This window comes from Carboxylicivirga agarovorans, assembly GCF_050589845.1.
Classification (GTDB): Bacteria; Bacteroidota; Bacteroidia; order Bacteroidales; family Marinilabiliaceae; genus Carboxylicivirga; species Carboxylicivirga agarovorans.
This window is the reverse complement of sequence record NZ_JBNGPA010000011.1, coordinates 115,344-172,854: the sequence shown is the minus strand read 5'-3', so window position 1 is coordinate 172,854 and position 57,511 is coordinate 115,344. Positions and strand designations below refer to the sequence as shown.

At 40.0% G+C, this 57,511-nt stretch carries 34 protein-coding genes and 1 pseudogene (1 of these 35 running past the window's edge); 20 read left to right on the top strand and 15 right to left on the bottom strand.

All coding sequences use genetic code 11. From position 1 onward, the window contains the following. The 6 genes and pseudogenes from ACRD69_RS13390 to ACRD69_RS13365 all read right to left on the bottom strand — a co-directional run. The coding region (locus ACRD69_RS13390; RefSeq protein ID WP_430815606.1) for a DUF559 domain-containing protein at positions 1 to 87 on the bottom strand (87 nt) is incomplete at its 3' end. A gap of 470 nt (positions 88 to 557) precedes the next feature. After that, a complete protein-coding gene (locus tag ACRD69_RS13385; RefSeq protein ID WP_430815605.1) occupies positions 558 to 1,538 on the bottom strand; it encodes an NAD(P)-dependent alcohol dehydrogenase in 981 nt (326 codons plus the stop codon). An 895-nt stretch (positions 1,539 to 2,433) separates the two neighbouring features. Continuing rightward, positions 2,434 to 2,844: pseudogene (locus ACRD69_RS13380) on the bottom strand (transposase); the annotation flags it as partial. Positions 2,845 to 3,255: 411 nt separating this feature from the next. Next, entirely contained in the window at positions 3,256 to 3,870 is a 615-nt protein-coding gene (locus tag ACRD69_RS13375) for a hypothetical protein (protein WP_430815604.1), read from the bottom strand. A gap of 128 nt (positions 3,871 to 3,998) precedes the next feature. Continuing rightward, positions 3,999 to 4,373, bottom strand: coding sequence for a hypothetical protein (locus tag ACRD69_RS13370; RefSeq protein ID WP_430815603.1), 375 nt, complete (start codon positions 4,371 to 4,373; stop codon positions 3,999 to 4,001). Between the two features lie 416 nt (positions 4,374 to 4,789). After that, a complete protein-coding gene (locus tag ACRD69_RS13365) occupies positions 4,790 to 6,610 on the bottom strand; it encodes a helix-turn-helix domain-containing protein (protein WP_430815602.1) in 1,821 nt (606 codons plus the stop codon). 357 nt (positions 6,611 to 6,967) lie between these two features. On the opposite strand from ACRD69_RS13365, the gene ACRD69_RS13360 reads away from it, so the two are divergent. The 8 genes from ACRD69_RS13360 to ACRD69_RS13325 all read left to right on the top strand — a co-directional run bounded on the left by ACRD69_RS13360 (position 6,968) and on the right by ACRD69_RS13325 (position 27,574). Next, positions 6,968 to 8,101 carry a helix-turn-helix domain-containing protein gene (locus ACRD69_RS13360; RefSeq protein ID WP_430815601.1) on the top strand — a complete coding sequence of 378 codons (1,134 nt, stop codon included), beginning with the start codon at positions 6,968 to 6,970 and terminating at the stop codon, positions 8,099 to 8,101. A 458-nt stretch (positions 8,102 to 8,559) separates the two neighbouring features. After that, positions 8,560 to 10,128 carry a T9SS type A sorting domain-containing protein gene (locus ACRD69_RS13355; protein ID WP_430815600.1) on the top strand — a complete coding sequence of 523 codons (1,569 nt, stop codon included), beginning with the start codon at positions 8,560 to 8,562 and terminating at the stop codon, positions 10,126 to 10,128. A 799-nt stretch (positions 10,129 to 10,927) separates the two neighbouring features. Beyond that, the gene (locus ACRD69_RS13350; protein ID WP_430815599.1) at positions 10,928 to 12,667 is read left to right on the top strand and encodes a coiled-coil domain-containing protein; all 1,740 of its coding nucleotides are present in this window, start codon (positions 10,928 to 10,930) and stop codon (positions 12,665 to 12,667) included. Between the two features lie 488 nt (positions 12,668 to 13,155). Beyond that, on the top strand, positions 13,156 to 16,251 hold the full coding sequence (locus tag ACRD69_RS13345) for a SusC/RagA family TonB-linked outer membrane protein (RefSeq protein ID WP_430815598.1): 3,096 nt from the start codon (positions 13,156 to 13,158) through the stop codon (positions 16,249 to 16,251). A 21-nt stretch (positions 16,252 to 16,272) separates the two neighbouring features. Beyond that, a complete protein-coding gene (locus ACRD69_RS13340; protein ID WP_430815597.1) occupies positions 16,273 to 17,727 on the top strand; it encodes a RagB/SusD family nutrient uptake outer membrane protein in 1,455 nt (484 codons plus the stop codon). A 29-nt stretch (positions 17,728 to 17,756) separates the two neighbouring features. Further along, positions 17,757 to 19,208 carry an FISUMP domain-containing protein gene (locus ACRD69_RS13335; protein ID WP_430815596.1) on the top strand — a complete coding sequence of 484 codons (1,452 nt, stop codon included), beginning with the start codon at positions 17,757 to 17,759 and terminating at the stop codon, positions 19,206 to 19,208. 12 nt (positions 19,209 to 19,220) lie between these two features. Beyond that, the gene (locus ACRD69_RS13330; protein WP_430815595.1) at positions 19,221 to 26,852 is read left to right on the top strand and encodes a S8 family serine peptidase; all 7,632 of its coding nucleotides are present in this window, start codon (positions 19,221 to 19,223) and stop codon (positions 26,850 to 26,852) included. A 167-nt stretch (positions 26,853 to 27,019) separates the two neighbouring features. Further along, on the top strand, positions 27,020 to 27,574 hold the full coding sequence (locus ACRD69_RS13325; RefSeq protein WP_430815594.1) for a GRAM domain-containing protein: 555 nt from the start codon (positions 27,020 to 27,022) through the stop codon (positions 27,572 to 27,574). Positions 27,575 to 28,952: 1,378 nt separating this feature from the next. On the opposite strand, the gene ACRD69_RS13320 is transcribed toward ACRD69_RS13325, so the two are convergent. Further along, on the bottom strand, positions 28,953 to 29,441 hold the full coding sequence (locus tag ACRD69_RS13320) for a PaaI family thioesterase (protein WP_430815593.1): 489 nt from the start codon (positions 29,439 to 29,441) through the stop codon (positions 28,953 to 28,955). A gap of 170 nt (positions 29,442 to 29,611) precedes the next feature. On the opposite strand from ACRD69_RS13320, the gene ACRD69_RS13315 reads away from it, so the two are divergent. From ACRD69_RS13315 to ACRD69_RS13305, 3 genes are read left to right on the top strand one after another with little or no spacing between them, the layout of a single operon-like run. Further along, the gene (locus tag ACRD69_RS13315) at positions 29,612 to 30,751 is read left to right on the top strand and encodes an efflux RND transporter periplasmic adaptor subunit (protein WP_430815592.1); all 1,140 of its coding nucleotides are present in this window, start codon (positions 29,612 to 29,614) and stop codon (positions 30,749 to 30,751) included. Between the two features lie 5 nt (positions 30,752 to 30,756). Continuing rightward, the gene (locus ACRD69_RS13310; RefSeq protein ID WP_430815591.1) at positions 30,757 to 33,903 is read left to right on the top strand and encodes an efflux RND transporter permease subunit; all 3,147 of its coding nucleotides are present in this window, start codon (positions 30,757 to 30,759) and stop codon (positions 33,901 to 33,903) included. Continuing rightward, positions 33,900 to 35,273 (top strand): efflux transporter outer membrane subunit, encoded by a 1,374-nt coding sequence (locus ACRD69_RS13305; protein WP_430815590.1) that lies wholly within the window; start codon positions 33,900 to 33,902, stop codon positions 35,271 to 35,273. The genes ACRD69_RS13310 and ACRD69_RS13305 overlap by 4 nt, the downstream gene beginning before the upstream one ends. A 334-nt stretch (positions 35,274 to 35,607) precedes the next feature. On the opposite strand, the gene gyrB is transcribed toward ACRD69_RS13305, so the two are convergent. The 5 genes from gyrB to ACRD69_RS13280 all read right to left on the bottom strand — a co-directional run bounded on the left by gyrB (position 35,608) and on the right by ACRD69_RS13280 (position 45,034). After that, positions 35,608 to 37,572, bottom strand: a complete 1,965-nt coding sequence (gene gyrB, locus ACRD69_RS13300; protein ID WP_430815589.1) for a DNA topoisomerase (ATP-hydrolyzing) subunit B — start codon at positions 37,570 to 37,572, stop codon at positions 35,608 to 35,610. A gap of 162 nt (positions 37,573 to 37,734) precedes the next feature. Next, a complete protein-coding gene (locus ACRD69_RS13295; RefSeq protein WP_430815588.1) occupies positions 37,735 to 39,492 on the bottom strand; it encodes a TonB-dependent receptor in 1,758 nt (585 codons plus the stop codon). An 11-nt stretch (positions 39,493 to 39,503) separates the two neighbouring features. Beyond that, complete coding sequence (locus ACRD69_RS13290; RefSeq protein ID WP_430815587.1) at positions 39,504 to 42,548, bottom strand: tetratricopeptide repeat protein; 3,045 nt, start codon at positions 42,546 to 42,548, stop codon at positions 39,504 to 39,506. Positions 42,549 to 42,703: 155 nt separating this feature from the next. Next, a complete protein-coding gene (locus ACRD69_RS13285) occupies positions 42,704 to 43,435 on the bottom strand; it encodes a cell division ATP-binding protein FtsE (RefSeq protein WP_430815586.1) in 732 nt (243 codons plus the stop codon). A 399-nt stretch (positions 43,436 to 43,834) separates the two neighbouring features. Further along, a complete protein-coding gene (locus ACRD69_RS13280; RefSeq protein WP_430815585.1) occupies positions 43,835 to 45,034 on the bottom strand; it encodes a pyridoxal phosphate-dependent aminotransferase in 1,200 nt (399 codons plus the stop codon). A gap of 284 nt (positions 45,035 to 45,318) precedes the next feature. Between ACRD69_RS13280 and ACRD69_RS13275 the strand changes: the two genes are divergently transcribed. Both ACRD69_RS13275 and ACRD69_RS13270 read left to right on the top strand, forming a co-directional pair. Beyond that, positions 45,319 to 45,846: a DUF7935 family protein gene (locus ACRD69_RS13275; RefSeq protein WP_430815584.1), complete on the top strand. Its 528-nt coding sequence runs from the start codon at positions 45,319 to 45,321 to the stop codon at positions 45,844 to 45,846. A 10-nt stretch (positions 45,847 to 45,856) separates the two neighbouring features. Beyond that, the gene (locus ACRD69_RS13270; protein WP_430815583.1) at positions 45,857 to 46,612 is read left to right on the top strand and encodes a glycosyltransferase family 2 protein; all 756 of its coding nucleotides are present in this window, start codon (positions 45,857 to 45,859) and stop codon (positions 46,610 to 46,612) included. Between the two features lie 2 nt (positions 46,613 to 46,614). Here the strand turns inward: ACRD69_RS13270 and ACRD69_RS13265 are convergent, their stop codons facing one another. Together ACRD69_RS13265 and ACRD69_RS13260 are read right to left on the bottom strand one after the other, a co-directional pair. Further along, complete coding sequence (locus tag ACRD69_RS13265) at positions 46,615 to 49,008, bottom strand: GumC family protein (protein ID WP_430815582.1); 2,394 nt, start codon at positions 49,006 to 49,008, stop codon at positions 46,615 to 46,617. Between the two features lie 62 nt (positions 49,009 to 49,070). Beyond that, complete coding sequence (locus tag ACRD69_RS13260) at positions 49,071 to 50,396, bottom strand: amidohydrolase family protein (RefSeq protein WP_430815581.1); 1,326 nt, start codon at positions 50,394 to 50,396, stop codon at positions 49,071 to 49,073. A gap of 134 nt (positions 50,397 to 50,530) precedes the next feature. Between ACRD69_RS13260 and ACRD69_RS13255 the strand changes: the two genes are divergently transcribed. The 4 genes from ACRD69_RS13255 to ACRD69_RS13240 all read left to right on the top strand — a co-directional run bounded on the left by ACRD69_RS13255 (position 50,531) and on the right by ACRD69_RS13240 (position 55,041). Then, on the top strand, positions 50,531 to 51,433 hold the full coding sequence (locus tag ACRD69_RS13255; protein ID WP_430815580.1) for an EamA family transporter: 903 nt from the start codon (positions 50,531 to 50,533) through the stop codon (positions 51,431 to 51,433). Between the two features lie 535 nt (positions 51,434 to 51,968). Beyond that, positions 51,969 to 53,381, top strand: coding sequence for a tetratricopeptide repeat protein (locus ACRD69_RS13250; RefSeq protein WP_430815579.1), 1,413 nt, complete (start codon positions 51,969 to 51,971; stop codon positions 53,379 to 53,381). A 6-nt stretch (positions 53,382 to 53,387) separates the two neighbouring features. After that, entirely contained in the window at positions 53,388 to 54,296 is a 909-nt protein-coding gene (locus ACRD69_RS13245; protein WP_430815578.1) for a DUF368 domain-containing protein, read from the top strand. A 4-nt stretch (positions 54,297 to 54,300) separates the two neighbouring features. Beyond that, positions 54,301 to 55,041, top strand: coding sequence for a shikimate dehydrogenase family protein (locus ACRD69_RS13240; RefSeq protein ID WP_430815577.1), 741 nt, complete (start codon positions 54,301 to 54,303; stop codon positions 55,039 to 55,041). Positions 55,042 to 55,109: 68 nt separating this feature from the next. Here ACRD69_RS13240 and truA read toward each other — a convergent pair whose 3' ends face one another. Beyond that, complete coding sequence (gene truA, locus ACRD69_RS13235) at positions 55,110 to 55,889, bottom strand: tRNA pseudouridine(38-40) synthase TruA (protein ID WP_430815576.1); 780 nt, start codon at positions 55,887 to 55,889, stop codon at positions 55,110 to 55,112. 155 nt (positions 55,890 to 56,044) lie between these two features. Between truA and ACRD69_RS13230 the strand changes: the two genes are divergently transcribed. The 3 genes from ACRD69_RS13230 to ACRD69_RS13220 all read left to right on the top strand — a co-directional run. Further along, positions 56,045 to 56,491 carry a nuclear transport factor 2 family protein gene (locus tag ACRD69_RS13230; protein ID WP_430815575.1) on the top strand — a complete coding sequence of 149 codons (447 nt, stop codon included), beginning with the start codon at positions 56,045 to 56,047 and terminating at the stop codon, positions 56,489 to 56,491. A gap of 2 nt (positions 56,492 to 56,493) precedes the next feature. Next, complete coding sequence (locus ACRD69_RS13225) at positions 56,494 to 57,171, top strand: protein-L-isoaspartate(D-aspartate) O-methyltransferase (protein WP_430815574.1); 678 nt, start codon at positions 56,494 to 56,496, stop codon at positions 57,169 to 57,171. Between the two features lie 62 nt (positions 57,172 to 57,233). Continuing rightward, positions 57,234 to 57,511, top strand: the 5' portion of a protein-coding gene (locus ACRD69_RS13220) for a glutathione peroxidase (RefSeq protein WP_430815573.1). 259 nt of this gene lie beyond the right edge of the window; the window shows 278 of its 537 coding nt (coding positions 1–278); its start codon is at positions 57,234 to 57,236; its stop codon lies off the right edge, out of view.

Sequence of the window (57,511 nt, the reverse complement as noted above, 5' to 3'; positions counted from 1 at the left end):
CCTAAGTCTGTCATATTCCTCATTATAAACATGGTATTCCCCATCTAATTCGATAGCTAGCTTTAATTGAGGACAATAAAAATCCAGAATGTATTACCCAATAGAATGTTGTCGCCTAAACTTCAGATCGCATATTCTTTTTCCTTTAAGCTAATTCCAAAGTTCACATTCCGCTGGAGTTGCTCTGTTTCTCAATAGTTTTCTCCTATAAATCATTTCTGGCCGGTTACTTTTCATATCTTTCTTATATTGTTGAAAACTAATTTATAAAAAAGACTTAAAACCACCTCCCCTCTCCTTCGTCGAAGTACTCCTCCTTGCCAGGAGGAGAGCTGATTTACAGCTTGCAAAACACTATATATGTGAATGTTTGAATCTTTTCGAACACTAAAGCGCTTTGCCCCGGGCTATGATGTGGCAGACCTACAGCCTGCTGTTTACAGCTTGGTAATTTAATAATGGCGCAGCCTATAATTGAGAAACTGTCAAACAGTTGAATAGTTGATAATTTATAAGTTGAACAGTTTCCCAGTTCGACGATTTCTCAGTTCGACAGTTCAACAGTTTGACAGTTCAACAACTACATTTCCTCGCTTTCGGCCTGTGTCTACATAACGATGTGCCTCGACTATGTCACTAAGCGGATAGCTGCGGTCTATTACAGGCTTTATTATTTCCTCTTCCATAAGGTTTTTTAGCAGGTTCAGATCCTGCTCTTTCTCCCTGGGCGAACGCAATCCCGTAGCAGCTATCCTGGCTTTCTGGCGTGTAAAGAGACTACTCCATAAAACATGCGGAATAATTCCGAAGCCAATTCCCGCTTCCAGGAAAGTTCCGTTCTTCTTTAAGACCCGTTTAGCATCCTTGTAGGCAATTTTACCAACAGTATCAAAAACCAGGTCATAGGTCTCGTTGCCTTTGGTAAAATCCTCCCTTGTATAATCAATCACCCTGGTGGCACCCAATGATCTGACCAGTTCCATATTGCCATGGCTGCATACACCAGTTACCTCAGCTCCAAAGTAGCGCGCCACCTGCACAGCCGCTGTTCCCACACTGCCCGATGCACCGTTGATCAGCACCTTATGGCCCCGTTTGATCCTGCCTGTATCACGGAGAAATGGCATGGCCGTTAAAAAGCCATCGACAGAGGCTGCCGCTTCACTGTAAGAGATATTCTCAGGAAGTGCAGTGATGACACCATCCTCGGGCAGACTAATAAATTCTGCATTGGCACCAAACCCTGGTCCGGCCGTACCAAAAACTTTGTTGCCCGGCTTAAAACGGGTGACTGCCTTACCTACTTCAACAACCTCACCGGCCATCTCCTCTCCCAACCTTGTGAGCCTGGGTTTTAACATGCCGGTAAACATTCTAGCCATCAATGGCTCTCCCCTCCTGAAATTACATTCAGTAGCCGTAACCGTTGTCGCATGTATTTTGATCAATACCTCATTATCTGCCGGACCGGGCTTTTCCACCTCCTTAAGCTGCAATACCTCGGGACCTCCATATCTGTTATATTCAATCGCTTTCATCATGTATTGGTGTTATTGTTTGATACAAAAATATGACAGCTACCTGCCACAAGCGTTCTGAATTATAATTCCGAACAAAGTATTTATTTGTCGAACTGCTCAACAGTCGAATTGTCGAATTGAACATCTCACATCCAAAAATCCAAACATACAAACATAAACAGTTCCGGTCAATGACAATGCATGCACTGTAATTTGAAGAAAACACTAAATGGCTCAATATCTGTATTATAAGCTAAATCTAGGTCTAATTACGTTAAATACATTAACCTATAGACGTTAGAATAACAGGGCTTTTTGAAGAAAAACACTAAAAAAAGTGCCTTATTAAGTCATTTCCGCATGTTTTTGACCCTTAATTGGGTCATTTTCGAGCCTCAAACGACCCTCCTTCGGTATTTCTTCGGTAATTGTTCGGCTACGCGCGTAAGCGAACAATTACCGAAGGATTACCGAAGGATTACCGAAGAACAGCCGAACAATTACCGAAGCGGGTTCGAAGGTGTTCCGAAGCGGGATCGAATTCATTTCGCACCACACTCGAAGAAATGAGCTACTTTGTTAAAGTTTTTTAGTGGAAGGTTACTAATTTATCTTGCAACAGTATCACTCAGCGAAGTTTGAAACGTAGTCGAATTATTCCTTTTAGCCTGTAACTACCTTAGTATAACAGCAGGCAATTCTTATACTTCAATCCCCTGTTGGCCCAGGGTTGCCCCGCTGCAGCGGGCGAATTGTGCGGGGAAAAATAAAGCCTGATGTTTTTTGCATCAGGCCCTATTTAATGTTCATTTACAACAATTCTCCTATGAATTATAACACATTATATTTCAGGTAAGGACGGTAAAGCATCTCCCCCGCTACCGCGCGAATCCCTTCGCGTGGTTTATACAAATCACTTTATTACAATTACATCCAACAACCCTTTCTCCCCACTATAATCCCGTGCACTACTATACACATAATCTTCTGGGCGGAATACCAAACCTTCATTTACCGGATTATTATGTATATAGTTAATCTTCTCATCTATTACTTTGTTACTCCATAACTCAATCGGCTTGTTATCATGTCGCCAAAACTGACATTTATTGACATTCGATGATCTTAATCCAACTTTCTCAAATTGATCAAACAGCCATTCTTTGCGGCTTTCTCTCGGATTATTCCTTATTGCTTCAATAACCTTATTACTGGTATAACGTTTAAAATCTCCTAATAACAATTCTGGCTTTTGACCTGAAATACTTCTAAAAATTAAATGCACATGGTTAGTCATTATGCACCAGGCAAACAACTCCATGCCTTTGTTTTTCTGACAAAACTCTTAACTATCAAGCAGTATATTTTTATATTCATTTTTGGTGAATACATCCAGCCACTCTACTACTGCAAAACTTACAAAATAAACTCCTTCCGGATTGTAAAATTTATAATTACGACTCATAATATCAAATATAATAAAAGCTGTACGTAGAAATGCGGTATATTATCGATAATTAGATGGACCACGCAAAGGGATTCGCGCGGCAGCGGGGGTAAAACTTAATGTGTAAATAACAGTTGAATGTGGCTGATTATCTGGCAATACCTTTGTGTAAAAAAGGTAATAGTAATAATAAAAAACGTTCATCATGGTTTGTAATTTTTATAGAAGTAATACCAAAGGGCTTCATTAGATTGAGATGGTGCCCCCGCTGACGCTGATCAAGGTTAACTACCATACAATAAACCAATATAATATTATATTTCTTTCCTTACTTATTGCTGTCCCCTTTGAATACCCATGTTTCCACTCGTCCATAGTTTCAGGTCTATATACATCTGCATCAACTTTCCAAAAAGAACCATTTTTTGCTTCGTGGACATAAATTTTCGTGTCAGAGGGAACATTGTATCGTTTATACACAAACCTTTCCCCACCAATAATCGTATCTGTTTTTGTAAAACCTGCATTAAAATCATATCTACCTAAATCAGGAATCGGATAATTACCTTTGTAGTAAATATCATGATCCTTGTTAAAGACAAGTTTTTCCTTGAAAATCATGCTAAGGATAAAGTTTTCTTCATTACAAGGCGTTGTTTCGTAAATAAAAAATTTAGGAGCCTTAAAAACACTATCGACCGAACTACAAATAACTATACATTCAGCCTTGAGAGATCGGATGTAATAGGGAGACGGATTAAGTGGTGGTATTGAAAATTCTGCGCTAATAAAATTTAGACCATCCAAACCGTCAAAATGATTGAATATACTGTCTACTATTAAACTACTTTCAAGATTTTCACTATAGTTTTTAATAGTTTTACAATTTTTTATGTCATACATTCTTTTACAAGATGTAGATAACAATATTAGTACTGCATATAATAAAACATGTAATTTCATTTTAATTATCATCTTTGAATTGATTGTGAAATGGATATTCCCCTTGCTGGCTTGCTCGGGAGTGTGGATTACTCTAACAATTGCATCAAAATTTTTCTTCCATCTTGTTTGTAAACATACAAGCTATCAGAGTTACTCTTTTTCACAATGCTATCACCAACATTAATGATATAATAAGCCCCTATACCTGTATCATTATCAATTGCTCTTACACCCCAATTACCAATCTGAGTTTTGATTCTACATAAATTAGAAGAAACTCTATAACCATTTAACTTCCAATCAAATTTGGAAATTGCTTTATGTGATATAGAATCACTATAATTTAATGAAGGATATTTTTTTGCATCATCCTTAACCATTAAGTAGTCTTTAGTAAACCATATAACGGCTAATATCATAAAAAATACCATTATTATTAAACCAATTTTTATTCGTTTCATATTCTTTTATTTTTCCATAGATACTTTCTCGCTTCCTTGCACTCGAGCGGCAGTGGGGGGCTGACAAAAACATAACTTGCTACTGTATCGATTACTGCCCCGCTGCCACGCGAGTACGATAGCTATCGTACCTTTCGCGTGGTTTATACAAATCACTTTATTACAATAACATCCAACAATCCTTTTTCTCCTGCTGTGCAGATTTGCAATCTGTGCCCATCATTCGATAACACCGTTCTCCAAATCGAATACTCATAACTATAAATTTGCCATATAAATATACAAAAGCTCGGCTAAAACGGTCAGTTTTTTGCTTTTAACCAGGTAGTACAGATTGCAAATCTACCTAGCGCAGAGGTCAAAAACACAAGCTTCATTATTTAACTAATTAGTTAAATTAGTTGAATGTATTATGCTTAGTGCTTAGTCTTAGGCTGTTTGTCTGCTGATTCCCTCTCTTCTTTCAAATACTGCCCTGGTGTTAAACCTGTTTCTTTTTTAAAGTAGGTATTAAAAACTGTTTTGGAGTTAAACCCACTTTCATAGGCCAGGCCCAGGAGGGTTAAATGAGCGCAGGCAGGATCCCTGGCCAACAACTTAAAGGCCTCCACCCTGTAGTGGTTAATAAACTGGTTAAAATTCTTGCCCAATGTTTCGTTCAGCAACCACGATAGCTGGTTGGGGTGCATCTTAAGTTGTTCTGCCAAAAGACGTATGGATAGATCGGGGTCGAGATAGGGTTTGTGAAGCTCAATATGCTCAAGTAGCCTAGTGGCATATGTTGTGGCGACCTCATCACTAAGCAATGGCTTCTTTTCAGTGCCCGGCTCAGCTTCATAATCGCTTAAATATATCCGTTGATGAAAGCCTGCATACCTGTCATCGCTCTTCAGGCATCTGGCCAGGGGATCAGTAAAACGAAGCATTAACAATGATGCCTTATCTGCAAGGGCCTTTTCAAGCCACTCAAAGGCCCTATCATATTCTTCCAGCACGGCATACATCAAAAACAGGTATGAATCAGCGGTGAAACCATTTTCTTCACGTGATTGTTTTCTAAGCTGCTCCAGGTACAGGCTTACATTGGCCTGATCCTTCAAACAGGCATAGGCTAAAGCCTTAGCTCCTGTTTTCTCACCTTGTATCACCACTTCCGAAGGAATGGTATCATAATAGTCAAGTACATCATTATACCTTTCCAGTTTAAGCAGACAAAGGCTTTTAATGGAATGGGCAGGTATATTCTTATCGTTGACCTCCAAACAATTGTTCAGGAGATCCAGCGCCTTGTCATAATCTTCGAGCATGTAGTGGTAGTAAGCATTGAAGAAACGGGTTTCATCCGATAAGGGATTAATGGCTATGGCCATATCAAGATGTTTCTTTGCCCTCGCATTTTGGCCTGCAATAAGGTATAAAAAGGACATGAACTGCTGAGCTTCGGCGTTATTGGGATTGATCTCTATTGCCCTGGCCATTTCTTTAAGGGACCTGTTGTAATCACAATCGATAAAAAAAGCCTGGTTCGACAATTGATAATGTACACCCGATGACTGATCATTTAACTGTAGTGCTTTATTAGTCAGTCGCTTCGTTTTTTCCCACGCCTCCTGGTACGGCATAAAACCCGTCGTTCCCAAGAAACTATAGGAATCGGCCAGCCCAAGGTATGATTCACTGTGTTGAGGATCGCATTTCAGGGCTTTTTCAAACAAGGTAATGGCATTGGTCACATCTTCAGGATTCCACTTATTGCGCAGATAATTAGCTCTTAATGAATAATCATATGCCGTAATATTATCGGTTTGCGGTCTTGCCAGGTGCGTCTGAATTTCAAAATGCCCAAAGTGTTCCCTCAGTTTATCCGCTATCAGTAAACTTATTTCGTCCTGAACAGCAAAAACATCAGCCAGCTGACGATCCCATGTTTCAGACCAGAAATGAAAATCATCCTCAGCCTGTATCAGCTGGGCAGTTATGCGCATGGCAGCCCCATGCAACCTCACACTTCCTTCAAGTATGGTCGACACCTGCAATGTCTGCCCTATTTCACGAATTGGCACATTCTTATTTTTAAAGAAAAAGGAAGAGGTTCGTGAGGTAACTTTAAGTCCCTTAATCCTGGCCAGCGCATTAATAATTTCTTCAGTAATACCATCGCTGAAGTATTCATTCTCTGCTATGGAACTCATATTAACGAAAGGAAGTACAGCTATGGTTTTATTATCAGGTCTCATACGATTTAGGGCGGATCAGAATAGTTATTAATACTTATACAGATGGCTTTCGGGTAACATTACTAAATTTAACATGTATAACATCTGTGAGTGTCTTTTGGTTATTAATCAAAAAATAACACTTCTTTACGACCTGAACAATTAACAAAAACACCCTTCAAACATCTACATTATCAATTCATTAACTCATTTTCCCGATTGAGTACTTTATTTTCTTTAATCGTCTGCTTCAACATAGGAAGAAGAAATATAACACTTAGTTTTGTATCTTGCAGTTATAAAATTGCAATCCATTATTCATTCTTACTCTTATGAATGAATTATAATACTGTATAAAAATACTATTTGAAATTCTAAATGGCATTTGAAGAATATTTTAAATTGGGTTTAAGCGTTGGGGCTATTCTTATTTTTCTGATGGCAATCTTCTTGTGGTTTTTTCCACGAAGTTTTTTTGCCAACAAGGTTTTAGCCATCCTTATCTTTTTATGGGGAATTACTGTACTGAGCTTTGTTATTCAATCGCGAAGTTTTTACGTTCGCTTCCCCCACATCTATGGCACTACATCAGCGTTCATACTCATGTTTTTTCCCTTGATGTATTTGTACATTAAAACATACCTGTATAAAGATGCCCGGAACTTTAAAAATATAATTATTCACTGTATCCCCTTTATAATACGTATCATAGCATTTATACCTTTTTACATATTATCAGCGGACGAAAAGATCGAGATCATTACAGAGGGCAGTACCCCATGGCTTGATAACTTATTCAGACTAAATGATATTGTCATCATTCTTCAGGGGGTTATCTACACGGTTCTGTCCATGAGAATCTTATATCATTTCCAGTATTTTAGAGAACGAAGATTGACTAAAGTTCAGAATAATGCTGTTTATTGGTTGAAACAGTTTGTGGTCATCAATGTATTTCTGTGGGCAACTGGTGTATCAGGAGCCGTTTTCTATATGTTGAAAATTGATGTCCCCTTTGATCTGTTCAATATTTATTACCTGGGTCTTACCGGATTAACTTTATGGATGGGTTACTTTACATTAAAAAAGCCTCATTTATTCTCAGAAGGGCAAAGCATTAAAACCATCGCCACCGTAAAAAATGAAGATCAGGAAGAAGAAGTTGACAGCAAAATAAAGGAAGACCTGGAAAAGCTGGTTAGTTACCTTGATGAAAGCAAGCCATACCTGAATAATGAAATGAATCTTCAGCACTTATCTGAGGGGACAGAATTGACAAAACATCGGATTTCAGAGGTCATTAATAAGGCCCTCAATAAAACATTCTACGATGTGATCAATATGTATCGTACCAATGAAGCTATTCGCCTGATGAATGAAGGCTTTCACAAACAACACACCCTTACTTCGCTTGCCGAAATGGCCGGATTTAATTCAAAAGCCACTTTCAACCGGATATTTAAGAAGAATACCGGCAAAACACCCAGTGAATTTATCAAAAGTATTGAGTAATAATCTGAACTCTTAACAATCCGTACTGATGCCGCTAACCCCATGAGCTTCCATCATTCGCAATGTACCGGAAGTTCATAGCTGTTATTGACGAGCCACACTTTAATTACACGAGTCCCATTTTAGTATCATTTGTCAAATATTTCACAATCAGTGAAGCTATCGTTTAATTACTCAATTTCTATTAGACACACATTGATTCTCCCCTTCCCATCGTGCGCTTAAGCTCATCGTTCAAACTTGGTTTCAAACAATGGCTAACCCTACCCTTGTATTGAAACTAAGCATTATGGCTGTCTGCTACTTACAACTTTTTGTAGTGGTAAAACAACATGCTGAAAACGTCTCATTGAGCCAAATAAGACGCTCCATTTTCGATTGATTCGTGCACATAAGTGTCCAAAATTACTTTTGAGCCAACCTTAAAAAGGGTAAATGTTAATTTAAAACAAATTGATATGATTAAAAATTTACACAAAATGAAAAGTTGGCTCATAGCTATGTTAGCTGTTGTAGCTTTAATGGGCGCTTCGGCTGATGCTGTGGCGCAGTATGAAGGAACAAGTGTTACTGTTTCAATTTCCTCTGGAGCAGATCCATCTGATGTTGCCGGAGAATACACCTACCACGACATGTTTAACGGTAAAGGTCGTTTCGTAAAAAACGTATCAGGATTAGGAGAATTATATATACAATGGGGCGAGAACATAGGACAAAATAATGGCTGGTGGATGAAAGCTGACGGTTATATTGTTGGCAACAGTTCTGATGATACTGGTCTTGTTGCAATAGCAAACTGGACAATGTCTCAAACCTATACAGTTGAGTTTGCTGGAACAGGAACGGTAGAAAGTGGAGATTTAACCGTTTCAGTAGATATACCAACTATGGGGGGCGGTTTAACCGGTGATTATGTTTTCAATGGCATGTCAAACGGCAAAGTATCTTTTATCCATAATGATACGGGAGCCATGATTGCGTGGGGAGATATGATGTCTTCAGGCAGTGATCGCTGGGAGCTTTATCTGGCCGGTTTTACTGGTACTCAGTTAATTCATGCTAATACCGATGATGCCGATTTGGTTCCTCAATATGGATGGGAAGATTTATGGATGGAAGGATTAGGTACATTCAGTGGTAACGGTACTTATAATAACTATGCCGATATGGTGGTATCAGTAGATATACCAACTATGGGCGGCGGTTTAACCGGTGATTATGTTTTCAATGGCATGTCAAACGGCAAAGTATCTTTTATCCATAATGATACGGGAGCCATGATTGCGTGGGGAGATATGATGTCTTCAGGCAGTGATCGCTGGGAGCTTTATCTGGCCGGTTTTACTGGTACTCAGTTAATTCATGCTAACACCGATGATGCCGATTTGGTCCCTCAATATGGATGGGAAGATTTATGGATGGAAGGATTAGGTACATTCAGTGGTAACGGTACTTATAATAACTATGCCGATATGGTGGTATCAGTAGATATACCAACTATGGGGGGCGGTTTAACCGGTGATTATGTTTTCAATGGCATGTCAAACGGCAAAGTATCTTTTATCCATAATGATACGGGAGCCATGATTGCGTGGGGAGATATGATGTCTTCAGGCAGTGATCGCTGGGAGCTTTATCTGGCCGGTTTTACTGGTACTCAGTTAATTCATGCTAATACTCATGACACAGAATTGGTTCCTCAGAATGGATGGGAAGATTTATGGATGGAAGGATTAGGCAGTTTCTCAGGCTCAGGAACTGTCAACAACACACCTACAGCTATCACAGATGTTCTTCCTGGGTTTGAATTGAATGTTTATCCTAATCCGGCAACAGATTTTATTACAATTAGTCTGAACGAATCAGCAAGCTTATCAGTATACAGTGCAACTGGTTCTGTCGTTTTATCAAAGCTTCTATATAACGGTGAAAATCACATAGAATTAGCTCCTTTGACAAACGGTATTTACATGTTTGCTGTTGAAGTAAATGGCGAAACAGAAGTCATTAAAGTGATTAAGAAATAATGTTGCGAAATATATTGGTTTTGTATCTAAAGGGTGCTTCTACGGAAGCATCCTTTTATTGTTTACGCCTTATTAAAATATCTGTAATATAACAATTTAGGTGTTTATCATTGTTTCTACGTAAAAATAATATTACATCCCTTATGGTTAAATATTTGTGTATCGTTACATCATATTTGTAATCTGTATTGTAGAATTCCTGAATATAACCAGCTGATTAGAAGAGGTGGTGATTTAATTAAGGTTGCATTTGCATAGGGTTCAAATAAGGCATGGATTGCAAATCCAGCAATTAGGAATAAATGCTCCATGCGCTGAGTAAGTATTATCCATCAAACAGTCCGATATTTCCTCATTTTTTAGTCAAAAAGACAAAAAGTATAGTGTTTGCTAAAAGAATATTCGCATATATAATATGAATGTATCATTCCGCAAATCCTATGCGCTCAAAACGTTATTAAAAACACAGGTGCATACATACAATGAGCGTTATTTTCCCAGACAAGGGTTTCCCGGGTCAAATACATGGTATTTCAATGTCATTTTTACCGTTCGAAACCCGTTTTATTCAAATAAATCCACCCTACAGACTGTTTTTAACGGCATGATACCAACCACAACTACACCCCTGTTTATCTGATATTTATAGAATTGCATATCTAATCATATTGTATCATTCGGCCAAATGATACCCTAATTTTCCGTGTGAGCCGTCTAAAAAAGAAGTGCTGTTTAGTTTTACATGCAGGTTCAAACTAAATCTACAATTAAAAATAAATCGTTAACAAAAAATAGAAGTATGAAGAAGGTATTGTCCTATATTATGGTATTGTTTTTAGCCATCAATAGTATTGGTTGCGCTGAAGATTTCAGTGGTGACATTGACGATTTGCAAAAGCAAATCGATGAGCTTGATAAGGAGTTAGAAGATTTAAAAAGTCAACAGTTAGCTGATTTGTTGGCTGAAATATCAACTCTAAAGAGTGAGATAGCCGCTTTAGAAGCCGATTTAACAGATCTTGATGGTGAGGTATTAGATAATTACAATGAGCTAATGGCTAGCTTGCAGGCGCTTGAAGACGAAATTGCCAACAGCGGAAGTGCTGTTTATTATGGTGATCTTTTTACGGATGCTGACTTTGCCGGGTTTAAAGCTGCTGGCGCAACAATTGTAACGGGTAAAGTAGCAGTTACTAAGCAACAGCATTTAGATGATCTTACAGCTGTTAAAATGATTGGTAATGACTTTTCTATATCTGCGGGGACCAGTATTAACTTACCTTATCTGGAAACAATTGGTGGTAACCTTGATATTTTCAGCATGCCTGAAACAGGTGCAACAGTAGTGCTCCCAGTATTAAAGAGTATCGCTGATAATTTCGTTATAAACAATCCTATTGGACTGGAGTCCATTAGCATGCCAGAGCTATTGGTTGTATTTAAGGATTTTAAAGGAGAAGGACTGCATACAGTTAATTCATTTACCATGCCCAAGCTTGACCTTGTTAAGTCTATATATATTGATGCTGTTGAAAGCGCTGTCCGAGGACTTTCAACGCTCGATTTGTCTGCCACAAACGTGGTTGAGGGAGTTGAAATAAATGGGCTTGCAGAAGGTTCAACCGTAAGTCTTGGTGTAGTCGGAGAGGATATTAAGCTTGTTGACAATTTTCTTTCGTCTATCTCATTTCAAAATACTGATGTATATGGTGATCTGAGCATTGATCAATGTAAGTTCCTTTCATCATTGTCAGCACCTAACTTAACTAATGTTTCAGGTAGTTTCTCATTTACATGGAATTTTGGTGGTGAAGGTGGTATTGGTAACATTGCCAGACTAAAAAGAACCAACAGTGAGGCTGATGTGATAAAAGCTTTTGATAAGTTAGAGAAAGTTGGCCGTGAATTTACGTTCTCTTACAATACCATTAGTTTGGTGAATGGTTTTCATGCTCTTTCAAGTGTTGGTGAAAACAACTTTGGCGAAGATGTGGGTAACATTAACATTCAAGGCAATTTTGGAGTGGAACAAATGTATATATTGAATAATGTTACTTCTGTCAATAAAGGTATCTTAATTGAAGGAGAGTGTGATGCTTTTACTGGTTTTAATACCATTACTCATCATTATGGACGATTTGGTTCTGGTGAACCAAGTATACGTATAGCACTAAGTCAAAGAAGAGGAGATGATTATATGCCGCTGAAACTATGTACAATTGATGCATTTGCAGCATTAACTCATACAAATGGTATATATATGGATCTTGGTGAGGTAACAGGTTTTGGAGCAAATACTTTTGGTAGTATTATCAATCCGGGTGAAGAACATTATCTGACTGTTTATTTGCCAAGCGAGGATGATGCAACCTTCGGAACAGGTAATTTTGGAGCTTGTTCGATGAGTGCCTTCCTGATTAAAGTAAAAAATGGAGAATTCGACCTTTATGCTAATTCAAAAGCTGAGTTTTACGATTATAATTGGAATTCTCTTGATTATGCAACTGGTGTTGATGCCTTATTAGTTAATTGTAATTAGCAAAAGTTAAGTATCTATATATTCGCCCGGTTATCCAATTAAAACAATTTGCCGGAAACAAAGAAACAAGGATAACCGGGCTTTTTAACCTACCTGAAATCTCACCCTGAGAAATAGTTACATTCAGTTGAATAACTGATTGATGAAATAAGAATCGGACAGGAATAATTTTAAAGAGTTAAACTGATCATTGATTGAAATAGTGAATGGTGATAGTCGTGTTATTAGAATAACAACCCAATCTAAAACGAATTATCAGACTTATAATACGGTCAAACCGGATTTGAGTATTGTAAACAACCACAATAATCACTTTTCGCAAGTTTAATTAACTGGTTAGTAAAAGGCTTCTGAATAACAAACATTTAAACATATGAAACGAGCCATAGCTTGCTCCCAGGGCAGAGAGCAGGTTTTCTCACACACATATGGTCAATGGCGTACGATAGCTATCGTACCTGTTTGCAATTAAAAACAAATTTAGAAACATGAAAAAAATTCTAAGCGGTGTACTTCTGAGTATAATCGCGCTTGTAACTTATGCGCAGGAGCTGCGTGTTGAGGGAACGGTGATCGATAAGGCCACCGGGGAGTCATTACCCGGGGTTAACGTATATATCGAAGGCACCCAGATTGGTACAGTGACCAACATGGATGGCTATTATACCATTGATGTTAGTTCAGGTGATGCTACACTTGTGTATTCATTTATTGGAATGAAGGTACAAAAAGAAACGATCAATAACCGTAAGCGGATTGATGTTGCTTTAGTACCTGAAAGTGAGCAACTGGATGATGTGATAGTGGTAGCCTATGGCACAACCACCAAAGAAGCCTATACTGGTGCTGCCGAGGTAGTTAATAACGAAATTATTGAAGACCGCCCGGTAACTTCGTTTGAAAAAGCATTGCAGGGAACCACCGCTGGTTTGCAAGTGAGCAGTAGCTCTGGTCAGCCAGGCTCAACAGCATCGGTACGAATTCGTGGTATCGGTTCATTAAGTGCCAGCAGCTCGCCTTTATATGTGGTTGATGGTGTACCAATGGCCGGCTCATTAAGCGATTTAAACCCCAATGACATTGAAAGCTTAACGGTACTGAAAGATGCTGCTGCCGCTTCATTGTATGGTTCACGTGCTGCTAACGGCGTAATTATGGTAACCACCAAAAAGGGTAAAGCCGGTAAAACAAGCATTTCCTTTAATAGTCAGGTGGGTGTTTCCTCCAGAATTGGCGATGGTTACGATTTGATGAACTCATCTGAGATCTATGAACAAACCTGGATGGGATTATATAACTGGGGAGTTTTGTATGGCGAAAACGAAGATGGTTCACGTTTTACCATCGATGATGCCAAAAGACATGCACATGGAAAAGTGGAGGAAACAGTTGGATTCAACCCATTTGGTGTGGAAAATCCTTTGGACGATAACGGTAAAGTCATTCCAGGGAGCCAGGTTCATACAGATACTGACTGGCGTGATGAAGTGTATAAAACAGGTATTATTCAAAACCACAACCTCAATGTGGCAGGTGGAACAGAGAACACAAAAGTATATTTTTCATTGGGTTACTTCAGCGATAGCGGAACCACCATCGGTTCTGACTTTACACGTTATACAGCTAAGTTGAATGTACAACATAAGGTGAACAACTGGATTGATGCCGGTATGAGCAATCACCTGTCCTACTCAGAAACCAATGCTCCTCCGGGAGGTGGTCAGGGTTCTAACCCGGTGCGTTCAGCAGAAGTGATCAACGCAGCATCACCGGTATACAATGCCGATGGCAGCTATAACTGGGACAATAAAGCAGTATTTGACTTTAACCCGGTGGGCTTATTTGATTACGACGAGTACAAGTATGAGACCAAGCGCGGCATGCTCAATGCTTACCTTAATTTCAAGCTATTACCATCTTTATCGTTCCGTACGACCGGAGGGGTTGATTACAGTGGTGATAAAGGCTTAAACTACTATAACCCTTATCACGGAAACGGTAGAGGTGTGAATGGCCGGAGTACTATGGCCAGCACAGAAAATATGAACTGGAACATCTCTAATATCTTTACCTGGAAAAAGCAAACCGGTGATTCAAGTATTGAAGTACTGGCCGGGCAGGAAGCAACAGGAAATCAGTATCAGGTATTGCAAGCCAGCGTAACGGATTTTTCAGTGCCCGGTAAACCTGATCTGGTATGGGGCGGTACACCTGAGCTACCGGTAAGTTATACAACCGCCTGGACTATGGTATCGTACTTAAGCCAGGCAAAATTCAATATCAAGGGAAAATACAACCTGAGTGCCAGCGTACGAACTGATGGTAGCTCGCGCTTTGGTGAAAACAATAAATATGGTCTGTTCTACTCCCTCGGGGGTGGATGGCATTTAACCAAAGAAGAATGGATGCCTGAATTATCGTGGTTAAATTATGCCAAATTAAGAGCCAGTTATGGTACTTCGGGTAACAGCTCTATTGGCAACTACGAATCATTTGGATTATATGGTAGTGGCGCTAATTACAGTGGTTACCCTGGGCTCTCGCCTGTTCAGCTCGAAAACCAGGACATACGCTGGGAGAAAAACGCGGCCTTGAACCTTGGATTGGAAGCCACCGTTTTTAAGCGCCTAGATGCATCTATCGAGTGGTATACACGTCAATCGGAAGATCTGTTGTTCGATAAGCCTTTATCAGCCGGAAAAGGATTCCCAAGCATAAAAACCAACCTGGCGACAATGAAGAATTCAGGTTTTGAGGCCACTTTGAATTACACAGTTATAAAGAACAAAAATTTCACCTATGATATTGGTGGAAACATATCCATGTATAGCAATGAAATTGTTGATATGACGACAGATCAGATCAAGTCGGGCACTAAGTTGGTGGAAGAAGGAGCCAGTTTATACCAATTCTTTATGCGCGAATGGGCCGGTGTTAATCCTGATAATGGACGACCAATGTGGTACACCAATGTATCATCAGATGACAGTTCTAACGGATCTGAACCTGAATCGGCCTTTACTGATCCTCATGGCAGCGGACGACAGGTAACCAGCGATTACGAAGATGCTGAGCGTGTACGTTTAGGACTGGCCATACCTGATGTATTTGGAGGTATCAGCAATAACCTGAGCTATAAGAACATCGATTTTAGTTTTTACTTCTATTACAGCATTGGAGGCCAGGTTTACAATTCAGATTATGCTAGCAATATGCATGATGGAACCGATCCGGGCTATAACCTGGCTGTTGATGCTGCCGATGCATGGACTCCCAACAATCGCTATACCGATGTACCGCGCTATGTGGTTAACGGACGTGATAACGGCGATCAACTATCATCACGCTTTCTTGAAGATGCCAGTTATGTTCGTTTAAAGAATATTTCCTTAGGATACAATCTGCCACAAACTATTTGTGAAAAGATCAGAGTGCAAGGTTTACGTGTGTTTGCCTCAGGCGAAAACCTGTTGACATGGAGCAAATTCAAAGGCTTTGACCCGGAAGGGGCTCTTAATGGAACAACCGCTAACTCCATCCCGGGAACCAAAGTATTCACCTTTGGTCTAAAAATGGATTTGTAAAAACAGATTAAATACAAAGTGATGAAGACTATCAAAACATATATAAATACACTTTTACTCCTTGTGGTTGCACTCGGCTGGTCATGTACCGATGAGTTCTTAAATGAGGAACCAACTACTGCATTGCCCAGTAACGAAGTATTTGAATCATTAACGACTGCCGATGCCGCTTTGGTTGGGGCTTATGATGCCTTAAGCGCCTATACCTTTGAAGGTTTATACTGGCCAATTATGTCTGACCTGATGGGTGAAGACGTGATGTTGGTACCAGGTGCCGATAACTGGGGCTGGTTTGTTGAAGCTTACCAACTGGAGTTATTACCCGGATATCAGTGGGCCGAATCTCCATGGTGGGCCGCTTATAAGGTGATTTACGATGCCAACCAGCTCGTGGCCTATGCAAAAGATATTCCGGATGCGACTGAGGCACAGAAAAAGGAGATTGAAGGACAAGGTAAAGCCTTGCGCGCCTACGTAATGCTCAAGTTGGTACAGTTATATGCCCCTGCCTACTCTGCTGAACCCGATGCGCTATCCATTATCAATATTACAGAGCCAGTGGAAGCCAACTCGGAAGACTTGCCACGTGCAACAACGCGTGAGGTTTATGCTCAGATTGAGGCGGACCTGCTGTCAGCTATATCTTTATTAAAAAACAACGATGAAGACGATCGTACAGAGGATCGTTATGACGAAGGTTTCTTCGATAAACGATCTGCCAATGCTTTGTTAGCCCGTTTGTACCTTGATATGCAAGAATGGGAAAAAGCACGCGATCATGCCAAAGCGGCTCATGAAGGTATTGGACTAATGGATTTAGCTGAATGGGTAAATTTTGGTTTCGCTTTGCGTACCTCTGAAACATTGTTCACTGTGGCTTATACCCTATCGGATAACAATACCTACCTTACCATTCCATCATTCTATTACCCGGTGGCTGGTTATAGTTCTATTCGCCTGAATGATCAGTTTGTTGATCTGTTCAGTTCTCTGGATGCTCGTAAAGAATATGTGATCATTCAGGATGATCAAATTGATACTGAGCGTCATTTTACATTGAAGTTTATGCACAATCAACAGGTGGGTAATGCCGAACGTATCGCTATTCGAACAACTGAGATGTACCTGATCGAGGCAGAGTGTGAGGCCGAACTGGGCAATACCTCTGTAGCACAGGAAGTGTTATGGGAAGTACAGAAACGTGTGTTCTCCCGATCATCAAAAACAACGGCGAGCGGTCAGGACCTGATTGATGAAATATTACTTGAGCGTCGCAAGGAACTGTTTGGCGAAGGATTCCGCTTAAATGATATCAAGCGTCGCAGCCTGCCATTGGTTCGTGAAGGTAACCATTGGGCAGATGCTGACTTTACCTATGGTGACGATAACTACTATCGATTAACCCTGCCTGTGCCTCAATCAGAAATTGATGCCAATCCGATGATCAACGAAGAGCATCAGAATGAAGGCTATTAGAATTTTATAATTGTCAAGAAACAACAACAATGAATTATAAGATATTCATAAAACTATCGTTGATAGCACTTGCAGTTATTGCCTTTGCCTGTCAAAAGGATGAAGCGGCACCGGATTTAAACCCCGATGCCGGACCCAGCTACATCGATATAGAAAATGATGGCTATTTTGTTACCCTTGGTGCTACTCCGGCACCTGAGGGTCAAACTGGCACATGGCGTATTTACAATGGTGAAAACGGCCATTTTGATGATGTTAATAACCCCAAAACCAATTTCTATGGTGAACCAGGTGAAAAGTACATTATCGGTTGGGAACTAAGTCATGGTAAAAAGTATGAAGCCAGCCTGATTGATGTGTCATTCAAAAAAATGAACCCGGTTATTATGGCCTATCCAGGTGATACCATCTTCAATAACCGCTCTTTATGGCTGGAGTCGGAGAAACCCCAGTTTGGAGCAACTGGTTTATGGGAGATTGTGGACGGTGACGGTGGTCGTATAGAGAATGCCGAAACTAATCGTGGTGAATTCATCGGTTTGGAAAATGAGAAATATACCCTTCGCTGGTCTTTAATTTATGGTTCTAAAAAGGAGTCGGTTGAGTTTACTTTTGTTACAGATACTTTAGTTGCTTTTGCCGGTAATGATGAATTAGACATTATCACTTCGGGCGAGACTAAATACTATACGCTTGATGCCTTTTTACCGGCAGGCGCGACGGCTAAATGGCAACTACTGGACGGTAAGCCGGGAAAAATTCATATTGAGGATAACGCTAAATCATTATTCGAAGGAGTGGCTGATACCACCTATACATTGAAGTGGACTGTTGATCTGGAAGGTGAAGTAGTAACTGATACTGTGGATCTTCGATTTCGTGGTAAATGGGGCGTTTATACTGATACAAGAGACAATCAAACGTATCGGTTTTCCACATTTAATCTGGGGCAAAAAGGTAATGAATACACTCTGGAATGGATGGCTGAGAACTTTAATTATGCATTTGATCCGGGTGTAGGCTCTGTATACTATGGTTTTGCCGATCGTTCGGTGATAAAAACTGGGCATGCTGTTGAAACAGATGAGGATCGTAAGGCTTATGGCCGCCTTTATTCATTTGAAGCGGCTATTTATGCTGCTCCTGAAGGATGGCGTTTACCAACAATTCTGGAATACGAAGATATGCTTGTTGCTTTAGGTGGACCTATTCATGCTGATGAAAAAATTAAAATGGATGGTGAATCTGGCCTTGATTTAAATTACCCAGGCTATTTCCAGCGTTATAGTGGCCAGGATCCGTATTTGCGCAATGTTTTCGACTTGCAAGATATCAATGGATACTGGTGGACCTCGAGTGCCGGTGATAATGGTTTAGTAAACTGTTATAGTGTTATGTCGGAGGGCGATTTACCGGGTCAGGTCATTATTAACCAGAGTTACTCAATGGCAGTTAGGTATGTACGTGAGGTTACTCAATAAAGCGTTAAAAAGATGAGAAGAATTTTTACATATATTATCCTTTCAATGTTAGTGGCTTTCACAAGCACCCTATCTGCCCAGATAGATAATTTGAGTGAGCATATTGAAAAAGGAAAGGTCCGCTTGAAGCTAAAACAAGAAGTTTTTCAGCAAAGCAGCGAATTAAAAAGTTTAAACGTTGCCAATACATCTGAAACCAATATTGGTGTAAGCAGCATTGACCGTATTGGCGATCAGCTAGGTATTACACGTATAAAAAGGGTATTTCCATTCTCTTTAAAACATGAGTCTAAGCACAGGGAGTATGGTTTACACCTGTGGCTGGAGGTTGAGTTTGACATCAATGTTGATGTGGAATATGCCGTTTCATTATATGCGGCTTCGGCAGAGATTGACATTGCAAAGCCTTTATTTAAAAAAGTGCGTCTTGATGGTGATCAGGAGCCTGTCAAGTATAAAACCGGCAAACTTCAGTTGGTTAAGAATGCGCCAACAGGCCAGATCATGCTAAAGTCTGCCAGTGAGGAGTTGCCTAGGCCTGATGATCCTATGTTCAGCGATCAGTGGCACTATGAAACGAATCTGGATAAATACGAAAACGGATTAGATATTGAATTGCTGAAAGGATGGACCATTGCTTCAGGTGATACTGGTGTTATTGTTGCCATTGTTGATGGTGGTATTGATGTTGAACATGAGGATTTAGCAAAGAATATTTGGATTAACGAGGCAGAGTTAAACGGTGAAGAGGGCGTTGATGATGATCAGAATGGTTATGTTGATGATATTAACGGTTATAACTTTGTATTTTCCGGTGATGTAACACCGCATGCTCATGGAACCCACGTTGCTGGAACAGTAGGTGCTATTACCAACAATGGTATTGGCGTTGCTGGTGTTGCTGGTGGTGGTGTTACGTATACCGATGAAGATGGTAATAAATACTCTGAAGATGGAGTGCGTATGATCTCATGCCAGGTATTTGATGATCGTTCAGCCTCATCTGGTAACTTTGCTGCTGCTATTGTTTATGGTGCTGACAATGGTGCTGTTATTTCTCAAAACTCATGGGGATACACTGTTCCTAATTACTACGAGCCAGAGGTGTATGATGCAGTAAAATACTTTATTGCTGAAGCAGGACAATATGAAGGCAGCCCGATGAAAGGTGGTATTTTGTTTTTTGCTGCCGGAAACGATGGATTAGAGCAAACACACTATCCGGCTACTTTTGAAGAAGTAGTGGCTGTAACATCAATAGGTCCTGAGGGCTGGGCTGCTCCTTATACCAACTATGGCGAGTGGACAGATATTGCGGCTCCTGGTGGTGATCAAATGTATTACGATCACGAAGGTGGTGTATTAAGTACACTGCCGCAAAATGACTATGGATACTTTCAGGGAACCTCAATGGCTTGTCCGCATGTGTCGGGAGTGGCTGCCCTGGTATTAACCAGGTATGGTGGTAATGAAATGACCCCCGAAGACCTGCGTAATCGAATTGTAAATTCTACAAAGCGATTCATTTTCGATCATCAGGGGAAATATGGAACCGGCATGCTTAATGCACCCAATGCATTGGCAAACGATGAGAAAATAGCACCTGAGGCGATTAACGATTTAGAAGCGAAGGAAATATACCATGATGAGGTGCGATTGGGCTGGACCATACCGGTTGATGAGGATAATTTTCAACCGGCGTATATATACCTGGCACTAAGTGGAAGTGAAATAACAGCTGAAAATTTTGATCTAAAACCTCAATTAGTCTTTGAAAATCCTTTTGATGCAGGCACTGAGGTACAGGTTAATATCGGCGGACTAATCAAGCAAACCGATTATTGGTTTGCCATGAAGAGTGAAGACCAGTTTGGTAATATATCTGAAGTATCAAATATTGTTTCACTTACAACAACTGATTCACCTCAGTTTGGTTTATCGAAAAATTCTATCAATGTTAACATCGATATAGCTACCGGAACAACTCATTCTGAATTAATTCAGGTATCAAATATTGGTGAAGGATTAATATATTGGGAAAACTACGTTGAAAATGAACGTAAATACTTTGAAGAAAAGGTAACTGAAGAAGATCCTGAGGAAGCAATACAGGCACAAATTGCTGCTAAAGTTGCTTTTGCTGAGGTTAATCCTGAATTGTTTGAGGTGGATGTCAATCCGCAAACGCATGTTTTGACATTAAAATCTGGTGAAGTAGTTACTAAACCCAATGATTATTGGGATTACGATGAAACTATTTTTAAAGCAGGTATGACCTATGAAAATGGCAAAAACGCTGTTTCATTATTGAGTACCTACAATGCTAATGCAGGTCTTATACAGGCAACCCGTTTTAATGTAGACTATGATTATACCTTTAACCTGACTCACCTTGAGGTGGCGATGTACAATAACACAACAGATAAACCAATTCTGATAGAACTAAGAAAAGGATCTACCAGACTGGAAAATGCTGAAGTTATTTACATGCAGGAATACTATTCTGATACAACTGAGGTGTTTGGTTTTCAGCGTATTCCTTTGTACAAGCCTCATCGCTTTGAAGATGGTGAAGTATTTTGGGTGGTTCTTCATTTTCCCAAAGAAGATATTCAGCCACTGGGATTGGCTGTTGATCAATGGCATCCCAATGTCTTTTTGATGTCAAGAGATAACGGTCGTAATTATTTTGATTTACAGCCCTGGCGTGATGGACCGTTTATTCCTTTAGTGCGCGCACTAAGTACCGGAGATGATGGTTCATACGTATTTCTCAGACCAGGGAACGGAGAGGTTGAAGGTGGACAATCTCAGGATGTGGAAGTATTTATTGATGCCACTAATTTGTCAGAAGGAGGTCATCTGGCTTCTGTAACATTGGTAACTAATGATGATGACAAAACCTATGTCCCCATTGAGGTAAATGTAAATGTTACAGGTCAATATCCAGCCATTGACACTACAAAAGTGCACAGTTTTAATGTTATCAATAACGTAGAGCATCATTTAGAGCTTAGTCTTAAAAATACCGGTCTTTCGGTATTGGAGGTATATGATATTGCTTCTGATGAGTCTGGTTTCGAGATGGATTTTGTGAACGACACTGTATTTATCTATGTAGATTATACCAGTGAGGTGCCATTCAAATACACACCTTCGCATAATGGTGTAAAGCAAACCAAGGTTAATCTAATAACCAATCATGGGATTATTGGCATTCCGGTTAATATGAATAGCACCGAAGCGGCTGTTATAAATGCCACATTTAATTCCGGAAATACAATCAACCTGGAATACGAAGAGTCTGGAACTCTGAATATAGAAATTACTAATGATGGCACAGATTCTGATCTGGAGTATGACCTTACCCACTATAACATGTTGGATGCAGCTAAGGGTATTATGCCCAACATGATGACATACAATATGATTACATCAGACGATGTAGGTGGGCCGGCTGCTGGAGCATGGGATGATATTTCTAAAGTTGGAACTGTATATGATTTAGCATATTCGTATTATGACACACTGCAACTGGAAGCTAAAGTGCCATTTTTTAATGAGTTAATGGAAACAGCTTATCATGGATTTGAAGGGGTCATTTATTTTTATGAGTCATATGAGAACGGAAGTCAGTTACCAGCTGAATTTCCCGGAGATATAGGATTAGGCGCTATGGCTCCCCTGCTGTTTAGTGATAGTAGCAGTTATTTCCCTATTAAAGAATTTATTCATTACTCATATGGTGATAAAAACGTTTTCACCGTCACTGTAAAAGAAAGAATTCAGGGTGATCCAAATGCAGATTCGGATGAACTGACATATCAGGTTGTTTTATATCGCAACGGAATGGTTGAGTACCGTTATAAAGATGTAAGTGCCTTAAGGCCTGAAATGAAGTATATTGTAGCCTTACATGGCTTTACTGCTGATGATTATGTCGTGTATAAGAATCTGGATGAAGATAAAGCCGTTAAAAATGGTTTGGTCATTCGCTTCGAACCGGTTTACGATGCAACAATGATTTTGCATGCATCGCCCAATAAAGGTTTGTTAAAGGGAGGAGAAAGCGAAACGGTAAGCCTAAGTATACAACCGTCAATGTATGATGTTTATGCGGGTACATACTCCAACTCTGTTGTTATTAATGCTAATACAGCAAGTGGAAGCCATGAATTACCTTTCACAATTAATATAACAGGTGCTGAGTCATTAATAGCTACTGATACCGTACGATTTGAATTAACAAATCTTGGTCACACAACCACAGAATTATTGAAAATCGAAAACAGTGGAAGTAATAAGGGATCACTCACATCAATTTCATTCAGTGATGCTTCATTTGAATGTAATGCAAGCTTGCCATATGAGATTAATCCAAAGGCACATCGCTATTTACCAATTGAGTTTTCACCTGCTTCAACTGGTAATCGGGAGGCAACTATGTCACTTACATACAGCAATGGAGTAGTTGAGATCGTTCGTCTGGAATCTCAAGCACAAATTGATCCTGAATACAATCACACTATTGCCACACCTTATACGATCAACATTAATGCCGGTGAAGTGGCAACTGTTCCATTTACGATTAGTGCTTTAGCAACAGGGGCTGATTTAGATTATACTTTTATTAACGGAATACATGCAGGTGTTTCTCATGAAAACATAGTCAGAGCATCGGTTGATAATGCTGTTGATGATGAAGGGTTATATGGTTACACTTGGGCAACAGACTCATTAAAAGTATTACATAAATGGGAAACTATTGAAGGTGATTGTGAAGTTCTTGAAATCAAACAAGGAAAACAATACGCATTAAAACTTCCATTTGAATTTCCATTCTATGGAGAAATACAGGATTCAATCTGGATCTCGAAGAATGGTTATGTGACCGTTACTGAACCAGCCGGAGAACCATATTCCTTAGACTTTGAAGAAAATGATGGCTTAGCCGGTATGATCGCTCCTTTCTGGGCTCAACTTGATCCTAATGAAATTGGCGAAGGTGTTTGGTTAAAAACGGAGTCTGATCGTGTGCTGATTGAATGGAATAATGTTAAACCGACTGTTTCTGACGGTGGTTATACAAATGGTGGTAATGTTACTTTCCAGCTGGAAATATTAGCCGATGGACGTATTTATTTCCACTATAAAGATCTGCAGTATTATGAAGGCTTACTTCAATATGGTTTAGAAAGTCCGGATGAAAATGAACATCTGAATAAACCACGGACGTGGATATTGCCTTGGACTGAACTTGATAACGACAGATCAGTAGCAATTGTACCTCCGTTAAAATCAAGCATTGAACCTGGTAAAACATCTGAATTTATCATCGAAGTTGATGGAAACAGATTTTTCAAAAGTGGTTCGTACCGCGATACTGTAACATTACTGACAGATAGTTATAGTCAGCCCGAATTAAAAATTCCTGTAAATATTCTTTTTACAGGAAAAGCAGAACTAAGAACTGGTGTCAAGGCATTTGATGAGGTAATATACAATGAAGACCTGATTCTGAAGGAGTGGATAGAACTAAGAAATACAGGCAGTGATATTGTTGTTATAAATCAGATTGCTGAAACTAACCTTGATAATGTGAAGTTTTACAATATTGAAGGCGATGAATTAGTCAGAAGTATTGTTGACGGAACAACTCTTCTACAGAATATTGAGATAGAACCATGGCAATCAACAAAAGTACAGATTGAGTTACCAGTAGATGAGTTTGTCAATATTAACGGTTCAATCACATGGAAAGGAAACTTTATTGATGCGGATTCTGATATTTCTGTAACCCTTGTTGAGTCACCTGTTTTTGATTGGAATGCAACCAACCAGACATTTAATTTAACAGCCTCAGAAGATGGATCATATAGTTTTGAACTGGAAAACAAAGGAGAAACTACATTGAAATATGAGTTAGTCCCAACGGTTATTCCAACAGAAGATGGAACTGGTTCAGCAGTTATTGATGAAATTGGTCATTATACCTTTGAATTACCTAATGTTGTGGACTCAATGGCCATTGATGCCAAAAACGAGGCCGATGGTCTATTCACTCCAATGGCAGGTGGTGCAAACTTGTCTTTTTGTAATATGTATGTCGCACCTGAAGGAGGATTCTTTATCACACATGTTAAAGCATGGACTTATTTAAAACAACTTGACCAATACGTCAATGTGATGATCTATGTTGGTGGCGATGATCCAAAAAATTCTGATAAAGATATACGAGAATCAGCCCCTCAGTCGGGAACTAAAGTTTACGAGCAAAACTACGTGATTAACCAGCAAACAGATGGACAGTGGGTTACCTATCCTCTTGCTAATCCTGTAGTAATTCCTGCCGGCGAAACGTTCTATGTGATGGTTACTCCTCCTGTTGATCGAAGTTTTGTTGGTTATGACATCATTACTGACCAGCAGGTTCAAGAAAGGACGTTTGTGGGAGTTTACTGGTCGGATGGTGATTTTAAATGGTATTCTTCAGCTAATGAAGACTGGGATAACTCAGTATATAAAATCAGGCCTTTAACAGCAGCCGGTAAAGGTCAATGGATTGAATTGGATAATTACTCCGGCGAACTAAAATCCAGCGAAAGTATAAGCATCACTGCTACTTTTGACGCTCAACTTGCAGGTCATGGTGAACATCAGGCTAAATTAATAGTACAAAGCAATGATGTCAACCGCCCAAGTGATTTGGTTGATATCTACTTAAATGTAAATGGTTCACCTGAAGTGACCTACCACCCCAATGTGGATGAAGAAATATTGAAGGTTGTTGAATGGGATGAGCTGGTAGTGAACATGATGGCTTCCGATCCGGAAGGTGAGAATCTGACATTTGAGCTTATTGATAATAAAGATAATCCTGATGTAGAGTTTGAGCAGGTGAGTGATAACTCCGTTCAGATGAAACTAAAGACGGATTATAATGGACAAGGTGTTTATACCTACCACGTTAATATCCATGATGAAACAGGTAATGTAACGAATGACAGCATTATGGTAGAAGTCGTAGATAAGAACCGCGCTCCATATCTCAATCCTGATTTAGGCATTATCTACCTGAATATGGCTGATCCTAAACAAGGATATACCATTGATGGTAATGAGTTATTCTTCGATGAAGATGGCGATGTACTGCAAATACTGGCAGGTAATTACACTCCTGATATTGTTGACCTGGCACTGGGTAACCGCTTTATAACGATTAATCCAATTCAGGAAGGAACCGGATTCCTTGCATTTGCAGCCGATGACGGTAAAGAAGGTGGATTTGTGGTTTACGGTGTCTACGTGGTTATCATTAATGACCCTGATGCTGTGGATGGCAGTCCGAATGGCATAGGTAGCGTTGGTGATGTACTGAAAGATGGAGAACTGATGTCAGTGCTGCCGAATCCTGTTTCAGACGGTCAGGCACACATCTATTACCATCTTGAAGAAGAAGGCTCTGTCATGCTGGAAATATATGACATGAAAGGGAAAAAATGTACGGTTGCCAATGTTGGCGATCGTAAGAAAGGTTCCTATAAGGAAACCATACATGTATCGGCTTTAGGCAAAGGTTTATACTTCTGCAGATTTACTGTCAACGGACAGCTACAGTCTACAGAGAAAATAGTTATTAAATAGCCAGGGAATGAGATATACTATCGAATCCAGGTTAAATAGGACAAACGATTAATAGCTATCAACCGGGGGAGTGAATCACTCCTCCGGTTTATTCAACTTTTAGTTATAAGAAACTGACTACCCAATCAATAATATAATGTTTCATAAGCTTTAAATCCATCATAAATATGAGTAATCAAACTATTTTACTGGTGCTAACCTTAGGTTGTTTTTCTATCATTCTTTCAGGATTAATAATCATTATTCTCGGATTTGAACTAAACGTCCACACTATTTACTTTTCAATTTTGATTGGTGCAATTGTTAGTATTCTTACGGGCCTATTTCTCAAACTGAGGTTTCAGAGAATTAATAATCAACTGAAGCTATCGCAATTAAACTTGCATGAAGGGGAAGATATTATCATTGATGGCAAAGCATCGCATAATAAAGTTATTGGTCGACTGTTCTTAACTGATCAGCGCATTGTTTTCTTACCTAAAGGTCAGTCAAAGAATAACTACCTGCAATCGGAGATCAGCCTGGATAAAATAACCAGGATCGATAAAAGCAAGACAGCGGGCTTAATTCACAATGGCATTGTACTGTACGATTCAAATACCAGGCACACCTTTTCAATTGACTTTGCTGATGATTGGTGCCGGATCATCGACTGGCAACTACTGCTTACTAAATCACGTGAAAAAGATTTTAACTCCCCTTTGATTAATAGCATTGATTAGATGGGGCACAGAATGAAGAATGATTCCATTCACCTTCTTCTTCAGTCGCCGGTCATCTCTTTTAATCACCAAATAGTTTTTAAAACAGCACCATCCCCCCTATTTTATATAGTACCCCGGGCCTTTTCCCATTCAAAGGGAATCCAATGCATAGATTAGGTCTGGGGCATCAGCCAGACGGCTGAATATCTATATCTTCAAGCTTTACAGGTATTCTGTTGACTCGATAGCTCCTGCAAATGGGTGAGTATTGAATTAATAGGGAGAAATGATGTTTCAGTAAATAAAAAAGGTCATAATTTACTTATGAACAGAAGAGTTATTTGTTCTACCTCCTCTACTAATAATAATAATTAATGTAATTAATGGAATATTTTCACATTTTAGTCTAAGAAATACGACTGTTTATCACAAACACCAAATTCACACACATTCGCATCCATCTATTTTTTTTATCTTCGTTACATCTTTCCTGACAGGTTGTTTTCCCCTTGCCCCGTTCTCACACTCTTTCCATTGAGCGGGGCATTTTTATGGCAGTCGCTTTTAATTCTCATCTGATCATATTGAATAGCATATAACGGTTATATTCTTCGTTGTTAAAGTATATTGGCATATTCACATAATAATGAATAAGACATACACACAAAAGTGGAGGCTAAGTATTAGTTTCTATCATCTATGACATTTTCATTGGTGTAAACCTTTCTCCATATAGCGATCCGTTGTAATTCAACTTAGTATTTCATTTTAGAATTCTTTGAAGTTCCTTCGATGTTCGTTCGATGTTCGTTCGATGTTCGTTCAATGTTCATTCAATGTTTGTTCAATCATAATTGGTCAAACATTGACTATAATATCATTGATTAATGTATTAATTGAAATGTACTGACAGAGTTAGTCCTGTTAATACTTTCATCCGTATTTTTTATGATTTTTTACCGTCAACCAGACCATTTTCACCAACAGTCAGCTGCGTCGTTCTCCACCGGCCAACACTCTCTGATACCGGCTCAGAAGTGAGACAGGCCAAGCCAGTGCCAAACTACCGTTTGAAGACGGAAAGTTCAGCTTGTAGCCAGCTTCATGGAAGGTTTATAAAAACCATGTGATTGTAATCTGCTTAATCATTATGCCCGACAGCTTTGAGAAGTGAGTTTAGCAGGTGGGTTCACAGCGGTGACCACCATTGTTTAGCCCAGGTGCCTGCTCTTGAAAAAGTGGCTTAAACCCTGCTTTTCTGAAATGATTAAGATAACTCAATTTATTGTCCCGAAGCTCTGCCATTGCACATTGTCAATCACCTTTCCCCGATCGGGCAGAGGCTTTTAAGCGTTCAACTATGCATCATATCTGAAAAGTAGTACAAATAACACCATTATTCCCAGAAGGCTTCCTTACCAGGATACATATACTTGGCTTTGGCCACATTTTGCGGAAACAGGAAATATTCCACAATTGCACTGCTACACACCTCTCCCTTTGCATTAAGAATTTCTGTTTTTAGACGTGCCATTTTTCGGGTATGTTCTTCCAGTGTAGCCTTGATCAATACCTCACCACCGGAAACATACAGGGGCTTGTGATAGCTGACATCCAATTTATTTGTCACTCCAGCGGTATCCAGCATAGCATATATATACCAGCTGGCTATTTCATCCAACAAGGTGGCTTGTATCCCTCCATGTACAACATTCATATAGCCTTCATACTTTGACTGAGGTAACCAACTTGCAAAAACGGCATCTCCTTCTGCATAAAACTCCAGTTTAAAGCCTATGTTATTTTGTGGTGAACAGCCAAAACAATTGTATGAATCTCCCTTTTGCTTCACAAAAGGATTAATAATTTTCTTTTTATCACTCATTGCAAATAATTAATAATTAAGCGAACTTATCAAAACATTAGCAAAACTCTGAATGTTTAAGGTACAAATACAAATTTACGACATAATACCAGGCATAAAATTAAACCAAAATAAGTACATTTATGCTTCTTATTATTTTAACAAACCGAATACTAATCAAGCATTATAAAATGAGAAAGACTATTGCATTTCTATTTTTACTTGCCCTTGTTTTTGGGTGTAAAAACAAACGCCCCGAAATGGGACCTCCCAAACTCCCGGTTTATACCGCCAAATCAGAACAGGTAGCCATTGCCAAAGACTTTATTGGCCAAACCTATGGTCTCTTTGATATATCTATCAGAGCCCGTGTTGACGGCTATCTTGAAGGCATACATTTTGAAGAAGGAGGTACAGTAAAAAAAGGTCAGCTTTTATATTCAATTGATCCCGCACCACTTGATGCTAAGGTTGCTGAAGCACTAAGTATGGTAGCCCAGGCCAAAACGAACCTGGTAAAAGCAGAGAGTGATTACAGAAGGTATAAGCCACTGGCTGAGACCAATGCAGTTAGTCAGACCGATTACGATGCTGCCGTTGCCAGTTATGGAGCAGCACAGGCTTCTTTAGAGGCTGCAGAGGCATCGTTAGATTATGCCCGCATTCAGCAGAGCTATGCCAGAATTTATTCGCCTATCAATGGTATAATCGGACGTTCAGAGGCTAAAGTAGGTGATTATGTGGGACGTGAGCCAAACCCTGTTGTATTGAATACAGTATCGCGACTTGACACTATTTTGGTTCAGTTCCATTTAACGGAATTACAATACCTGAATATTGTTCAGTATGAAAAAGCGAGAAGAACAGTTCAGGAAGGTCCCAAAGAAGAAAAACCGGAAGTTATTTTATTTTTCGCTGATGGCAGCCGCCATAGTGAGCTGGGAAATGTAGATTTCGTTGGTAGAAACATTGACCCTACCACCGGTACATTATTGGTGCAGGCATCATTTGCCAATCCTAACAAACTGGTTCGTCCGGGCCAATTTGCCCGCTTACGGATCAAAGTGGATGACCCCAGCGAAACATTACTGATACCGCTTAAATGCCTGCAGGAAGTACAGGGTGAATACAATGCATACGTTGTTAAGGAGGATAATAAAGTTGAGTTCAGACCTGTTGAAGTAGGAGAAACCATGCAGGATATGATTGTTATTCGTTCAGGTCTTAAGGTCGGTGAACGCGTAATAATGGAAGGCATTAACCAGGTTAGGTCAGGCATGCAGATCGTTCCTGTGGAAGCGGAGTTTAAATCGGTACGTAATAATCAATAGTCATTATGGGAAATTTCTTTGTTAGAAGGCCCATTGTGGCCATGGTTATTGCCATTATTACACTTATTGTAGGAGGTTTATCAGCATTAACATTGCCCATGGAGCAATTCCCTGATATCACACCTCCGATGGTACAGGTAAGAGCCAATTACACCGGTGCCAATGCATTAAATGTAGAGCAATCAGTAGCAACACCCCTTGAGCAGCAGCTTAATGGTGTTGAGAATATGATATACATGAAGTCTACCAACGCCAATGATGGTAGTATGTCAATCGATATTTCCTTTGAAGTAGGAACCGATCCTGACATGAATACAGTATTTGCGCAAAACAGGGCTTCTGCTGCCACTGCTAAATTACCTGAAGAGGTAAAACGCCTTGGTGTGACTACGCAAAAAAGTATGAGTAGTATTGTAATGGCCCTTGCTGTATACAGCGATGGTGAATATGATCAGCAGTTCCTGGGTAACTATTCGATCATCAATATCCAGGATATTCTGGCTCGTATACAAGGTGTAGGACGAGTTCAGGTTATGGGAACAAGTGACTATTCAATGCGTATATGGATCAAACCTGACCGCTTGTCGCAACTTAATCTGACCGTTCCTGAAATAATGGGTGCCATCAGAGAGCAGAATGTGATCGTGCCTGGTGGTAAGTTTGGTGCAGAACCGGCACCTCCGGGAACCGAATTGACCTACACGGTTACATTACCTGATCGCCTCGTCACTGAAAAAGAATTTGGTGAAGTAGCTATACGTACCAACCCTGATGGTAGCCAGGTCAAGTTAAAAGACGTTGCCAACATTGAATTAGGTACCGAGAATTACAATACGGATGCCCGTTTCCAGGGTAAATCATGTGCCCTGATCACTATTTACCAGTCACCTGGCACCAATGCGGTTGAAATGGGGCAAGAGATCATCCGTACAATGGATGAACTATCGCTTTCATTTCCCGAAGGCGTTAAATATGATGTTGCACTGGATGCCACAGCCCCGATTACTGCCGGATTAAAAGAGGTTGCCATTACATTGGTAGTAGCACTTATCCTGGTAATTTTGGTTGTATTCCTGTTTATTCAGGATTGGCGTGCCACTCTTATACCAACAATTGCCATTCCGGTTTCTCTTATCGGTGCTTTTGCTGTATTCCCCATGTTAGGCTTTACCATTAACACTTTATCACTGCTCGGTCTTGTACTTGCCATTGGTATTGTGGTTGATGATGCCATTGTTGTGGTGGAGGCTGTACAGGTTAATATTGAAAAAGGAATGGACAGGCGCGAAGCAACCGTTGCTGCCATGAAAGAGGTAACAGCACCTGTTATTGCCACTACGCTGGTATTGATCGCGGTATTTATTCCGGTTGCCTCAATGGGAGGAATTACCGGTCGTCTATATCAGCAATTCGCCATTACTGTTGCCGTATCGGTTTGTTTTTCATCGGTTAATGCATTAACACTATCACCAGCTTTAGCATCAATACTATTGCGCAAACCAGAATTACCTGGTGGAATACTGGGGCGCTTTTTCAAATCGTTTAACAAGGCCTTTGACCGCAGTTCGGTAAAATACATGAAGGTAACGAACATTGTAGCTCGAAAAATCACGCGCAGCATGCTGTTTATCGGCGCTACAGTTTTGTTGATCGTTGTCGTTGGCCGTTTTGTACCCGGAGGATTTATACCCGAAGAGGATCAGGGATACTTATTCGTTAATATTCAGTTACCTGATGCTGCCTCTCTCCCCCGGACACAAAAAATCATGAATGATGTTAATACCATCCTCGCGGGTGTTGAAGAGATCGAGAGTGTTTCAGGAGCATCAGGCTTTAACCTGCTTTCAGGTAGTATGTCAACCAATTCGGGTGTGATGTTTATCTCACTTAAGAACTGGAGTGATCGCTCCTTAAAGGCCAATTGGTTAGCACAAAAGCTCAACTACCTGTTTTACATGAACATAAAAGAAGCACAGGTTTTCGCCTTTGGACCACCGGCTATTCCGGGTCTGGGTAGTGGCTCAGGTTTCTCGTTAATGCTGCAGGATAAACAAGGTAATACGCCGCAATATCTGGCCGAACAGGCTCAAGCCTTTATAGCAGAAGCACAAAAACGACCTGAGATCGCCAATATATTCACAACCTACAGGGCTAATGTACCACAACGACGATTGAATATTAACCGTGACAAGGCCTTAAAAGCAGGCGTTCAGTTAAATGATTTATACACCACCATCAGTGCATTCTTAGGTGGAGCCTATATCAATGACTTTAACCGCTTTGGCCGCTTATATAAAGCCTATCTTCAGGCAGCACCTGAGTTTCGCCAGGATGGCGAACAGCTCAACATGTTCTTTGTTAAAAACAAGGAAGGTGAAAGCCTGCCCCTTTCTTCACTTGTTACTGTAGAGAAAAGCTATGGAGCGGATTTTACCAACCGCTTTAACCTGTATCGCTCAGTTTCCATTACCGGTTCACCGGCACAAGGCTATTCATCGGCACAGGCTTTAACAGCACTGGAAGAGGTTGCCAACCAGGTACTGCCACCGGGCATGAGCTATGAGTGGTCAGACATGTCATACCAGGAAAAGAAGGCCAGTGGCTCAGGTAATATCGTATTTGTCTTTGCACTGATATTTGTGTTCCTGATCCTGGCTGCCCAGTATGAAAGCTGGTCATTGCCATTCAGTATTTTGCTGGGTACACCTTTCGCGGTACTTGGTGCCATGGTATTTGTTTTACTGGCTCGCTTTTTCAGTCCAAGCTTCGAAAACAATGTGTTTATGCAGATATCATTGGTAATGCTTATTGCCATGGCCGCTAAAAACGCCATTCTGATTGTTGAGTTTGCGAAGATCAAATTTGACGAAGGCTTAAGTCTCTTTGATGCTGCTATTGAATCAGCACGTTTACGTTTCAGGCCTATTCTGATGACAGCCTTCTCGTTTATCCTTGGTGTACTTCCTCTAGTTACTGCATCAGGTGCCGGAGCCGAAGCCCGTAAGGTAATGGGTATGGCTCTTCTGGGAGGGATGACCATAGCAACAATACTTGGAGTGGTTATGTATCCGATGCTTTTCGTATTCATCGGTAAACTAGCCAGGTATGAAGAAAAAAGAGCCTTAGCTAACCAAAAGAATAAAGCGGAATGAAGATAACGAAATACATACTATCGATCACACTGTTAGCACTAGTGATGAGCAGTTGTAAAATGGGTAAAAAGTATTCGCGGCCCGAATTGGAGACACCGGCGAGTTTTATTTTTGCCTATGGCGATACAACCTATAATGAATCCTTAAAATGGTGGCAACTGTTTAATGACCCGGTTTTGGATACACTCATTAACAAGGCCCTGACCAATAATAAGGACCTGCTGGCTACAGCCCAAAACGTTGAAGCGGCACGTTTGCAGCTGGCTATACAGAAGGCAGAACTATATCCTCAGTTCAACTATTCGGGTTCAGCTGCACGAGGTAACTTTCAGGCCGTGAAACTTCCCGAACCAACCAATGCCTTTAATATTATGGGGCAGGCCAGTTGGGAAATTGACTTCTGGGGTAAGTTACGCCGAATGAATGAGTCAGCCAGAGCACAATACCTGGCCTCTGAACACGGTTTGAATTCCTTAAAGCTATCATTGATAACAACTGTGGCGGCCACCTATTTTCAGGTAATGGAGTTTCAGGAAAAGATAATAATAGCCGAGCAAACATATGCCATCCGTGACAGCTCTTACCTTATTTTACAAGAGCGTTTTGAAGCTGGTATTATTCCGGCCATTGATGTGAATCACTCAAGGATACAAAAAGCAATTGCAGCTACATCTATTCCTTTATACAAAAGAGGTGCAGCACAATCAAAGAACCTTTTAAGTGTCCTGATTGGTGAGAATCCCCAATTGCTTGAACTGGAAGGCAATTTAAACCAGTATAGCGATATCCCGGCTATCCCTCCCGGATTACCATCTGATTTACTGAACAGAAGGCCAGACATATTGATGGCAGAGCAAGAGCTGGTTGCTCAAAATGCCCTTGCCGGTGCAGCCCAGGCTGCCAGACTTCCTTCTGTAAGTTTAACCGGTATGTTTGGACTGGCCAGCGATGACCTTAGCACACTGACATCGGGTGATCCGGCATGGAATATCAGTGGAAGCCTGTTGGGTCCGATTTTTAACTGGGGTAAAAATAAAAACCGGGTTAAAGCAGAAAGAGCCAGAACAGAAGCAGCCGTATATCAATATGAGAATACAGTTTTAAATGCCTTCAGAGAGGTTGAAGATGCTTTGTACACCATTGAAACCTTAAAGGAAGAAGAGGCGGCCATTAAGGAACATGTTGAGGCAGCCATAGAAGCCGCCACCTTATCAGGCGAGCGTTATGACAAAGGTATTGCCAGTTACATTGAGTTTCTTGAAAGTCAGCGACAGGCTTTTGATGCTCAAATGCTGCAAACCGGTAACCGACAAGATATTCTTGAAGCATACATCACATTATACCAGGCACTTGGCGGTGGCTGGCAATAGATGAATTAAGAACATTTTTTAACCGCAATAACATTGGAGCTAATCTGGTGTTGTTGCGGTTTTTTTGATGTAAAACTCATTGAATGACCAGTTCTTATTTTAATTAAACCTCTTCATGACATTAATAGACATAACCTTATAGTTGACAAGCAAACTGTAAATAGCAGGCAGTAGGTCTGACATGTTTTTCCAGGCAAATGTTCTTTGACGCTATAATTAATTGTAAGCTTTTATGCTGTGAACATGCCTTGCCTTTTATTATCGATCAACAGTTTACAAAAAAAAAACGAGGCCTGAAAATTCAGGCCTCGCTCCCTTTTAAAAGTATCTTGACTTATGCATCAATATTTGCATAAGTAGCGTTTTCTTCAATAAACTCTCTACGCGGCGGAACATCATCTCCCATTAACATTGAGAATACACGATCTGCTTCAGTTGCGCTCTCAATAGTTACCTGACGCAATGTACGCTCTTCAGGATTCATGGTTGTTTCCCATAACTGCTCTGCGTTCATCTCACCAAGACCTTTGTAGCGCTGAATGTGTAAAGCACTTTCTTTACCGGCACCCCACTCTTCAACTAAGCGTAAACGTTGATCTTCATTCCAGCAATAAGTTTGCTTCTGACCTTTTTTAACCAGGTACAATGGAGGTGTAGCAATATACAAGTACCCGTTTTCGATCAAGCCTTTCATATAACGGAAGAAGAAAGTCATAATCAAAGTAGCAATGTGACTACCATCGACGTCGGCATCACACATGATGACGATCTTGTGGTAACGTAGCTTTTCAAGGTTTAATGCCTTACTGTCTTCTTCAGTTCCAATGGTCACACCCAGTGCAGTAAAGATGTTTTTGATTTCATCGTTCTCAAACACTTTATGCTGCAAGGCCTTTTCAACATTAAGAATCTTACCCCTTAATGGCAAAATAGCCTGGAACTTACGGTCACGACCTTGTTTGGCAGTACCACCCGCCGAATCACCCTCGACAAGGAATACCTCACAGGCAGCAGGATCTTTATCCGAACAGTCGGCTAGTTTACCTGGCAGACCTCCACCGCTTAACACACTCTTACGTTGCACTAATTCACGCGCTTTACGGGCTGCATGACGTGCCTGAGCGGCCAATATTACTTTGTTAACAATATCTTTGGCATCCTTAGGATTCTCTTCAAGGTAGTTGGTTAACATGGTGCTTACCGCCTGATCAACCGACAAACTAACCTCGCCATTACCCAATTTGGTTTTTGTCTGTCCTTCAAACTGTGGCTCTGCTACTTTAACCGAGATAACCGCTGTTAATCCTTCACGGAAATCATCACCATTAATGTCAAACTTAAGCTTGCTCAACATACCTGATTTCTCAGCAAAAGACTTTAAGGTACGTGTTAAACCACGGCGGAAACCTGTTAAGTGTGTACCCCCTTCTATGGTGTTGATATTATTAACGTATGAATAGATGTTCTCGGCAAAAGATGTATTGTAAAGAATAGCGATCTCAACGGGAATATCATTCTTCTCAGTTGAAATATGAATGGCCTTGTCAATCAGCTTTTCGCGCGCTTCATCAATAAATTCAACAAACTCTTCTAAACCTCTTTCTGAGAAATACTCTTCACTCTTTACCTCTTCGTTTTCATCTAACTCACGTTCATCAGTCAGGCGAATCTTAATTCCCTTGTTAAGGAATGATAATTCTCTCAGACGATTTGCCAGAATCGAAAACTTATAAGTAGTGGTATTGAAAATAGAATCATCAGGTTTAAAAGTAACTTTAGTACCTGTAATGTCTGTTGTTCCGATTTCAGTAATTTCAGTAACGGGCTTACCAATTGAGTACTCCTGTGTGTGTATTTTACCTCCGCGATGAACTTCAGCCTTTAACATGGTAGAAAGGGCGTTCACACAGGATACACCCACACCGTGCAATCCACCAGATACTTTATAAGAATCTTTGTCAAACTTTCCTCCGGCGTGGAGCACTGTCATTACCACCTCAAGTGCTGACTTACCTTCTTTCTCATGAAAGTCAGTAGGAATACCACGACCGTTATCACTTACTGTAATCGAATCATCTTCATGAATAGTAACCTCAATTGAATCACAATGACCGGCTAATGCCTCATCAATAGAGTTATCTACCACCTCGTATACCAGGTGGTGTAATCCTTTTTCGCCTACGTCACCAATATACATGGCAGGACGCTTACGAACAGCTTCCAGACCTTCTAATACGGTAATACTACTGGCGCTATATTCACCTTGTTTATTTACATTTTCGTTTACCTGATCACTCATCTTATATTCTTTTGAAAAGCGTAAAAAAACCGGCTAAACCGGTTATACCAATCCTCCATATAGAAAGACACACAAATATAGCAAAAATCATCATTTAAACGGTCTTCAAATGATGATTTTTACTTAGTTTTTAACTTCTAATTCCAACTGATTTAAAACCACTTAAAAAGAGAAAATTATGCCTGCTTTTGCATTAAATCCCTGCATTGGATAGCCGTTCCATTTATAATATTTTGAAGCTGCCAGGTTATTCATTGACGCCCAGAAAGACCATTGCTTGCTAAAGTAGTATTCAGCACCAATATTAACATCAATAACACCATCTAAAGATTTTACCGATGATTCATTGGAAACATCAAGTGCCGGGCGTTCTCCCAGGTAATTAATACCGGCCGTTGCATATAAATTATCCAACAAGTTAAAGCTACCTTCCAGCCCCAGTTCAACTTCTGGTTTGTGCCAGGCCTCCTCCTGGGAATCAAGACTCCAGCCATAATAAGCACCATTAAGGGCAAACTCCATATTTTGTTTAGGCTTATACAGTAACTCTCCTTTAACCGTTAACAGAGATCCATCATCATATACAACATCAAACACATTAGCATAATGCTGAACAGCCGCCACACCCGGTTCCGCTTCCATTCCCGTATATGGTCTGTTGATCCAGAAATGTTCGTCATTGAATATACCATATTCCATACCTGCGGAGAATGACATTGATGAGCTGAAGTTACCTTTTATTCCTGCAACGAAATTTAATCCGTAAAAAGATGACTTCACATTGATATCGGCTGAAGCAAATGCATTTTCATACATCATGCTTTGGTAATCGTTCACATTCACCTTACCATTAACACCTCCGTATATAGTTGCAATACCTTCCACAACAGTCAGCTCACCCATTATATCCGGAGTAGCATAAAACTCATCGCCTTCCGTATCAATAATTCCGGCGACCTGCACTCCCACTCTTAAGCTGGCCCTGTCAAATTTAAAATTGATGGCAGGAACGGCTTTGATCATCAGTTGAGAACGGTCGTTGAAAGTATACATTGGTCCGATAGTATCAGGAACGCTCGTGCTATAACTTTCAATTGCACCACTTATATCAAAAGCAAGATCATTGATGGGTTTAGACAAGTTGCCATTCAGCTTTACACCAATTTGCTTAACACCTGTCAGGTTACCAAAGGTTGAGAAACCACCCTGAACCGCATAACGTGATTTTCGCTTATCTGTCTTATTGTTATTCAATCCGATACTAAGATCAAAACCCGACAAACGCTGATCTTCATCCTGCTGAAACGTTACTCCCGGAGAGAGCGTCCCATCGGGTAACCAGTACATATCCCCGGCTGTCATGGTCTGGTATCCGTAATACTTGTATTTATTATGCATAAAACCCAGGTTGACACTAAGGGTTTTGTCATTGAAAAAGTGCTTGAAATCAGCTGCAGCCCAGGTATCATGGAACGGTGCATCTACGGTAACATCATCCTCCAACTTTAAGTCGCCCATCGAAGTTAAATGACCAACATTAAGGCCCAGCACATACTTTTCGTTTTCAAGAATGTTGTAACCCAATTCAGCCAGAACAGAGCTATAGTTACCCACACCACCTTTAATGTATGACTTGTGAAGGTATTCTTTTCGTCTTGTATTGATCTTTGCAGCTGCAATTGGGGCCGGCTGGTAGTTGGTAGCCACAGATGTACTCAGAATACGATAGTTAAAGCTGGGGTTAAAGGACGAAGAGTCATTTAAATTGGGCATATAACTCACCTTAAAGGCATCAGACACCGTAGGTGTATAGGCTTTAACCACTTTAACATCCTGATTAATTTCCTCCTGAGCAACTGCTTTACCTGAATTAAAAGCAGTAACTACAATTGTGATAAAAACTATATAATAATATCTCATTGCCTAATCAATTATCCAACATTAATCGTTTCAGTGTCTGTTGTTTCCTTTTCTTTTGTATCCCAGCTTTTCAGATAGCCATCAACACGCTGCTCAATATCATCATCACCTTCGTAATTATCTTTGATACTTTGCAGATACTGAATGGCCTGGAATGTCTCACCTCTATCATTGTATATTTCGGCTAACAATATAAAACTGCGTGCCAGCCAGTATTGATGAGAGGTACCTTTGTCGATATAATCAAAGATCTCTTTCTCCGACGCATCCTTATCACCCCTGTCGCTTAGCATTTGGGCCACCTGATATTTGGCTTCAGCACCCTCAACACTTTTGGTGTTGGATGATACCATTTGATAATTCTCAAATGCCTTTTCTTTATTCCCCAGCTGCTGATAGCTTTTAGCCATATTAAAGATAGCTTCGCGCTTGATCTCATCAGCGATCTTAGCTGTGCTTAACAGGTTTTCTGCAGCTTTGATACACTCCTCCGGCTGGTCCATTTTAACCAGGCAGCGCATTTTACCGATCTTGGCTTCCAGTCGGTTTTCTGTGATCTCCGCTTCCAGCTCAAGGCGGTTAAAGCTTTCGTAAGCCTTTCGGTAGGCTTTTTGCTGATAATGCAATTCGCCCATGCGGATCAAAGCTTCTTCAGTAAATAAGCTTCTTTCGCGCTCTGCAACATATTCAAATGAGCTCAATGCACCTGTATATTCCCCAACCTTATACTGGCAATCGGCCTTATAGAAATGGGCGTTTAAGACAAACTTCCCTTCAGGGAATTTATTCAGGTAGTTTTTAAAATGACTAATAGCACGCTCACAGTCGCTTTGCATATAGAAGCGCTCGGCCGATACAAACATCAGACTATCCTGCTCACGCTCTCCAACCTGTGCAAAAGATCCCAGTGAGCCCGTATACCTCATATAACCATCCAGATCGTTACGATCCATGTAGATGTTACGTATTCCAACCAGGGCATCTTCAGCTTCTTCAGTTCCGGGATACTCATTGACAACGCGCTTGTAAAACTGCAATGAATTATCCGGCTCATTATTATTGTAATACACCAGCCCCAACTGAAGCATGGCTTTTTTGGCGTAACTGCCCTTAGGGTATCTCTCTTTGGTTGATTTATAATAATAAACGGCTCTGTCATTATTTCCGATGGCAACATAGGAACGTCCGGTCTCATACAATGCATCATCGACATATGGTGAGGCAGGATAACGTTTGACCATATCGTCCAGCACCGCGATCTTATCATTATACTGTTTCATCAGTCCTAAGCAAAAAGCCTTTTGAAACAGCGCATAATCCGGTGAACCCTCTGGAATGACCGAAGCCAGGTCATAATTTTTGACGGCCTGTGAGAACTGGCGATTGACATAGTAGCAGTCTCCCACGCGATTATAGGCGTCACCCAGCATTATTCGATCGCGCTTATCGGTCATCTTAATATATTTACGGAACCAGCTTAATGATTCGGCATACTCTTTTTGCTTAAAATAGGAGTAAGCAATATTGTAATGGGCGATCGGGAATTCCTTCATTTCATAGGATCCCGGCTGGAAAATATATTCGCGAAAATCAAGAATGGCCTTTGAGTAAATTCCCATTCTGTAATAAGCCTCCCCTCGCCAGTAATAAGCACCAACTTTTAATGACTTGTCGTATTCGGCATATTTTAAGCTGTAATTAAAGAATTCAATGGCCTCACGAAAATTCAGGTCAGTGAATAGCTCCAGCCCGCGGTAATAAGCCACACGTTGTAAAGCTCTGTATACATCGCCTGTTTTGCGTTGTATCTTTTCCATTGAGGCCAGGGCTTCGCGATAATTCTTTGTGGTCAGGAAAGCTTTTCCCAAATATTCGTAGGCTTCATCAATTTTATCACTTTCGGGGAACAGTTCAATAAAACGCATGAACGAATTAATGATTTCATTAAACGGCGAGTAAGACAACTCATAGTTTAACTTGATATAATTTAGCAAGGCATCTTCCTGAATGGCTTTATCAAACTCATTATTGGATGCAGCTTCAAAAGCCACACGAGCCCGTTTCTTATCATTTAATTTCAGATAGCAATCACCCAGGTGATAATGCGCATTTTGTGCCATGATATCATCACCCGACGTTACCTGCGACAGGCCTTTTACAGCATCCTCATAGTTCTTGATAAAATAATTGGCGAAACCCAAATGGTAATAATCCGATCGAAGCGGCTTATCGGACAACTTAATAACCTTCTGATAATAAGCAATTGATTTTTCGTACTCCTTTTGTGCATAATAAGAATCTGCAACAATACGGTTCATATCCGCCTGTCGAGCCTTTGTACCCTCCTGAGTCAGAGGTTCAGCATATTTGACAGCACCATTATAATCCTCTTTTAAATAATAGATCTGAGCAATATAAAACGGAATGACCTTTTTAAAGCCTTTGTCGTTCTCTATCTTTTTAAACTCATCAAGAGCTGTCTGGTAGTTTCCTTTCTGATATTGAATGTGTGCATAATAATACTGTACCGAAGAACTGTACTTATGATCTCTTCCTTTGATCTTATTGAACTTTACAAGTGCCGCGTCATACTCTTCAAGCATAAACAATGCATAACCCGCTGAAAAGTAATATTCGACCTGCGTTTCTTCGTCAAGTGCCGACGCTTTGACCTTATCATACCAGCGGGATGCCTGTTTATATTTCTTTTGATCCATATAGAACTCGCCCAGGTTCATCTTGGCATAATGCAGACGATTACTGTATGGATACTCAAGCAGGTAGCTCTCCCACAAGTACTTTACATCCTCATTCTCCAGTTTTTGCGCGCAAACACGAGACAAGTAGGCAGCTTCAGCCACAAGCGATGAATTATCTCCATTGGCCTCCTCAACGAACTTATTAAAATTAATACGCGCTAAACCATACTTACCCAAACGATACATTTCCATGCCTCGCTCGTATTGTTTATCGGGGGAATCGAATTTGAGTGATTGCTGTGCAAAAGAACAATGCACAAGGCTGACAAAAAGCAATAATGCGATTTTTCTCATCATAAGGATAAGGCCTTTAAGTTATGATTTAATATTTTAAACGTTGATTTACTGATTTTATTCTGTCCGAATAATATGGTGGTTAAAGATAACAAAAGAGCTTTACCAGAAAAGCTTAGCGCGCGACTATTTATTATGAGGCACAGCTAATAATATACTTAATCAAGCAAATCAAAATCTATCTCCTCCTGTTTAGCTTCAAACAAGCGTGTGTCTTCGCACCTGATCGTTCTACCCGGAAATTTCTTAAGCAGATTATAATTGTGTGTAGCCATTACAACGGTATTGCCTGACAAGCATATTTTCTTTAACAACTGCATCAGTTCATCCGATGTGTCAGGATCAAGGTTACCTGTCGGCTCATCGGCCAGGATCAAATCGGGTGAATTTAACAGTGCGCGCGCAATACCAATACGTTGCTGTTCACCACCAGAGAGCTGATGAGGCATTTTATAGCCTTTATGAACCATATCAACATGCGACAAAACATCACGGATGCGTTTATCCATATCCTTTTTATCTTTCCAGCCGGTTGCTTTTAATACAAACATCAGGTTATCATAGACACTGCGGTCTGACAAGAGCTGAAAATCCTGAAAAACGATACCCATTTTACGCCTTAACAGTGGTACCTGACTGCTTTTAATGGTTTTTAGCGGGTAACCGGCAACAAAACCATAGCCTTCTTCAAGTGGTAGTTCTTTATACATTGTTTTTAACAAACTTGACTTACCACTCCCTACTTTACCAATCAGATAAACAAATTCGCCAGGTTGTATACCAAAGTTCACGTCCTGCAGAATCAAATGTTCCTGCTGACGAATACAGGCGTTTTTAAATTCGATAATATTCCCTTCGGCATTTGTACTTTTTATGGGCTGTTTACTCATATCAAATCAATGAATACGTTTAACCGTTTTATGCAACAGAGATCCTGTAAAGTTTATAAAATACTTGAGATCAAAGCTCTCCTGCCTTTTATCTTTTTGCTTCATGATGAAGCTCTATTACATGATCAGGGCATGAATTTTAACAATCAAAGAAACAATTTTTTTGCCGGATATAAAACCAATACTTATCAACAGGTATACTGTTGAAATCTTTGCCACTGATGCGCCATTCGAAAAGGAGAATCGGAAGTCAGAAAACAGCTCACCCCAATCATCGGGGTACAGTTTGACAACCCTGCGTCAAATAATCTGAATGTAAGCCATATTGAGCTTTGCATGCATGATACAAAAAAGCCCCGGGACAATATCCCGGGGCATAGTATTATGAAATTTCTTAATTTACTTCAACTGAGCAAGGGCATCTTTAACCCTGTTAAATGCCTCAACCAACTTATCGTCAGATGCCGCATATGAAAAGCGCACACAATCACTACTGCCAAACGCACTACCAGGAACCGATGCAACATGTGCATCCTCAAGCAGGTACATACATAGGTCCATGGATGAATCAATGGTGTATTTTCCATTCTTTTTCCCGAAGTAATGACTCACATCCGGGAAAATATAGAATGCGCCATCTGGCACAGCTACCCTGAAACCAGGTATATCTTTCACGATATCCAGAACCAGATCACGGCGCTTATTAAATGCAACACGCATTTCTTCGACACACTGTTGATCACCTTCAAATGCCTGGATAGACGCTGCCTGGGCTATGGCACAAACACCGGAAGTGAATTGTCCCTGTAGTTTTGTTACAGCTTTAACGATGTCGGCTGGAGCTGCTATATAACCAATACGCCAGCCTGTCATAGCATAGCCTTTTGAAACACCGTTAATAACAATTGTACGATCCTTAAGCGAGTCAAATTCAGCAAGCCCCATATGCTTTCCAACGAAATTGATCTTCTCATAAATTTCATCAGATATAATATAGACATGAGGATGTTTTTCCAAAACTTCGGCCAAGGCCTTTAATTCTTCCTGACTATAGACACTACCGGTTGGGTTTGATGGAGAGTTGAACAGAATAGCCTTTGTCTTAGGCGTTATACTTTCCTCTAACTGCTCAGGTGTGATCTTAAACTTAGTATCAACACCTGCCTCAACAATTACAGGCGTACCTTCGGCCAGCTTCACCAATTCAATATAACTCACCCAATACGGAGCAGGTATGATCACCTCTTCACCAGCATTGACGATACATTGTAAAACATTGGCAAGACTATGCTTGGCTCCACCCGAAACAACTATCTGATTCGGCGAATAGCTCAAGCCATTATCTTTCTCCAGCTTATCAGCAATAGCTTTTTTCAAAGCCGGAAAACCAGCCACAGGAGGGTAATGAGACAGGTTATCATTGACCGCCTTAATAGCCGCATCCTTAATATGTTCAGGGGTATTAAAATCAGGCTCTCCGAGCGTAAGGTTGATCACATCAACTCCACTTTCCTGCAACTCCCTGCTTTTCTGATTCATCTGAATGGTCTGCGACTCAGACAATGCTTTAATTCGGTTTGAAATAACATCAATACTCATCAATATACTCTCCTATTACTTATAATGACATAATTTATTCACAACTCCACTCGAAGCAAAACATTTTATATCTTGCATTCGAATAGCAACAAAATTAGTTAAAAATCATAAGCAAGCAACAATAACAATAAGATACAAGTTCAAAAATTATTATTTTTTACTTACACATACACACTTTTGATTATTTATAAATTTCGAATCAAATTAATTTGAGCCTCTAATATTTAGATTTATTATTTTACAATTTAACAAGCCTCATAAAAAAACACATAATCTTCACACTTATGATCGCCTTAGATGAAATACTTAAAATAGCCGGCATAGTAGTTCTGATAGCTGCCCCGCTCCTTATCTTACTGAGATGGTTCCTAAAACATAACCTTAAATTAAAAGAACTTGAGCTAGCCAACAGCACCTATAAAGAACTAATACCTACACGACTACAGGCTTATGAACGATTAACCATTCTTCTTGAGCGCATCAGCCCTGAAGCTATTGTCATACGTGAAAACAGACCGGGCATGACCAGCCTTCAGTTACAAAAACAGTTGCTACAGATAATCCGTCAGGAATTTGAACACAATTTTGCCATGCAGATATACCTGCCTGTCAAAACATGGGACACCATTATAAAGTCGCGTGACGAGATCATCAAACTCATTAATACATCATCTGCAGAAGTCCAGCCAGCCTCTCCTTCAATGGAACTATCAAGAGTAATACTTGAAAAAGGCATTAACGAAACAAACTTCTACCTGACCAAAGCCAAGGAAGCCCTAAAAAAAGACATTCAACTGTATTATTTCGACTAGTACTTCTTCAATGAAAAAAATAACAATCATCACAGTTACCTATAACTGCGAAAACACCCTGCCCGATACAATACAAAGCGTTAACCAACAAAGCAGGCGTGACGAAATTGAATATATAATTATAGACGGTCAATCAACCGACAATACACTTGAAGTGATCAAAAACAACGAGTCAGGTATTGACAAGTGGATCAGTGAAGCTGACAAAGGCATCTATGACGCCATGAACAAAGGACTCAAAATGGCTTCAGGGGAATGGGTTGGCTTTTTACATGCCGATGATATGTTCTACAACGAACATGTGGTTGAAAGCATTATAGAAGCTATTTCATCGGGCGACTACAATGCCTGCTATGGCAACCTTAATTACATACAGGAAACACCTCCTCATAACATTGTACGTTACTGGAAAAGCCAGACCTACTCCTCCAAACTACTAAAAAGAGGCTGGATGCCGGCACACCCAACAGTTTACATTAAAAATGAGTTGATCCAAAAGCTCGGCTACTTCAATACCAACTATAAGATTTCAGCCGATTACGATTACATGCTGCGATTATTCTCCAACCCCAATACAGACAGCTTATTTATCGACAAAACGATCGTAAACATGCGCCTGGGTGGAGTCAGCAATAACTCACTGAAGAATATTATTCGAAAATCAAAGGAAGATTATCACACATTGCGCACCAATAAAGTTGGGGGTCTTTATGCATTGTTCGTGAAAAACTTCAGTAAGCTATTTCAGTTCTTAGCAAGAAACTAAACTCAGACATGAGTTTTACCGCCATAATATTCAGCAGTATAATAACCATATCCTTTTTCATTGATCGAGATATCATTCAAAACAACTCCCAAACCTTCCACCTTCTCGCTAAGTAAGTTATCAATGGTATGAACCATATGATCTTTAGAGGTGTAGTTAGCTCTTACTATAAACAAATTACAGTCGGAATGATGCATCAGTAATCGCGCATCGGCCACAAGTCCTATTGGTGGAGAATCAATAACAACCACATCAAACTCCTTTCGCAAATAAGCATACAATGCATCGGTCCTTTCTCCAACGATCAATTCACTTGGATTGGGAGGTATAGGCCCGGCGGGAATTACACTGACATTCTCAAGGAATGAATCATATATAATATCCTCCACACCGCACTGACCAATAAAATAGTTTGACAATCCATCTTTATGCTCCAGATCAAACAAGGCGGTCAGGCGTGGCTTTCGCATATCAAAACCAACTAAAACTGTTTTCTTACCTGATATGGCAAATACAGAGGCCAGATTCTGGGCACAAAATGTTTTTCCCTCACCCGTATTGGAACTTGTCAATGTAATAACTTTCAAATCGCCGGAAGCAGCCATGAACTTAAGCTTGGTACGTATCGACCTGAACGACTCACTAATAACCGAATGAGGGTATTCGTGAATAACATTCTCGGCATCGTTCTTATTATTAACAACCATACCAATGACCGGCACCTGGGGCACCAGCATTCTTAAATCATCACTACCCCTTACCTTGGTATTTAAAAACTCTTTCAACCCTATAAAAACAGCAGGAATGAGCAAGGCCAGCATCAACCCTTTTTTGTAATCACTGTTTTTATTTGGCGAAACAATAGCTGAAATCGAGGCATTATCAATCACTTCATTATCGGGCGCATTACTCGCTTTTGATATCTGAGTTTCAGAATGCTTTTGCAGTAAAAAGGTATAAATAGCATCATTGAGTTTATAGGTACGATCAATTATCAGATAATCTTTCTCCAACTCAGGAAGCTTTTCCATATCCCGTATAATCGACTGCAACTCTTTCTCAATCTTGTTTTTTTCCAGCGACAGATTCATCAACACCTGGTTAATGGACTTATTCAGCAGATCAATTGTTATTTCAATGCGGTCATTAAGTGCAACCACATATTGATTACTCTCCTGAGCCGTACCTTTCAGCATCTCTATCTCCTTTTGCAATTCAATCAATTGCTTCACCAGTTCACTGACCAGCCCCGTACTCTCATTGTCTACTGCAGGTAGTAAAAACTGTTCAAAATCGTTAGATACCTTAAGGTTATTTTGCAGAAACTTGTAATAGTCAACGCGCATATTAAGCATCTTCAATTCCGTTTCAGTATCGTAATACTTATCGGCCAGCTTCTCTGAAAATTCTGAAGGCCCCATAAAACGATTCGCCTTCCTGTATGAAGACAAACGGTCCTGCACCTTATCCAGCGTATCAGACACTGTAGCCAACTGAGATTCTATAAAAGCAATTGAACGCGTTGCCATATCATTCTTCTGATCAAGGTTGTGTTCCAGTATAACCTCACACAACACATCCAAAAAACGCACAATCTTACCAGGACTGGTGCCTACTGAGGTAATAAATAAAATACTTGAACCTTCGCGATACGGAGCAACTCCAAGGGATGAGCGATACTCACTTGTCAATTGGCTATGTGATTTAAAAATAAAATAATAGGAAGCTCCCGGTGTTGGGTTAACATTGCTTTTGCGATCGATCTTGAATGAAAAAGCATTCTCTGTCACCCACTCTCCTTCTTTAACAACCTTCTCATAATCAAGCCCACCTGTTCTACCCGCAAATTTCTCCTCGGCGTAATTATGCAACACACCACTTTCACTTTTCACCCTCACTTGCACCTGGTTATTAGCCAATAGAACGACCTCAACAGGTACGTTCAACAGCTGCGGATGAATGGAATCAAAATCAACAACAAAAGGTGAACGGTTATATATTTCCGAATCTTTAAAACGCCCTATCTGATAATAAGAAACTCCAAAATCAAGACGATCAATAGCTTTTTTAATGATATTACGCGAGCGTATAATAAAACTTTGATTTTCAACACTTCTCATTTCCGGAGAAAGGCCAAAACCCTCCATCAAATCAGCCTGTGTAAAAGATTTTTGTTCGCTACCTTTTAACATTAAGGTAGCAGAAGCCTTGTAAACAGGCACTGTGTAACGATGATATAAGAAAACCGCTCCAAAACAAAGAGGGAAAGAAATTACAAACAAATACCAGTTCTTTAACACCAGACGAATTAAGCGATTGATATCAAACAAATTATCGCCTCCTGCTTTTCTCCCTTCCAATTGATTTGCCGGTTGTGAAGTTTCAATATTATTCATTCATATAAATTTGGCTTGCCAAATATATACATTTTCAGCCTTTTAATAATTACCTTATTGTCCTATAAATACGGGCTTCTGTACAAATACCTCCCTTTCACAACATCATCACTAAAACTTTCACCATTGTACACCATACAGCCTTTAACAAAAACAAACTCGACACGACCTTCCAATTGAAAGTAGTTTGTATCCTTATCCTGCATGCCGGGCAAGTGACAATACAGGTTGCGTTTAAAGTCCGGGTTCCATATCACGACATCAGCATCACTCCCCAGCTTTATGACTCCTTTTTGAGGAAACAAACCCATGAATTTAGCAGTTCTGCACGCCACCAGATCAGCTAATTCGGCAAAAGAGATCTTTCCTGTCGTAACCCCCCATGTATACAATACAGACAACAAGTTTTTAATAAGAAAATACTCATCCGGTCTGTTATCAACCTGACTATCTTTAACCACACCATGGGCAAACAACTTACTCATCGGACGCGCCACAAAGAAGTTTTGCTGCTTCAGGCAGCGCCATAGCGTCTCTTCCGAAAGCAGGCTTAACTCTTCCACAACCGGAAAACCCGAATAAACAGAACGCCCATCCACTGCTATCCGATCAGAATCGGCAATATGAAACGGGAACATAAGCTCAGCATAAACATTCCCTTGACTGGCATACCTTTCAATCAACTCAAGCTCTTCTTTAAAACAAACACCTTGTATACAAATAATACACTTTGTCTCTACAGCCAACTGTAATATACTTTCCAACTGCCTGATATGAATGGCAATCGTTTCGGAATATACCGTTTTATCTGATTCATACCACAGCCCCGACTCACCAGGCTTGTGCATATCCACCAACACAGGCGTGGAATCTTTTGCCGCAACTTTAAGTAATTTCTTTAGAACAATGTGCTCATCAGGTTTTACAGGCCATTTCAGATAAAATGAAGCCACACCTTCATGAGCATAACAATAATCCATATCAGTATCGAGCAACAAATCCCAGTCATTGATAGACAGATGATAGCCATAATCAGCATTGATACCATAATCCAAGTGCTTTTTACGGTACAATTCCTCCTTGTAAGAATAAGATAATTGCGGAAACACCGGCTCAATAACTGTCGTTGTGCCACAACTGATCTGCGCCTGATTAAAACGCTTCAGGGCAGCATCATCCTGATTAATTAACTCACTAAAGAATATATTGGTATCAATGGTACCTGGCAACAGAAATTTACCACTCGCATCAATAACAGGGGTTTCCGGCTCGGGCCTGTTAATCAGATCATCAATATCAATCAGCTTATCATTGCCAATTAACACATCTTTATTTTGCAACTCTCCATCAACGACAATCTTCCCATTTTTAATTAGAACATAATCCATGACGGTTGTTTTTTTCTTAAATATATCAATTCATCTAAGCAATTACAAATCAATAATCTATAGCACACCATTTTTCACTAGATAACCCGGACGATTTCAAATTCTTTAATACATTTGCGCCCAAAATAATATATATGTGGTTTTACCTGGCTCTATCTTCAGCTTTACTGCTTGGAATTTATGACGTTTTTAAAAAAGCATCTTTAAACAACAATGCAGTACTGCCAGTATTGATGGTTAGCATAACTTCTTCTGCCGTTATGTTCATCCCTCTCCTATTGCTATCCTCAAACAAAGTGTTAACGGCAGAACATGAATTATTTATACCAGACATTACATTAAACGAACACCTCCAGGTACTGCTCAAGTCAATCATCGTTCTTACATCCTGGATATTTTCATTCTTCGCCCTCAAACACCTGTCAATCACAATTGTGACTCCCATAAGGGCAACCGGGCCACTCTGGACGCTGCTTGGAGCAATAGTGATTTTCTCTGAACAACTTAACCCCATTCAATGGACTGGCATTATCATTACCCTCTCCTTCTTTTACCTGTTTTCAACAACAGGCAAAACAGAAGGTATTAGCTTCAAAAACAACAAGTGGTTTTGGTTTATTATTATTGCCACCATCAGTGGTGCTGCCAGTGGCCTCTATGACAAACACCTGCTTCATAAGGTAGACAGGCTTGCCGTTCAGTGTTGGTTCTCTATCTACCAGTCATTTTTAATGCTACCGATCATCCTGTTACTTTGGTGGCCCAAAAGAGAAACATCAACCACTTTTAAATTCAGATGGACCATTCCTCTGATTGGTATTACATTAGTACTGGCCGATTACATTTACTTCAAGGCCGTCAGTCAATCAGACGCACTCATATCGGTTATTTCAGCAATAAGAAGAGGCGGTGTGATCATAGCTTTTACATTTGGAGCTATTTTATTTAAGGAACAAAACATTAAAAAGAAAGCCTTCTTCCTCACAGGTATATTAATCGGAATAGCTCTTTTAATTTACGGATCTACATTATCGTGACAACGTACGATTTCGGACACCATTTTTTACAATACCGTACACTTTTTCTTACACACCATTAAACAGAAATCAAGCCCATCTGCCAACATAACTGCAACTTACAAGTAGTGGCACGCTAGTTGATAAATGAAAGCAGATTGTAACGACAATTAATTGTAATGCTAAACGCATAATAACAAAACAAACCTAACTTATTGCCCAGGAGAAATGAAGAACTCATACACTCACAAAGAAAATGGCGATTTCTTTACTACATTATAATAATAAGATTTCGATCTTATTATTTTCTTCATTTAAAATCCAGGCGATCGCCTGAAGAATATTCACTAACACGGTTTCTAGTGTTTTGGCGATAAAGGTGCAATTTCTCTTCAGGCATGGAGGCTGTAACCCGACCCAAAGAGTTCAGCCTCTTTTTTTTTGCTTTTCCGGCAACTCCTCCTTTTAATTGTCAATAAACCTGTTAATAACAAATATTGTGAAGCGTTGGTGATACTAATAAAATTGATATTTTTGTAGCATTAAAATAAATTATATGCAGGATTTCTTGCACGCAAGTCATGATGAAGCTTTGCAGGCGATAGAGAGATATGAGAAGATGATTAGCGCTGATAAAATTGAATTTTTTGATGTGCATCAGATTGAGAGTATTTATGACTTTTACTTTGAAAAAAACTTACCCGACCAGGCAGAACAGATTCTAAGCATTGGTCTTTCACAACATCCTAATTCATCAAGTTTATTAGTAAAGAAAGCTATACTGATCGCTGAAAATGGGGAACTTGACGAGGCACTTGATATTTTACATGCGGTAGCTCCAATTGAAAGTTCGAACACCGATGTGATGATGACTTTGGGTTGGATAATGCTCCAGAAAAACAACAACAGCAAGGCTGTCCATTATTTTTGGAAAGCAGTTGAGGTTAGCTATGAAGATAAAAGTGATATTTTACTTGAGATCAGTTACAACCTCAATCAGCATGAACTTTATCTTGAATCAATCAACTTTCTAAGAGCCCTGTTAAAAGCTGAACCAGACAATGAGAATGGCCTGTTTGAATATGCCTACTCATTGGATAAGATACTAGAATACAAAAAAAGCATCGAAGCCTATCAAAGGCTGCTTGAAGTAAATCCATTTTCCGAAAATGGCTGGTATAATATCGGCATCATCCATAACAAGCTGGGCAACCACTTCGAAGCATGCAAAGCCTACGACTTTACTATAGCCATCAATCCTGAACATGAAGAAGCCTATTTCAACAAAGGCAACAGTCTTGTTCAGTCAGGCTGTTTCAAGGAAGCGATTGACGCTTATACAGAGCATATTTCTCAGAGCAAAGACGTAGCGCTTACCTACCAATACATTGCCGATTGCTGGGAACAACTGCGCAACTTCGACCTGTCGATTCGGTTTTATAAGATCGCGATTAAACTGATGCCCAAACAAGCTGATGCCTGGTATGGAATGGGAACCACATTAATGGAAAAGGCTGATTTTAAAAGCGGGCTGCAGGCCATTGATGAAGCCATCTCCATTAATCCGCTCAATGCCGACTACTGGTTTGCGCACGCACGCGGTTTGTTTGAACTTGACAAAGCTGAAGATGCCTGCCGGAGCCTTGAAAACGGACTCAATCTTGATCCGCATGAATTAACAGGGTGGTTTGAGTTACTGAAGCTTAAAATTGTTCTCAATGACAATTTTGACATCGACGCGTACATGGAGACAATAACCGAAAGATACCAGGACACATCAGCTGTACATTACCTGTCTGCCATTGCTCATTATCACTATCTCAAAAATAAACCACTGGCATTACTTGCCCTCGAAAAAGCCCTCAATATAGATACAGATGGTTTAAATGATATTGAAGAAGACTATCCCGATTTTCTAAAAGATGAGGCTGTACAGCAGGTAATTAAATCCAGATCCGAACAAGAATAAAGACCAATGAACAATTCCATTTCTTCATTAATAAAAACAGCAATTAAAGGAGCTGCCATGGGTGCAGCCAACGTCATACCAGGGGTTTCAGGTGGCACTATCGCTTTGATAACCGGCATTTTCGAACGCCTGATCAACGCCATCAAATCATTCAACGGAACTGCTGTTCAATTACTGCTCAAGCGCAATTTTAAAGGATTTGCTGAACATATTGACCTGTATTTTCTGCTAGCATTATTTACCGGGGTTGGCATTGCCGTATTGAGCCTTGCTAAACTGTTTGACTATTTATTTATCAATTACCCAATTTACATCTGGGCCTTCTTCTTTGGCCTTGTACTAGCATCTGTCTATTTTGTTGGCAAAACCGTCAAGCAGTGGTCAGTTTCAGCCATTATAAGCCTTGTCATAGGTACCGGGATAGCCATCTCTTTTACAGTATTAACCCCAGCCAGTCAAAACGACTCATTTCTTTATCTGATGTTATGTGGCGTTGTTGCAATATGCAGCATGATCTTACCAGGGTTATCAGGTTCCTTTGTATTGATATTACTTGGCAACTATCAATTAGTTATGATTGATGCCATCAATAACCTGTCCTTCCAGATTCTATTACCGGTCGCAATTGGAGCAGGCGGTGGCCTTATAGCATTTTCGCATTTTTTATCGTGGTTGTTAAAGAAATATCACAATCAGACCATTGCTCTTTTAACAGGATTTATCGCAGGTTCACTGGGCATATTGTGGCCATGGAAAAATGCAGTCACCCAACAATTTGGCGACAAAATCAAAACAGTAAGGTTTGATTATTATCAGCCAGAGCTTAATACAGAGTTTTATTTTGCTGTGTTTTTTGTTATTTTAGGTATAGCAAGCATAACAATTACTGAACTTTTAGCGACCAAGAAAAAATAATACCATGAAAACGTTTGGCCTGATAGGATTCCCTTTAGCACAGTCTTTTTCTCAAAAATACTTCACTCAAAAGTTTAAGGATGAGCAAATAGACGCCCGTTATCTGAACTTTGAAATGGAAGACATCAATGAACTTCCGGAACTATTGGAGCACCATGCATACATTGCCGGGTTCAGCATTACAATCCCTCACAAAGAAAATATCTTTAAATACTTAAATGAATTTGATGCATCGGCCAGAGACATTGAAGCCTGCAATGTCGTAAAAGTAACCTGGAAAAATAAAACGCCCATCCTCAAGGGCTATAACACCGATTTCATTGGCTTTTCCAAATCAATACAACCACTGTTAAAAGATCACCATAAAAAAGCTTTGATACTAGGCACAGGCGGCGCAGCCAAAGCCATAGCCTATGGCCTGAAAAAACTTGGCCTTGAATACAAATACGTATCACGGAGCAAGAAGGACAACTCACTGACTTATAACGCACTTGACAAAACTATCCTGGATGAATACCAGGTATTGATAAATTGCACACCACTTGGTATGTTCCCCAATATTGAGCAATGCCCGGATATTCCTTATCAGCTTTTAACAGACAAGCATTTACTCTATGACCTGACATACAATCCGGAAACAACTCAATTCATGAAAAATGGCATTGAACAGGGAGCATCGGCGAAAAACGGCCTTGAAATGCTACACCTTCAGGCTGAAGCAGCCTGGGAAATATGGAATGAATAAGTTTCAATGAGCATTGAAGCTTATACAAATGAACAGGCTGAAATCATACGTGGTTACCCACAGACATTTTAACTAAATGGTGGAAAACGCTTAACTTTTGACTTAAACAGCTCTTCCGGATATATTACATCAACCAGAAATAGTGCCTGACCAGGAACCGAAGTTCCCGCTCCCCCCCGGTCTTTATCCTCTATTACTTTTCTGAATTGCTCTATATTTATTTTACCACGACCAACCTCAAGTAAAGTACCAACAATAGCGCGCACCATATTCCTTAGAAAACGGTCGGCCCTGATCACGAAAACAGCACCGTCTTCTGTACGTTCCCATTGAGCATGCAAAATTTTGCAGTTATTGGTCTTTGTTTCCGTATGCAATTTACTAAAACTGGTAAAGTCAATATAATCAAACAACACCTTGGCAGCCTCATTCATAGCATCAATATCAACCTTATAATAAGGTCGGTAACTAAAGTCTTTGACAAATGGATTTTTCTCAGTTCGCAGATAATAATGATATGTACGGGTCACAGCATGAAAACGACTATGCGTCTCCGTATCAACTTCCTGCACAGAATAAACAACCACATCATTTCCTACTATTCGGTTTAGTTTATATACGAGATGCTCAGTATCATCAAGCGGTACATCACAATCAAAATGCGCAACAAAATAGGAAGCATGTACGCCTGTATCCGTTCTTCCGCAACCAACTACATTGATTTTCTTCCTCAATACTTTACACAAAGCATCATTCATCACCTCCTGAACACTAATGGCATTGGGTTGAATTTGCCAACCATGAAACGACGAACCATTATAAGCCAACTCTATAAAGTACCTGTGCATTCTCCTAAAAATTTTTGGAAGCCAAAGTTAAGGAAAATAAGCTGTCATCTGAGTCCATTTGTTAATCTTGACATCATTTAAGCAAATAACTAACTTTAATAAACCTGTCTCTGTATGACAAGCAATGAAAATGTCTAACCAATAAAAACTACACCATGGAAACACTACATAACACAACAATTCAAACAGATACCGTCCCTATTTTAGCAGTCCTTGACAAATTAATTAAATCACAGGAAAAAGGTAATTTAAGTGAGTTTTCAACCTGCTTTGCCCAGGATGAACAGATCGTAAACATAGGAACCGATCTGGACGAAATATGGTATGGATGGACTGCTTTTTATGAGTGGATGACCACTGCCATCATAAACAAACCCGATTACACAATCGCTTCCAAAGACACACGTATACATCTGAACCAAAACAAAGATGTAGCCTGGTATTCACAGCTTCTCGACACCTGCTTTGAAACCAAAGGCGAACCTTTCAGACTGGAAGGCTTCAGACACACCGGTGTATTGGAAAAAAGAGACAACAAATGGCTTATTGTACAAAGTCATATATCAATACCCGACAACACATTACCTAATCTGAATACTTAAAAATGATCGCACTCATTTTACTAAACATACTATACAGCTACAACATTCAGAATTACACGTCGATGCGGGCTAATATGGTCGAAAATCAGATTATAAACAGAGGAATTACACACCAGGCTACCATTGATGCAATGCATAAGGTACCTCGCCACATGTATGTGCCCGATGAATTTCAAAGCTTTGCCTATGATGACCGTCCCCTGCCAATCGGGAATAGTCAAACCATATCACAGCCCTATATTGTAGCCTACATGACAGAGAAACTGAATCTGAAATCATCTGATAAAGTACTGGAAATCGGAACCGGATCAGGTTACCAGGCTGCCATACTGGCCGAGATAGTAAAAGAAGTATACACCATTGAGATAATCAAACCCCTTGGTCTAAGAGCTGCTTCAACACTAAAAGATCAAGGCTACACAAATGTACATTGTCGTATTGGTGATGGCTATCACGGCTGGAAAGAGCAAGCACCATTTGACGCGATCATTATCACAGCCGCGCCTCCTGAGGTGCCAGAGGCTTTGTTTGACCAACTGACTGATAAAGGACAATTAATTGCACCGGTTGAAGAAAACGGACAACAGTTTCTGATACTATACACAAAAAGTAAAAACAAGATCAAAAGCAAACGATTACTGGCAGTTCGGTTTGTTCCATTTACAAGAGACAAGCAGTAAACAAATACAACTTCGTTGATGTTATAATGAGGTATTCAACATTTTAAACAACAATCACAATTATGAAACTTATTCTAACAACATTATTTCTGGCAATTATTTGTTTTACAAGCGATGCTCAAAAGTCATTTTACGATTTTGAAGTAACAACCATTGAAGGCGAAGCTTTTGATTTATCAGAGTTAAAAGGTAAAAAAGTAATGGTTGTCAATGTTGCCAGTAAATGCGGGTTAACACCTCAATATGAACAACTGCAGAAAGTATACGAACTATATGGTGGCGATGGCTTTACCATTATCGGGTTTCCGGCCAACAACTTCATGAAACAGGAACCGGGCAC

Excerpts from the sequence above, each read along its gene's own strand:
- ACRD69_RS13250 (WP_430815579.1), top strand. The coding sequence starts at position 51,969 with ATGCAGGATTTCTTGCACGCAAGTCATGATGAAGCTTTGCAGGCGATA.
- ACRD69_RS13315 (WP_430815592.1), top strand. The coding sequence starts at position 29,612 with ATGAGAAAGACTATTGCATTTCTATTTTTACTTGCCCTTGTTTTTGGG.
- ACRD69_RS13225 (WP_430815574.1), top strand. The coding sequence starts at position 56,494 with ATGATCGCACTCATTTTACTAAACATACTATACAGCTACAACATTCAG.
- ACRD69_RS13230 (WP_430815575.1), top strand. The coding sequence starts at position 56,045 with ATGGAAACACTACATAACACAACAATTCAAACAGATACCGTCCCTATT.
- gyrB (WP_430815589.1), bottom strand. The coding sequence starts at position 37,572 with ATGAGTGATCAGGTAAACGAAAATGTAAATAAACAAGGTGAATATAGC.
- ACRD69_RS13340 (WP_430815597.1), top strand. The coding sequence starts at position 16,273 with ATGAAGACTATCAAAACATATATAAATACACTTTTACTCCTTGTGGTT.
- ACRD69_RS13295 (WP_430815588.1), bottom strand. The coding sequence starts at position 39,492 with ATGAGATATTATTATATAGTTTTTATCACAATTGTAGTTACTGCTTTT.
- ACRD69_RS13355 (WP_430815600.1), top strand. The coding sequence starts at position 8,560 with ATGATTAAAAATTTACACAAAATGAAAAGTTGGCTCATAGCTATGTTA.
- ACRD69_RS13290 (WP_430815587.1), bottom strand. The coding sequence starts at position 42,548 with ATGATGAGAAAAATCGCATTATTGCTTTTTGTCAGCCTTGTGCATTGT.
- ACRD69_RS13345 (WP_430815598.1), top strand. The coding sequence starts at position 13,156 with ATGAAAAAAATTCTAAGCGGTGTACTTCTGAGTATAATCGCGCTTGTA.
- ACRD69_RS13360 (WP_430815601.1), top strand. The coding sequence starts at position 6,968 with ATGGCATTTGAAGAATATTTTAAATTGGGTTTAAGCGTTGGGGCTATT.
- ACRD69_RS13270 (WP_430815583.1), top strand. The coding sequence starts at position 45,857 with ATGAAAAAAATAACAATCATCACAGTTACCTATAACTGCGAAAACACC.
- ACRD69_RS13240 (WP_430815577.1), top strand. The coding sequence starts at position 54,301 with ATGAAAACGTTTGGCCTGATAGGATTCCCTTTAGCACAGTCTTTTTCT.
- ACRD69_RS13260 (WP_430815581.1), bottom strand. The coding sequence starts at position 50,396 with ATGGATTATGTTCTAATTAAAAATGGGAAGATTGTCGTTGATGGAGAG.
- ACRD69_RS13325 (WP_430815594.1), top strand. The coding sequence starts at position 27,020 with ATGAGTAATCAAACTATTTTACTGGTGCTAACCTTAGGTTGTTTTTCT.
- ACRD69_RS13310 (WP_430815591.1), top strand. The coding sequence starts at position 30,757 with ATGGGAAATTTCTTTGTTAGAAGGCCCATTGTGGCCATGGTTATTGCC.
- ACRD69_RS13285 (WP_430815586.1), bottom strand. The coding sequence starts at position 43,435 with ATGAGTAAACAGCCCATAAAAAGTACAAATGCCGAAGGGAATATTATC.
- ACRD69_RS13385 (WP_430815605.1), bottom strand. The coding sequence starts at position 1,538 with ATGAAAGCGATTGAATATAACAGATATGGAGGTCCCGAGGTATTGCAG.
- ACRD69_RS13305 (WP_430815590.1), top strand. The coding sequence starts at position 33,900 with ATGAAGATAACGAAATACATACTATCGATCACACTGTTAGCACTAGTG.
- ACRD69_RS13280 (WP_430815585.1), bottom strand. The coding sequence starts at position 45,034 with ATGAGTATTGATGTTATTTCAAACCGAATTAAAGCATTGTCTGAGTCG.
- ACRD69_RS13335 (WP_430815596.1), top strand. The coding sequence starts at position 17,757 with ATGAATTATAAGATATTCATAAAACTATCGTTGATAGCACTTGCAGTT.
- ACRD69_RS13330 (WP_430815595.1), top strand. The coding sequence starts at position 19,221 with ATGAGAAGAATTTTTACATATATTATCCTTTCAATGTTAGTGGCTTTC.
- ACRD69_RS13375 (WP_430815604.1), bottom strand. The coding sequence starts at position 3,870 with ATGTATGACATAAAAAATTGTAAAACTATTAAAAACTATAGTGAAAAT.
- ACRD69_RS13350 (WP_430815599.1), top strand. The coding sequence starts at position 10,928 with ATGAAGAAGGTATTGTCCTATATTATGGTATTGTTTTTAGCCATCAAT.
- ACRD69_RS13320 (WP_430815593.1), bottom strand. The coding sequence starts at position 29,441 with ATGAGTGATAAAAAGAAAATTATTAATCCTTTTGTGAAGCAAAAGGGA.
- ACRD69_RS13365 (WP_430815602.1), bottom strand. The coding sequence starts at position 6,610 with ATGAGACCTGATAATAAAACCATAGCTGTACTTCCTTTCGTTAATATG.
- ACRD69_RS13370 (WP_430815603.1), bottom strand. The coding sequence starts at position 4,373 with ATGAAACGAATAAAAATTGGTTTAATAATAATGGTATTTTTTATGATA.
- ACRD69_RS13255 (WP_430815580.1), top strand. The coding sequence starts at position 50,531 with ATGTGGTTTTACCTGGCTCTATCTTCAGCTTTACTGCTTGGAATTTAT.
- ACRD69_RS13275 (WP_430815584.1), top strand. The coding sequence starts at position 45,319 with ATGATCGCCTTAGATGAAATACTTAAAATAGCCGGCATAGTAGTTCTG.
- ACRD69_RS13245 (WP_430815578.1), top strand. The coding sequence starts at position 53,388 with ATGAACAATTCCATTTCTTCATTAATAAAAACAGCAATTAAAGGAGCT.
- ACRD69_RS13265 (WP_430815582.1), bottom strand. The coding sequence starts at position 49,008 with ATGAATAATATTGAAACTTCACAACCGGCAAATCAATTGGAAGGGAGA.
- truA (WP_430815576.1), bottom strand. The coding sequence starts at position 55,889 with ATGCACAGGTACTTTATAGAGTTGGCTTATAATGGTTCGTCGTTTCAT.